This is a genomic window from Mesorhizobium sp. Root552 (genome assembly GCF_001427285.1).
Taxonomy (GTDB): Bacteria; Pseudomonadota; Alphaproteobacteria; order Rhizobiales; family Rhizobiaceae; genus Mesorhizobium.
In genome coordinates this window covers 1-56,091 of record NZ_LMFV01000004.1, presented here as the reverse complement: position 1 = coordinate 56,091, position 56,091 = coordinate 1, and the positions used below count along the sequence as shown (strand labels likewise).

Here is a 56,091-nt window from a genome sequence, read left to right as displayed (position 1 = left end):
GTTGTTGAGCCACAAACGTCTCAGTTGCGGAACCGAGTCATGGCGCCACGCCCCGCCTGGAAAGGCTACCTGAAACTTTCGCTCGTCACATGCGCGGTCGAACTGACCAACGTCGTGACCCATTCGGAGAAGATTTCGTTCCGGGTCCTGAACCGCAAGACCGGCAACACGGTCAAGCGGATCTATGTCGATGCCGAAACCGGCAAGCCGATTGCGGATGGCGACGAGATCAAGGGCTATGAGGTGGACGACGGCGAGTTCGTTCATATCGAGGAGGACGAGATCGAAGCGGTCAAGATCGAATCCTCCAACATGATGAGCCTGGACGGGTTCGTCGACAAATCCTCCATCCAGCAGATCTATCTCGACACGCCCTATTACCTCGCGCCTGCCGACAAGGTCTCCGAGGATGCCTTTGCGGTTATCCGCGACGCAATGAATGCGAAAAAGAAGGCCGGCCTTGCACGCATCGTCCTGTATCGGCGCGAACGGCCGGTGGTGATCGAGCCGCTCGGCAAGGGCATGGTCTTGACCACCCTTCGCTACGACAGCAGCGTGCGTCAGCCGGATACGGTCTTTGACGGGATCAAGCAGGTGAAGACCGACAAGGAGATGATCGATCTCGCCGAGCACATCATCGACAAGAAAGCCGCGAAGTTCGACCCGTCCGGGTTCGACGACAAGTATGAGGAAGCGCTGCTCGAACTGATCCGCGCCAGGAAGGCCGGTCGCAAGGCGCCAAAGGCCAAGGCGGCGTCCAAGCCGTCGAACGTGGTCAATCTTTTCGATGCGCTGAAGAAAAGCCTCGCCGACGATGGCGCGCAGGACGAGGCTCCGGCGAAGACCGTGCCTTCATCGAAGGCCAAACCAGCTTCCTCGAAGCGTGGCGCAACACCCAAGCGCAAGTCCGCCTGATCCATGCCAGCACTCGAGCAATATCGCGCCAAGCGCGATTTCAGGAAAACGGCCGAACCATCCGGCAAGACACCGCGCAGGAAAACCTCGGCCGCAGGCACCGGCGGTATCTTCGTCATCCACAAGCACGCGGCCACGCGGCTTCACTACGATCTGCGTCTCGAACATGGCGGCGTGCTGTGGAGTTGGGCGGTCACGCGCGGCCCTAGTCTCGACCCGCACGAAAAGCGGCTGGCCGTGCATGTCGAGGACCATCCGATCGATTACGCGCCCTTCGAAGGCACTATCCCCAAGGGCGAATATGGCGGCGGCTCCGTCATCGTCTGGGACGAGGGCACGTGGCAGCCCGAGCACGATCCCGCCAAAGGCATGAAGAAGGGTCATCTCGACTTCGAGCTTCACGGCCACAAGCTAAAGGGCAAATGGCACCTTGTACGGCTCAAGCCCAAGACTGGCGAAAAGCGCGACAACTGGCTCCTGATCAAGTCCGATGACGCTGCCGCGCGACCGGGCGAGGACATTTTGCAGGACGCGCCGCAATCGGTGAAGTCGGGACTGACCGTCGAGGAGGTAGGAGCCGGCAAGACGGCCAAGGGCAAGAAGCCCTGGGTCTGGCACTCAAACAAGCCGGCGGCCGGAAAAGCGCGCGTGGCGGCAAGGAAGCTCGACTTCATCGAGCCGCAGTTGGCGACGCTGCAAAGGCAGGCGCCGTCCGGCAAGGAATGGCTGCACGAGGTAAAGTTCGACGGCTATCGCATGCAGGCCCATATCGCCGGCACCGATGTCCGGCTTTTGACCCGCACCGGCCTCGACTGGACGGAGCGATTTGGCGGCCTCATTGTGGAGGCGCTTGGCGCGTTGAAATGCAGCGATGCCATCATCGACGGCGAGATCGTGGTGCTGGGCGACAACGGCATCTCGTCCTTCTCCCTGTTGCAGGCCGATCTGTCGGCGGACCGGGCCGACCACTTCACCTATTACGTCTTCGATATCTTGCGCCTCGACGGCAACGATCTCCGCGACGAGCCGCTGGTTGAACGCAAGGCGGCATTGCACGAATTGCTGGCGGGCCAGCCGGACGATTCCGCTTTGCGGTTCAGCGATCATTTCACCGAACCGGGCGGCATCATGCTCAAGCACGCTTGCCGCATGGGTCTCGAAGGTGTCGTGTCGAAGCGCGCGGACGCTCCCTATCGAAGCGGGCGCGGCGCATCCTGGATCAAGTCGAAATGCACCGAGCGGCAGGAGTTCGTCATCGGCGGCTACCTGCCGTCGGAAAAGACCGGGCGCGGCCTGCGCTCCCTGCTGGTCGGCTATAACGAAGGCGGTTCGCTGAAATATGCGGGACGGGTCGGCACAGGCTTTTCGTCGAGGATCGCCGATGATTTGAAAAAGAAGCTGGATCGCCTCAAGGTTGCGAAATCGCCTTTTGACGCGACCGTTCCACACGGGATGGGACTGGTATGGGTCAAGCCCGAGCTGGTCGCGGAAGTCGAGTTTCGAAGTTGGACCGGGGACCGTATAGTCAGGCACGCATCTTTCCAGGGGTTGCGTGAGGACAAGCCGGCGGAGGACGTCGTGCAGGAAAAACCGAAAGCGTCGAAGGCCCCGCGGCAGGATGATGGGGCGGCGGATGCCACTACGTCCGTCAAGCTATCGCATCCCGAAAAGCTGCTTTGGCCGAATGAGAAGGTCACGAAAAAGGACCTGCTCGACCACTATGCGCTGGTGTGGCCGCGCATGAAGCAATTCGTGGTCGACCGGCCGCTGGCCCTGGTGCGTGCGCCCGATGGCGTCGATGGCCAGCGCTTTTTCCAGAAACACGCTTCGCCCGGCATGAGCGATCATATCTTCAGGTCCAAGGACCCGGAGGATAACGAGGAGATTCTCTTCGTCCGCGATTTCGACGGCATCGCCGCGCTGGTGCAGATCGGCGTGGTCGAGATCCATGTCTGGGGCTGCAAGGTCGAGGAAATCGATACGCCCGACCAGATCGTCTTCGACCTCGATCCCGACGAGGGCGTGGCCGTCGATGAAGTCCGCCAAGCGGCGCTGGACATTCGCGGCAGGCTCGAAGATTTGTCGCTGCCGACCTTCGTCAAGACATCGGGCGGCAAGGGCTATCATGTCATGGTGCCGCTGAAGCCGGCGGCCAAGTGGGATCAGGTCAAGGGTTTCGCCCACGACTTCGCCCGCGCCATGGAACAGGCCGAACCGGACCGCTTCACTGCCACGCTGTCGAAGAAGGCGCGCACCGGCAAGATATTCATCGACTATCTGCGCAACGGTCGCGGCTCGACGACGGTCGCGCCCTATTCCTCGCGCGCCAGGAAAGGCGCCACCATTTCCATGCCGGTGACCTGGGCCGAGATCGAAGCCGGCCTTGCGCCCAATGCCTTTCTGCTTGGCGACAAGGCGACCCTGAAACGCCTTGCTGGCGAGGATCCGTGGCTGGATTTCTTCGCCAGGGGCAAGCCCCTCAAGCGCGCATAGCTTTGCCGCTGGCGGGCATTGGTGACCCTAACTCAAAAACGTCTTTTCGAATTCCATCTTGCCCTTCGGCGAGAACGTCACCACGCGACTGTTCTTCTCGCGGCGTGCCCACTTCTCGGCCAGAATCTTGTCGAGGATCGCGGCACCCAGCCGGCCTGCAAGATGCGAGCGCCGCACGCTCCAGTCGAGGCAATCCCGACAGGCAGGGCGGCGTGACTTTCCGGTATCGTGTGCGTCGATGCCAATCGCGGCGAAATACGCTGCGCCGTGCTTGCCAAGGCTCAGTTCCTTGCCCTCGCGCACCAGGAACTCGCGGGCGATGAAGCCGTCCAGCATCTTCACCGCATGCTCGCCGGCGAGGTGATCGTAGCAGACGCGGGCTTCCCGCATCGTTTTCTCGTGAGGGCCCGGCCTTACCCGCCTCGGACCAAGGCTCGCCGCCACGCCCATGATCGCTTCGATCATGCCGGCCACCTGCGGCCCGGCCAACCCGTAGTAGCGATGGCGGCCTTCGCTGGCCACGGTAAGCAACCCGCCATCCATCAGCTTGGCAAGATGCGAACTTGCCGTCGGCAAGGAAACGCCGGCCTCGGCCGCCAGTTCGCTGGCGGTCAGCGCCGAACCGGTCATCAGCGCCGTCAGCATGTTGGCCCGGGCCGGGTCGCCAACCAGATTGGCCACGCGGGCGATGTCAGGTCCATCCTTCATCGTGTTATCCATAATTCGATCTCCATCGAAGCATTGTCGACACAGAACCACTATTCTGCCGGCAGATCAAGGAGACGAAGATGGCTGGCTTTCACTATTCATACTCCCTGCGCCAAGCGGTGCGGCCACAGCTTTCCGGGTTGATGGCTGCTGCCCGGCGCCTGTTGATGTGCTGGCATGCCCGCCATGTGCAACGACTCGAACTCGCCGAGATCGACGAGCACTTGTTACGCGATCTTCGCCTGACGCCGGAAGACGTGCGCCGCGAGTGTTCGAAATCGTTCTGGCAACCATGAGCAGGCTACAGTAGCGGGCTTTTGGCCTCGATGCTTCGGTGCCCGTCGAAGCATCGTCGGCCTCGCCTACGCGTTGCCGATCAACACGCCCGCCGCAAACACCAGCGCTCCGCCCAGCACCACCTGGAATGCGGCGCGAAGGAACGGCGTTTCCATGTACCGGTTCTGGATGAAGGCGATGGCCCACAATTCGAAGAACACCACGATGGCCGCCACCGTGGTCGCGGTCCAGAAATTCGGGATCAGGTAGGGCAGGGCGTGGCCAAGGCCGCCCAGCGCCGTCATGATGCCGGATGAAAGCCCGCGCTTCAGCGGCGAGCCGCGCCCTGAAAGCTTGCCGTCATCGTGCGCCGCCTCGGTAAAGCCCATGGAAATGCCGGCGCCCACCGAAGCCGACAGCCCGACGAGGAAGGTCTGCCAGGTGTCCTGCGTCGCGAACGCGGCGGCGAAGATCGGCGCGAGCGTCGAGACCGATCCGTCCATCAGCCCGGCCAGACCTGGCTGCACATAAGTCAGGATGAACTGCCGCCGTTCGGTCGCGGCTTCCTCGCTGCGAACCGCGCCCGGCACATGTTCCTGCTCAAGTTTCTGCGCCAGCGTCTCGTGGCCTTGCTCGGCGGCGGCAAGGTCGCCCAGCAGCTTGCGCGTCGAAGCATCGGAGGTGCGCTTGGCCGCCTCGACGTAAAACAGATGCGCCTGCCGCTCCATGTCCTCGGCCTGCCCCCGCACCTTGTCGATGCCCAGCGGCCTCACCAACCAGTCCGGTTTTCGTTCATAATAGCCCTTCACATGCTCGCGGCGGATCAGCGGAATGCGTTCGCCGAAGCGCTTGCGATGCAGTTCGATCAGCGCTGCGCGATGCCCGTCCTCTTCCCCGGCCATGCCCTCGAACACCTTGGCCGAATGCGGAAAGTCCTTTTCCAGTCCGTCGGCATAGGCCCGGTAGATGCGCGCATCGTCCTCTTCGGAGGAAATGGCCAGCGCCAGTATTTCCTGTTCCGACAGGGAATCGAACGGGCGTCGCCCAAACCCGAAGACGCGAGAAAGCATGAGAAATCCAATCTAGTTTAGAATAATTCTAAATTAGATATTGCGCCGCGAAAGGTCAACCGCGCGGCGGTAAATCCATCATCAGATTTATTGAATCGGAGTTTGCCCGCAGGCTCTTTTTATCAGCGAACGTTCACCTATATGGTGTTTCTTTCCGGCCCCCACCCAGAAGGCACCACGCCCATGCACAAAGAACACTCAAACGCTTTCGATCCAAAGCCGTTGCTGGACCTGATCGCTTCCATCGAAGCGGATTTGCAGCGCCTCAAAAGCATGGTGGAGCAGGAGGTAGAGAAGTTTGACCCGGCCAATCCGCACAACAAGACCCCCGATGGCAAATTGACCACCGAGGGCGTCGAGTGCTGCTACCGCATGTTCGATGAGGGCAAGTCGCGCTACAACGTAGCGCAGCAGATGAAGATATCTTTCGCCGCTGCGACCCACCGCTTCAACGCCTGGCGCAAGGCGGGCGGCTCAAGGCGTCAGCGCGAACTATTGGGATAGGGTTTTCAGCGGGACGGTTTCCTCATCCCGCTGAAGTCATCCACGCAGGTCAGCGATAGACCGGGCAGCTTCTGTCCCAGCGTCCAAAGCTCACGACTACGCGATCGCCATAGCGCGAGCGGCCGCCAATATCGATGGTGCGGCGACCGACGTCGAGAATGCGAGCGCGCCGGATTCCCATCCGGTCGGCCTTGGCCAAAGCCCGTTCCGGCGGGCATTCGCGCCGGGCCCAGCCACGGTCGTCGCTGCGCGGACCGCCATCGCGCCATTCATTGTCACGATAGCTCCACCGGCCGGTGCGGCAGTTCTCGCGATATGGGTTGCAATCTTCCCGCATCCGCACCGTCGGGCCGGTCTGGCCAAAATGCAATTCCAGCGTATCGGCTTGCGCAACGGTCGTGGCGGCGCCCGTCAAGGCCAGAGCGGCCGCTATCAGGGTGGTTTTGAGAATGTTTCGCATAACAAGGCCTCCTGTCGGACCATAACGGCGCCGAAGCGATCCGGTTCACATCAGCTTTTGCAATCGGCAGGAAACATTCGGTGAATGGCCCGAATCTTACCTCGATTGCCATGCTTGAAGGCCGATGGATTGCGGTACTTTGATGGCTTGATCGAGAAAATTCATTGGTGCGGCACTTTGCTTTGCGGGCATGATTAACAAAACATGTCGCTCAAAGGATTTTCCATGTCTCTCGCTTCCGCCCCCGGCATCGCCGATATCAGAAACGCTGCGCAGCGCCTTGCCGGGCTTGCCGTACGCACCCCGCTCGTTGAATCGCAGGCGCTCAACGAGCGCTTCGGCGGCACGGTGCTGTTCAAGCCGGAAGTTCTCCAGCGTACCGGTTCCTTCAAGTTTCGAGGTGCCTACAACAAGATATCCGGCCTGAGCGACGGCGAACGCGCGCGCGGCATCGTCGCCTTTTCTTCCGGCAACCATGCTCAGGGCGTCGCGGCTTCTGCCGCGCTGTTCGGGGCGAAAGCCATCATCGCCATGCCCGCCGACGCACCGCAGGCCAAGGTCGGTAATGTGTTGCGCATGGGTGCCGAGGTCGTGCCTTTCGACCGTGCCCGCGACCGCCGCGAGGACGTCGTGCAGCCTTACCTAGATCGCGGCATGGTGTTGGTTCGGCCCTTCGACGATCCGGCTATCATTGCCGGGCAGGGCACCGTCGGTCTCGAACTCATGCAACAGGCGCAGGAACTGGGTGTCCGCCTCGATACGGTGGTCGTGCCGTGCGGCGGCGGCGGGCTGGTCGGCGGTGTTTCCCTGGCCGTCAAGGATGCTTCCCCCGGAACCGCGGTCTGGGGCGCGGAGCCTGAACATTTCGACGATACGCGCCGTTCGCTGGAAGCCGGCAAGCGGGTGGCCAATGAGCCGGGTTACAGCTCTTCCTGCGATGCCTTGATGACCTCTGAGCCCGGCCTCATCACCTTCGAGATCAACCGCCGCAATCTCGCCGGTGTCGTCGCCGTTTCGGAACAGGCCGTCGCCGCTGCCATGCGCGACGCCATGGCCCACCTCAAGCTGGTGGTCGAACCGGGTGGATCGGTCGCGCTGGCAGCACTTTCCTCCGGCCGCATCGACCTGCAAGGCAAGTCCGTCGCGGTCGTGCTGTCAGGCGGCAATGTCGATTTCGACGTCTATTCTCGCATGGTCGCTGGCGTCTGAGCGACCAGCTTGTTGAGGATTTGGATCAGGGTGAGCCGAAAAGAAGCGCAGAACGCTGCCATTTGCAGGCCACCATCATCCAAATCCCAGCCACCTAATCGAGCGTGCGCCGGAAGCGCAGCAGCGCAAAGCCGGCAAACAACAGCACGAAGCCGAACAGCCATGCCACTTCTGTTATGATGGAAGACAGTCCCGCACCCTTCAGCATCACCGCGCGCACGATGCGCAGGAAGTGGGTGAGGGGGAAGATTTCACCCAGCCACTGCGCCCAGATTGGCATACCGCTGAACGGAAACATGAAGCCGGACAAAAGAATCGAAGGCAGGAAGAAGAAGAAGGTGAGCTGCATCGCCTGCATCTGCGTCCGGGCCACCGTCGATATCGTGTAGCCGAGCAGCACCAGGCCCAGCACGAACACGAGAATCGATGACAAAAGCAGCGGCAAGCCGCCAACGAACGGGATGAAGAACAACAGCTTTGCGGCAATCAGCACCACCACGACCTGAACCGCGCCAACGCAGGCGTAGGGCAGCACCTTGCCCAGCATGATCTCCAGCGGGCTCGAAGGCATGGCGAGCAGGTTTTCCATCGTGCCGCGCTCGGTCTCCCGCGTCAGCGCAATCGACGTCATCATCACCATGGTCATTTGCAGGATGACGCCGAGCAGGCCGGGCACGATGTTGTATTGCGAAATGCCCTCGGGATTGTAGCGCCGGTGCACCACGACATCGAGGCGGCTTTGCGCGTTATCGGCTGCCGTCGCCTGCTGGCCTTGCGCCCTGAGCAAGGCCTGTCCGGCAATGGTGCTGAGCGTCGAGATCGCCCCGCTTGCCACCGACGGATCGGTTGCGTCCGCCTCAATCAGGATCTGCGGGTTGTCGCCGCGTTCAACCCGTCGCCCGAAGTCCGCCGGAATGGTGACCAGGAACGCCACCTTTCCGCTTGCCATCAACTTGTCCGCTTCCGCCGCGGTGCGGGCGATATGCTCGAAACGGTAGTAGTTGGTGTTTTCCAGTGCTGCCACCATGGCACGGGTGTACTGGTCGTTGCTCATCGAAAGCAGCGCCGCCGGCAGGCCCTTCGGGTCGTTGTTGATGGCAAAGCCGAACAGCACCAGGAGCATCAGCGGCACGCCGAGCATCATGGCGAACGTCACGCGGTCGCGCCGCATCTGGATGAATTCCTTGCGTAGCAAGGCGTTGAGCCGCGCGACTGAAAAGACGCTGGTGACCGTCATCCCATATTGTCCTTCGCGCCGGCCATGAACTGGATGAACACGTCTTCGAGGCTGGTTTCTCCCGGAGTTATGCGAACGCCGGGGTAAATTCTTTCCAGTACGGACAAGGTGTTCTGGAGCAATGCCCTGTTGGAGCCGACGACATGCAGCGTTGCCCCGAACGGCGCCACCTGTTCGACCCCCGGTTTACCTGCGAGTGCCGTGGCAACCTTATCCAGCCGCTTGCCTTGCACGACGAAGGTGGAGAGCCCAGCATTTTTCACCACCTCGTCCACCGTGCCGGTCGCCAGCATCTTGCCATAGGAAATATAGCTGATGCGGTGGCAGCGCTCGGCCTCGTCCATATAGTGGGTGGAGACGAGCACGGTCAGCCCGCTGCTCGCCAGCACATGGATTTCATCCCAGAACTCGCGCCGTGCCTTGGGGTCGACGCCAGCCGTCGGCTCGTCGAGCAACAACAGCTTCGGCTTGTGCATGATGCAGGCGGCCAGCGCCAGCCGCTGCTTCCAGCCTCCCGAAAGCGTGCCGGCAAGCTGGTTGCGCCGCGAGGTCAGGCCGAGGTCGGCCAGCGTGTCCGCGACATATTTCTCGACGGGTTGCAACTCATAGAGCCGGGCTACGAATTCAAGGTTCTCGCCGATGGTCAAGTCCTCGTAGAACGAGAATTTCTGCGTCATGTAGCCGACTTCGCGCTTGATTCTCAGCCCGTCGGTCAGAAGGTCGTGGCCAAGCACGGTGCCCGTGCCCTCGTCAGGCGTCAGCAAGCCGCACATCATGCGGATCGTCGTCGTCTTGCCGGAGCCGTTAGGGCCGAGGAAGCCGACGATCTCGCCTTCCGCCACAGACATGGTGACGTGATCGACCACCGTCTTGTCGCCGAAGCGCTTGACCAGTCCGCGAACGTCGATGGCGTTCATTGGTCGGGGTCCACCAGGCCGACATCGACGATCTGGCCGGGCTGCAGCCTCGTCGCATCGCCTTCCGGGCGGGCTTCGACGAGGTAGACCAGCTTCTGCCGGTTATCGAGCGAATAGATGACCGGCGGCGTGAATTCGGGATCGGGCGACACATAGCTCACCCGCGCCTTGAGGTCGTCAGCGCAGCCGTCGCAGGTGACGGAAAGCTGCGAGCCGACCTTGATCGAGGAAAACGCATCTTGCGGCACATAGACCGTAAGCTTCACCGCCCCGTCCGGCAGGATGGAAACCACCGGCGCCGCAGGGCCGGCAGTATCGCCGGGGTTGCGGATGACATCATCGACCCGGCCGGGCGAGGGCGCCGTCAGCAAACGCTTCGACAGCCGCCATTTTGCCTGTTCAAGTTCCGCTTGCGCCTGCTTGACCTGGCCGCTCGCCGCCTTGATCTCCTCGGCCCGCGCCGGCAGGCCTGCCACCGCGAGATTGGCCTCGCTCTGCCCGATCTGCGCCTGCGCCACTTCGACCGCGGTATTGGCCTCGTCGAGTTGCGCCTGCGTAGCGATGCCGCGCTTGGCGAGGTCCTTGGTCCGGTCGAGCACGCGGCTTGCCTCATCGGCTTGGGCATTGGCCGAGCGCACCGCAGCCTCCAGCACCGCGATCTCTTCCGGCCGCTTGCCGACCTGGAGATTGGCAAGCTCCGCTTCGGCCTGCGCCAGCGCTGCCTCGGCCTGCGCGACGGCAATCTGCGCGTCCGCGCTTTCCAGCGTTACAAGCGGCATGCCGGGCTTTACCCGGTCGCCGCGCTTGACGTTGATGTCCTTGACCTGCGCCACCTCGATCGGGGCAAGCAGCACATAGTCGCCCTCGACATAACCGACAGCCAGCGATGGCGGCGCTGAACAGGCGGAGAACAACTGCATGGCCAGCGGGACGTAGCAGAAAAGGCTCATTTGTTCGCATCCTTTCGCGCCGCCAGGAGGGCGCTGAGATTGACGCTGATTGTGCCAAGCACCTGACCGGCCTCCTTGTCGCCGATGCCGTCCCAGCCCATGCGTTTCAACACGACTTCCCGGCCAATGCGGAAATAGACCACCTGGCCGATCAGCGTGAAAACCGTAAGCCGCGTGCGCTCGCTTTCGGCCGGTTCGCCCGTCGCCTGCTCCCAGATCAGGCAAAGCCGCTTGTGCAACGGCTCGAACACGCCGCGATAGATGCGGTCCAGCGCATTGGTCGGCTGCGAGGTCTCGCGCAGCATGAACCGGGCGATGTCGCCGGCCTCCGGGCTCACCACGAAAAAGCCGACCATGCGCTCCAGCGTCGCGAACATCAGCGCTTGCGCGGCCTCCGGGTCGGGCCGGCCGTTCGCCGCCGTGTGCACATTGCCGAGGGTCTGTGAAGCGACTTGCTGGATCGTCCCGACGATATGGTCGGCAGTCGCTGCATGCAGGCCTTCCTTGCCACCGAAATGATAGGCGATGGAGCCGATATTGGCCTTGGCGAGCGCCGCGATCTCGCGCGTCGAAGTGCCCTCGAAGCCTTGCCGCCCGAACAGCTTCAATGCCGCCTGGATGAGCGCCGCGCGCGTTTCGTCGGCTGCGGTCGAAACCGCACCGTGTTCAGCTGTCTTCTCCATCCGTGCTCGCAACATATCGGCGATTTAATCAATCGATTGATTAAAGTCAATTTCACCAGCCTAACCAACTGCGAGCAGGTTGATTTGCATTGGTTCACAGGCTTTAGTCCCGGCCATGGCCAAGGAAGTCGAACGCAAGTTTCTGGTGAAGGATGCCGCGTGGCGCGATGCCGTCGAGGACAGCATCGCCATCGTCCAGTTTTACCTGGCCATCTCCTCCGAGCGCTCCATCCGGGTGCGCATCTCCAACGGCGGGAGCGCCAAGCTGACGCTGAAGTTCGGCAGCGACCTCCAGCAGCGCGATGAGTTCGAATATCCCGTCCCGCTGGCCGATGCCCGCGAGATGCTGGCCTTTGCCATAGGCACGGTGATCCGCAAGACGCGCCATCATGTCCGGCACGAGAACTATCTTTACGAGGTCGATGTCTTCAACGGCGAGCTCGATGGCCTCGTCGTTGCCGAACTCGAAACCGCCGACAAGGTGGCCGATGCCCTTTTGCCGCGATGGCTGGGCGAGGAGGTCACCGGTGAACTGCGCTATTCCAATGCTTCGCTGGCGTTGAACGGTTTTCCGGAACGTGTGCTGCGATGAGGCATCTCATAGGCAGCCGGATGCCACGGCCGGAGGTTCGCTGACGCCATGACCGCACCTGCCGAAACCTTTCTCGACAAGCTTGGCCGCTGGCTCGCGGGCCGCTTGCAAGCGGAATCCTCGGGCTACGAGCCTTACACGCCGTCCGATCCGAACACCTTGCGCCGCACGCTGGAGCCCGGCGACATCCTGCTCGTAGAAGGCAACCAGAAGATTTCGGCGGCAATCAAGTATCTCACCCAGTCCACCTGGTCCCATGCCGCGCTCTATGTCGGCGATGCTTTGCCGGAACCGGCGGACGGCTCGGAACGGCCGCGCCTCATCGAGGTCACCATAGGCGAGGGCTGCGTGGCGGTGCCTTTGTCGAACTATCGCACCTACAACACCCGCATCTGCCGTGCGAGCGGCCTGTCGCCGGAAGATCGCGACCATGTCGTCTCTTTCATGATCGGCAAGCTCGGCCTGCGCTATGACCTCAAGAACATCTTCGACATGCTGCGCTATTTCTTCCCGACGCCGCCGGTGCCGGTCCGTTGGCGCCGCCGCTTGCTCGCCTTCGGCTCCGGCGACCCCACCCGCGCCATCTGCTCGACCCTGATCGCACAGGCCTATGGCGAGATCCGCTATCCGATCCTGCCGGAAATCACGCTTGCGCCCGGCCGTGCCTCGGCGCAATCGAAGTATTCGCGCCGGGAAATCCTGCACATACGCCACTACTCGCTCTACACGCCGCGCGATTTCGACCTCTCGCCCTATTTCCGCATCGTCAAGCCGACGCTGGAATATGGTTTCGACTACAAGGCTGTAGTCTGGGGGGAAACGCCCAACTCTATTCTGCCGGCGCGGGCGCAACGTCCTTGACCGACGCCGCAAAGCGCACCAGCGGCCGCTTCACCCCATGCGTGATCAGCATGCGCCGTACCTGCGGCGAGGCTCCGGTAATGTAGAAGCGCACGCCGGCCTTCCTCGCCTTGCGCGCAGCACCCTCGATGACGTTCGCCGCGGTGGAATCGAGGAACGGCACCGCCGAGCAATCGAGGATGAAGGTGCGCCGCTGGTCGGCGATGCGGTCGAGCACCGAACCCACCGTTGCCGCCGCGCCGAAGAAGAAAGCGCCTGAGATCCGGTAGACGACGGTATCGGGGTCGGTTGCGCTTGCCGCATCGTAGGCCTTGCGCTCGCCGTTCGTGTCGTCGGCGACATCGTCGACCAGAAGCGGCGTATGCGCCTCCACCTCCACTTGCCGCGCCATGCGCCCGATGAACAAAAGCGCTCCCAGCGCAAAGCCGACGACGATGCCGGTTGTCAGGTCGCGGAAGATCACCAGGCCGAAGGTGGCAAGCAGCACCGCCGCATCGCCGCGCGAGGAAGCCAGCAGCGCCCGGAACGCCGGCCGCTCGATCATGTTCCAGGCGACGACTGCCAGCACGCCGGCAAGGGCTGCCAGCGGAATGTAGCTGGCCAGCGGCGCCGCCAGAAGCATGAACAAAAGCAGGAAGGCCGAATGCAGCATGCCGGAGACCGGGCCGTGTGCGCCGGCCCGCACATTGGTCGCCGTACGCGCGATGGTGCCTGTCACGCAGATGCCGCCAAACAGCGCTGAGCCGATATTGGCCGCCCCTTGCGCCACCAGTTCGCAATTCGAGCGATGGCGGCGTCCGGTCATGCCATCCGCCACCACTGCCGACAAAAGCGATTCAATCGCTCCAAGCAATGTGAAGGAAATTGCGTCCGGCAGCACGGCCACGATCTTGGCCGTATCGAAGGCGGGCAGCGACGGTTCCGGCAGCATCGAAGGGATGCCGCCGAAGCGCGTGCCGATGGTTTCGACGTCGAGCCCGCCAAGCGCCGCCACCAGCGAGCCGGCCGCCACTGCGATCAGCATGCCCGGCCATGTCGGCCGCCATTTCTTCAATCCGACGATGATCGCGCCCGTCAGCACCGCGATCCCCAGGGCTGAGGGGTTAAGGCTGGGCAGTGCCTTCGCTAGCACCATCAGCTTCGGGATCAGGTCGCCCGGCTCCTTCTCTACCAGCGTCAGGCCGAACAGGTCGTGCAACTGGCTGGCGAAGATGATGACCGCAATGCCGGCGGTAAAGCCCACCGTCACGGGATAGGGGATGAACTTGATGTAGGTGCCGAGCCTCAGATACCCGGCCGCTACCATCATCAGGCCGGACAGCATGGTGGCGAGGATCAGCCCATCGACGCCGTGGCGGTCCACTGTCGCGGCCACCAGCACGATGAAAGCGCCGGCCGGTCCCCCGATCTGGAAGCGGCTGCCGCCAAGCAGAGAAACGAGAAACCCGCCGACGATGGCCGTGAACAGGCCCTTTTCCGGCCCGACGCCGGACGCAATGGCAATAGCCATCGATAGCGGCAGCGCCACGATGGCGACCGTCAGGCCGGCAATCGCATCCGCCTTGAACTGGGCAAGGTGGTAGCCTTCGCGCAGCACCGTCACCAGCTTGGGCGTGTAGAGTTCGGAAAAGCTCGCGGCCCTGTGCCGGCTCGTCTGGTCCATCGGTCTGCCTTCAAACCTCGAAGACAGCGGCATCGTCGGCATTTTTCGAGAAACGTCGGCGGCCGTTGTCGCGGCTTTGCGCAGACCCAATCCGGAAGGCCGGGGCCGAAAGGCTTAGCGGTTCTTGAGGCGCACGCCCCGGCCGCCGCGCTCGCTGGCCTGGTTCTCGCCGATCAGCTCCACCCCTGCCTCGTCGAGCGCCTGGATGACCTTCATCAGCGTGTCCACCACGCCGCGCACCACGCCTTCGCTGGCTTCCATCCTCTGGATGGTGGGCAGCGAAACCCCGGCCCGTTCGGCGAGCGTCTTCTGGTCGATTCCGGCCAGTGCCCGCGCCGCGCGCATCTGCGCTGCTGTGATCACCGGTCAGACCTCCCGTCTAAGTCTGCAATATGCATATATGATACAGTCATAGTGATGTGTCAAACATAAGTATGGATATATGATACGTTATAGCTACTCGTCGATCTCAGGCTCGCCCCGCCGCTGCAACAGGCGCGCCGCCAGCCACCACAGCATGGCCCAGGCGAAGCCCGCACACCAGCCTGCCAGCACGTCGGAAGGCCAGTGCACGCCGAGATAGATGCGCGAGACGCCGACCAGAAGCGTGATGAAGACCGCCAGCGACAGCACGTAGATCTTCGTCGTCCGCCCGTGCACCACGCGGCTCACAAGCGCTCCGAGCGTCAGGAAGACGAGGGCCGAGATCATGGCGTGGCCGCTTGGAAAAGACAGCGAGGTTTCCTGTGCCAGGTGCGAGACAAGTTCCGGGCGTGGCCGGTCGACGCCTGCCTTGAGCAGGCTTGAGAGCATCTGCCCGCTGGCAATCGAGGCGATCACGAACAGGGCAGTCGCGGGTCGCTTGATCAGGAACAGGTAGATTGCGGCAGCCGCCGTGATCAATGTCAGCACGCTGGCGCTCCCGAGCGCCGTGATGTCGCGCATCGCGCCCTGCAGCCATGCGGGGCCTATCGGCATTTCGGGGTGGCCGGGCACGCGGAAGAAGAGCAGGATTTCACTATCCAGCGAATGGGGCGACGTGTCGCGCGCCACCTCCATCAGTTCGAGAAATCCCCACATGCCGCCGGCAATGATGATGCCGGCGAGCAGCATCGGAAATTCCACTCGTTTGAGAACCGCCGCTATCCCGTTCATGCTGCCGTTTCCATGCCCATCATCGGCCCTGGAAATAGGGCCCGAGCGTGATCAGCGCCACCGCCACGATTGCCAGTGCGATGCCTGCCGCCTGCAACGAGGTCACGCGCTCGCTGAAAAAGGCCAGCGCAACGACATTGACCGCGACAAGCTGGATCGCTGCCGACAGCGAAAATGAAATCGACATGCCGAACTCCTTGATCAGCTTCAGCATGATCAGGTTGCCGAGCGAATACAGGATGAGCGTCAGCACGAGCTTGCCGAGGCTTGGCCCCAATGCCCAGTATTTCGCAACCGTAGCCGCCAGCAGGAATATCGCGGTCGACAGACCGAGCAGGAACATTCCCAACGCACTCATGGCTCGTTTCCCCCAGAATGGCACTTCAAGGCGTTGTTTCTGAACCGCATGGCGCGGTCAAGTCACCGCCCATTTGGCTTGTGGGGACAGCCGATTTTTGGTTCGCTGGTCATGAAACTGTGATCCGCCGCCGTTACCGGTTCGCCACTGTAGTGTTCCAGCCAATTTGAAAGCCAGAGGACAAGCCATGACCGGACAGACGGCGCACGAGGCGCAATTCCGCACCAGCCTGCTTGAGGAAAACGACGGGCCGGGCACCAATCCCACCGACAACCGCACCATGGGCGAGATCATTGCCGCCCGCTTTTCGCGCCGCGGTTTCCTGAAAGGCTCGCTTGCGGTTTCCGCGATTGCCGCGACCGTCAGCCCGCTGGCGCTCCTGACCGCTGAAAAGGCGCGTGCCGCCGGCGCGTCCGCCTTCACCTTCGATGAAGTCGAGGTCGGCATCGATGACAGGCACCATGTCGCCGCCGGCTACGATGCCGACGTTTTGCTGCGCTGGGGCGATCCGCTGTTTGCCGATGCGCCCGAGTTCGATCCCGCAAAGCAGAACGCCGAAGCCCAGGCCAGGCAGTTCGGCTACAACAACGACTATGTCGGCTTCATCCCGCTGGAAGGCTCGTCCGAGCACGGCCTCCTCGTCGTCAACCACGAATACACCAACCCGCATCTGATGTTCCCCGGCATCGTCACGGTTGGCGAGAAGGAAGGCAAGAAGGTGCTGGAGCAGGCGGCTCTCAGCAAGGAGCAGGTCGATATCGAGATCGCCGCGCACGGCGGCACCATCGTCGAGATCAGGAAGGACGGCGGCAAGTGGCAGGTCGTTCGCGACGGCAAGTTGAACCGCCGCATCACCGCCAACACCGAAATGCAGCTTTCCGGCCCCGTCGCCGGTAGCGACCGCGTCAAGACCAGCGCCGATCCGTCCGGCCTGAAGGTGTTCGGCACCATCAACAACTGCGCCGGCGGCGTGACCCCTTGGGGCACCTACGTCATGGCCGAGGAAAACATCCACGGCTATTTCTCGGGCGAATTGCCCGCCGATCACAAGGAAGCAAGCAACTACAAGCGCCTAGGCATTCCGGAAGGCTCCTACGAATGGGCCGCCCACTACGACCGTTTCGACCTTGCCAAGGAGCCCAACGAGGCCAACCGCTTCGGCTGGATCGTCGAGGTTGACGTCAACGACCCGACCTCCGCGCCGAAGAAGCGCACCGCGCTTGGCCGCTTCAAGCACGAAGGTGCTGAATCGATCGTCGCCAAGGACGGCCGCGTCGTCTTCTACCTCGGCGACGATGAGCGCTTCGACTACGTCTACAAGTTCGTCACCGCCGGCAAGTTCAACCCGGACGACCGCGCCGCCAACATGGACCTGCTCGACGAGGGCACGCTCTATACGGCCAAGTTCGCCGAGGACGGTTCGGTCGAATGGCTTCCGCTCACCTTCAACGAGGGTCCGCTGACGGCGGAAAACGGCTTTTCTTCGCAGGCAGATGTTCTGATCGAGACCCGCCGCGCCGCCGACCTGCTCGGCGCCACCAAGATGGATCGCCCCGAGGACATCCAGCCGAACGGCGTCACCGGCAAGGTCTACGTCATGCTGACCAACAACACCAAGCGCAAGGACGATCAGGTCGACGCAGCCAATCCGCGCGCCAAGAACGCCTTCGGCCACATCATCGAGATCATCGAGGACGGCGGCGACTTCACCGCCACCAAGGGCAAGTGGGAAGTGCTCCTGAAATGCGGCGACCCGTCGGTTGCCGAAGTCGGCGCGTCCTTCTCCACCGCCACCACCGCCAATGGCTGGTTCGGCATGCCGGACAACTGCGCCGTCGATTCAGCCGGCCGCCTGTGGGTCTCGACCGACGGCAACAACGCCAAGGACACCGGCCGCACCGACGGCCTTTGGGCGGTGGATACCGAAGGCGAGGCGCGCGCCACCTCGAAGCTGTTCTTCCGCGTGCCTGTCGGGGCGGAAATGTGCGGCCCGCTGTTCACGCCGGACGACGAGACCGCCTTTGTCGCCGTCCAGCATCCGGGCGATGGCGGCGAGGAGTGGGAAGGCTTTGGCCGCCCGTCCTACTACGAGGACCTTTCGACCCGCTGGCCGGACTTCAAGCCGGACATGCCGGTGCGTCCGGGCGTCGTTGTCATCACCAGGCAGGGCGGCGGCAAGATCGCCGTCTGACCGGTACTTGAGGGCAGGGCGGGCTTCGGCCCGCCCCAAACCCGCGGTCGGGAACTACGTCCTTAGCCGATAGCCCGTCTTGAATATCCAGCCCACCACCGCGATGCAGGCGAACAGGAAGGCGAGCGTCATGCCGAGGCTGACGCCGAGCGACACGTCCGCCGTGCCGAAGAAGCTCCAGCGGAAGCCGCTGATCAGGTAGACCACCGGATTGAACAGCGTGATCGTGCGCCAGATGCCCGGCAGCATGTCGATGGAATAGAACGATCCGCCAAGGAACGTCAGCGGCGTCACGATCAGAAGCGGCACCAGTTGCAGCTGCTCGAAGCTCTGCGCCCATATGCCGATGATGAAGCCGAACAGCGAAAACGTCACCGCTGTCAGCACGAGGAAGCAGAGCATCCAGAAAGGATGCTCGATGTGCAGCGGCACGAACAGCGAAGCGGTTGCAAGGATAATGAGCCCGATTGCCACCGACTTGGTTGCAGCCGCGCCGACATAGGCGGTGACGATCTCCAGATAGGACACCGGCGCCGACAAAAGCTCGAAAATCGTCCCGACGAATTTCGGGAAATAGATGCCGAACGAGGCGTTCGAAATCGACTGGGTCAGCAGCGACAGCATGATCAGTCCCGGCACGATGAACGCGCCGTAGCTTACCCCGCCGATCTCCGAGATGCGCGAGCCGATCGCCGCCCCGAACACCACGAAATAAAGCGAAGTCGAAATCACCGGCGAGACGACGCTCTGCAAAAGCGTGCGCATGGTGCGGGCCATCTCGACCCGGTAGATGGCCCAGATCGCGTGGCGGTTCATGAGTGCCTCACCAGGTTGACGAAGATTTCTTCGAGCGAACTGTTTTCGGTGTCGAGGTCGCGGAACTGGATGCCTGCGGCCTCGAGGTCGCGCAGCAGCGAGGCCACGCCCGGCCGCTCGCTCTGGTTGTCGTAGGTATAGGTCAGGGCCCCGCCATCGCCGGTCAGTTCAAGCGCGTATTTCGAAAGGGCTGCCGGTATCGCATCCAGCTTCTGGCGCAGTTCCAGCTTCATCACCTTGCGGCCGAGCTTGCGCATCAATTCGGTCTTGTCTTCGACCAGTATGATCTCGCCGTGATTGATGACGCCGACCCGGTCGGCCATCTCTTCGGCTTCCTCGATATAGTGCGTGGTCAAGATGATGGTCACGCCGCTTTCGCGCAGCCGGCGCACCATCGCCCACATGTCCTGCCGAAGCTCCACGTCGACGCCTGCCGTCGGCTCGTCGAGGAACAGGATTTGCGGTTCGTGCGCCAGCGCCTTGCCGATCATCACCCGGCGCTTCATGCCGCCCGACAGCGTCGTCACCTTGGCGTCGCGCTTGTCCCACAGCGACAGGTCCTTCAGTATCTGGTCGACCAGTTCGGGATTTGGCGGCTTGCCGAACAGGCCGCGGCTGAAGTTGAGCGTCGCCCGCACGGTTTCGAAGGCTTCCACCGTCAGTTCCTGCGGCACCAGCCCGATCAGGGAACGCGCTGCTCGATAGTCCGTGCCGATGTCATGGCCGTCCACCGTTACCGTGCCGCCGGAGCGGTTGACGATGCCGCACACGATCGAGATCAGTGTCGTCTTGCCCGCGCCGTTGGGGCCGAGCAGGGCGAAAATCTCGCCGCGCCTGATGTCGAGGTTGACTTCCTTCAGCGCCGTGAAGCCGGAAGCATAGGTTTTCGAGACGCCTGAAATCGAAATGATTGGCTGCATGGCAATGGCTTTGGATTGGAATGGATTTCTTTATCTGGTGCCTGAATGTCGGTGCGCGACGCATAAAGTCAACGCCACTCCTGACATCTCACGCCATTTCTTTCCTGGAACCGTTTGGCGCACGGCGAGTTATCACTTGTTTGGTCGTCTCAACCGAAGTCAGGGGCTCTCATGCTGAAGACCGTTTCCGCCGCCGTGGCGCTCTTGTTTCTTGCCGGCGCAGCCTATGCACAGGATCCTGATCGCGCACCACCTGCCGATGCCAGGAAGCTCTCCGAGATTGTTGCCAAGGTCGAACAGCGCGACGGCTTCCGTTACATCGACGATATCGAATGGGACGACGGAGCCTACGAGGTCACCTACTACACTACCGACAAGGCCAAGGTGGAAATCAGATTCGACCCGGTTACCGGCGATCCGAAATAGCAGCGGGTCCGGCTGCGACCTTCCGCCTCGCGTGACGCCGCGCCGCTTTGACGTCGCCATGGTGAACGCCTAACTTCTGCGTGGGAGAGCAGCCGGAGCCTTTGCCAATGGACCCGCTCATTCTGTCGCGTATCCAGTTCGGAGCGAATATTTCGTTCCACATCCTGTTTCCCACCATCACCATCGCCCTTGGCTGGGTGCTTCTCTTCTTCAAGCTGCGCTACAACGCCACCGGCGACACCGCATGGATGCGGGCCTACTTCACCTGGGTAAAGGTGTTTGCGCTCTCCTTTGCGCTCGGCGTCGTCACTGGCGTCACCATGAGCTTCCAGTTCGGCACCAACTGGCCAGGCTACATGGAAACGGTCGGCAACATCGCCGGCCCCTTGCTCGCCTACGAGATCCTCACCGCCTTTTTCCTTGAAGCCGCCTTCCTCGGCATCATGCTGTTCGGCTTCCGCCGCGTGCCGAACCGCATCCATACCCTTGCCACGGTCCTCGTCGCCGGCGGCACCACCGTCTCGGCCTTCTGGATCATTGCGCTCAATTCCTGGATGCAGACGCCGACCGGCTTCGAGATGCGCGATGGCGTGGCGCATGCCGTCGACTGGTGGGCAATCGTCTTCAACCCCTCGATGCCCTATCGGCTGACCCATATGCTGATCGCTTCGGGCCTCACCGTCTCTTTCCTCATTTCCGGCTTCACGGCGCTGCGCTATCTCGCTGGCGACCGTTCCGATTCCATGTGGAAGGCGCTGCGTACCGGGACCTATCTCGCTGCTGTCCTGATCCCGGTGCAGATTTTCGTCGGCGACCAGCATGGCCTCAATACACTGGAGCATCAGCCGGCCAAGATCGCCGCCATGGAAGCCAACTGGCACACCGGGCCGAACGTGCCGCTTGTCCTGTTCGCCATCCCGGATGAGAAGGCGAAGGAAAATCGCTTCGAGATAACTGTGCCCAATGGCGCCAGCCTCATCCTCAATCACAGCGCGGACGGCGTGGTCCCCGGCCTCGATCAGTTCGAAGGCAACCACCCGCCGGTCTTCCCGGTATTCTGGGGTTTCCGCATCATGGTCGGCACCGGCCTTTTGATGCTCGCCGTTTCGTGGTCCGCCGCCTTTTTCCTGCGCCGCCGCCGCAGCCTGCCGAAACCCTTGGCGCTCCTCATGGTGCCGATGGCCTTGTCGGGCTGGGTCGCCACCCTGGCCGGTTGGTACACAACCGAAATCGGCCGCCAGCCGTGGCTGGTAACCGGCATCCTCAAGACCGCCGATGCCGTCGGTCCTGTCGCTGGAAGCCACGTAGCGCTCACCTTGGCCGTCTATCTCGTCCTCTATGCGCTGCTGCTCGTCACCTATCTCGGCGTGCTGGTGCATCTTGCCTTGAAGGCGGCAAAGGATGGCGACACCTCGCCCTTGCCGGGCGTCCTTAACGCCCCGCTCTCACAACCGGCGGCAGGAGAGTAAAATCATGACCCTCGACTGGCCCACTCTTCTCCCATTGATTTTCGCCGGCCTCATGGGCCTTGCGATCCTTATCTATGTCGTGCTCGACGGCTTCGATCTTGGCATCGGCATCCTGTTCAACTTCGCCGACGATGCCGAAAAGGACACCATGATCGCTGCCATCGGCCCCTTCTGGGATGCCAACGAAACCTGGCTTGTGTTGGCGGTCGGCCTGCTGCTCGTGGCCTTCCCGCTGGCGCATAGCGTGATCCTGACCGCGCTCTATTTGCCCACCTTCCTGCTGCTTGTCGGCCTGATCCTGCGCGGGGTCGCCTTCGATTTCCGCGCCAAGGTGCCTGCCGGGCGCAAGCATCGCTGGAACCGCATCTTCTTCGCCGGTTCGCTTATCGCTTCTCTGGCGCAGGGCTATATGCTCGGCGTCTATGTGCTCGGTCTCGACAGCGGCCTTGCGGCGATGGCCTTCGGCGCGTTGGTGGCGCTTTGCCTCGCTGCCTCCTATGCCGCGATGGGCGCGGCCTGGCTGATCTACAAGACCGAAGGCGCCTTGCAGCAGAAGGCGGTGCGCTGGCTGCGCTCGACACTTGTCCTGACCGTGCTCGGCATGGCTGCTGTCTCGTTGGCCACGCCCTTTGCCAGCACCCGCATCTTCGACAAGTGGTTCGTCTGGCCGCAGATGCTTTATCTGTCGCCGCTGCCCATCCTGTCTGCATTGCTGTTTGTCTGGCTGTGGCGGCAGACCTTCCATCTGCCCAAGGAAAACGACCGCCATTCCATCGTGCCGTTCCTGACGCTTGCCGCCATCTTCGCGCTCGGCTTTGCCGGCCTCGCCTGGTCGTTCTATCCCTTCGTGGTGCCGGACAGGCTGACCATCTGGCAGGCGGCCTCGGCCCCGGAAAGCCTGGCCGTCATACTCGTCGGCACGGTATTCGTGCTCCCGATCATCATCGCCTATTCGTTTTATTCCTATCGCGTCTTCGGCGGCAAAGCCGGCGACCTGACCTACGACTAGAACCCTTCGTCGCCGGCAGAATGTTTCCGTCTGTCGATGAAAGGCTCTAGCGGGGCGATCGGATGTTAACGAATGGTTTCCGGCGCATCGTCCCGACCGCTTCAAATGTGACATTTGTGCTACGCTCGGAGCGGAAGTGTCTTCTAAACCCTTCCGTTTCCAGTCAAGTTTCACAATCCTGATTGTCAACTGGCGCAGCTTGGCAGAAGGATGGGCGAAGTGAAGGCACGAATCGGAGAGGGGTCTCCGTCTGCGGCAATCGCAGTCCTGGTCTCTGCCTTCTGACTGGAGAATTCGGATGAACATCAAGAGCGTCCTTTTCGGTTCCGCTGCGGCTCTGATCGCAGTTTCCTCGGCCCATGCAGCCGACGCCGTCGTCGTGGCTGAGCCGGAACCTGCGGAATACGTCAAGATTTGCGACGTCTATGGCGCTGGCTACTTCTACATCCCCGGCACCGAGACCTGCCTGCGCGTCGGCGGCTACGTTCGCTACGACATCGGCGTGGGTGACCGCGAAGGCGTGCAAAATGTGACAGATGTCAGGAGTGGCGGGCTGAACGACACCTATTGGAAGCAGGGCCGTTTCGCTCTGATGACGTGGACGGGTTCCGAAACCGAACTCGGTACGTTGAAGACCTATACGGAGACCCGCTTCAACTTCGGCAACACGCCCGGCGACTATGATCCGGCTGTTGTCGATCCTGCGGATGCTGACAATTGGCAGGCGCGCAACTCGGAATGGTCGCTTAACTTCGCATGGATCCAGCTCGGCGGCCTCCGCATCGGTAAGGATGAATCGGCATTCGACACCTTTGTCGGCTATGCCGGCGGCGTCATCGACGACACGCTCGTTCCCTACGGCGATTTCGATACCAACCTGATTAGCTACTACTTCGACGGCGGCAATGGCTTCACCGGCGTGGTTTCGCTGGAAGAAGGTTCGGGTGACGAGTCGATCGACAGCTACGTCCCGCACGTCGTTCTCGGCGCCAAGTACGAACAGGGCTGGGGCGCTGTCTCCGCTGTTGGCGCTTACAACAGCAACTGGGAAGAATGGGCCGGCAAGGTTCGCCTCGACGTGAACGCTGGCGATAGCCTGACCCTGTTCATCATGGGCGGCTACGGCACCGACGACAACACCGCTGTCAATTTCTACAAGGCGTGGGACGGCAACTGGGCTGTCTGGGGCGGTGGCACCTACACCGTCAACGACAAGACCACTTTGAACGCCCAGCTCTCCTATGACGAAGGCGAGACCTTCGGCCTCGCGGCCAACGTGGCTTACGAGGTCGTGTCCGGCCTGACCGTCACGGCGGAAGTCGACTACTACAACAAGTCGACCACCGACGTACGCCCGGTTTCGGAAGACGGCATCGGCGGCATCCTCCGCTTCGAGCGCGCTTTCTGATCTGACATTCGGGGCTGATCCCCTAGGAACACCTCAAAAACGCCCCGCTGCCACATGGCTGCGGGGCGTTTCTCTTTTGGCGCCTTGTCAGGCTGCGGCACGGTTTACCATACCGTCAGCTTGGCTGACCGCTGACCGCAGCTTTGGGTAAAAAGGCTGCGGTCTTTCCTCGATATGGGCTGAGAGCCTTGGCTGATGGATAGAACATGGTTCACCGGTATGCTGCCCCTCGTGGCGATCCTGCTCGCGATATGCATTCCGGTCGTGATCGAAAGATACTGGTTCAAAAAGCGCGGCGGTCTGTTCCAGCTCCTGTTCTGGACATTTGTCGCGCAGTGTTCCGCAATTGCGCTGGGCCTGTTGATTGTGAATTTGTTCGGAGCGGACTCGATGCCCGGCCGGATCGGTCAGGCTTTGGGAGGCATCGGCTTCATTGCCATTGGCATCGTCCCGTTTGTCCTGCTGCCCGCGGCCATAGTCGCGGCGCTGGCGGTACTGGGGTGGGGATGGCTCAGGCACAAGCGCGCCTGAACCCGATAGGGCGTGTCTGGCAGGCGTTCTAGACGTCAGCTCTTTTTAGCGGCCATGACCAGCACCGGCTTGTCGCTGTAGAGCGTCGGGAACAGTGCCTTGAGGTTTTCCACCTTCGGCAGGTCGTTGTAGACGATGTAGGGGTAGGTCGGGTTCAACTGGAGGAAATCCTGGTGATAGTCCTCGGCGGGATAGAACGCCTTGCCGCTTTCAAGCGTTGTCACGATCGGCTTGTCAAACAGCTTGGCCTTGTCGAGTTGGGCGATGTAGCTCTGCGCGATCTTTTCCTGTTCGGCGTTTTCCGTGAAAACCGTTGAACGATACTGCGTTCCACGGTCCGGTCCTTGGTAGTTGAGCTGCGTCGGATTGTGCGCCACCGAGAAATAGACCTGGAGCAACTGGCCGTAAGTGACCTTGGACGCGTCGTAGGTGATCTCGACCGATTCCGCATGTCCGGTGCGCCCACTGCCAACCGTCTCGTAGACCGCGTCGTCGGCACTGCCGCCGGCATAGCCCGACACGGCGCTCGTCACCCCCTTCACGTGCTGGAACACCCCTTGCACGCCCCAGAAGCAGCCACCAGCGAACACGGCCTTTTCCAGTCCTGGTTTTGCCTGTTCGTCGAGCGCAGGCGGTGGGATTACCACGGCATCCTCCGCCGCACTTGCTGGCGCCTGCCATAGCGCAATCGCACTCAGCGCAAGCAATCCCGCCATCAGGCTCCGGTTGCACCGGGAGGAACGTTTCGTCGGATTGGTCATGCGGTATCTCCTTCAGCTAGGAGTTTCGGACGGAGCGCTCGCGTTTGCCGCAAAGCATAGAACGGAACGCTCCGCCATGCGTCTCACAACTGCGTGCGTGTTGACTGCTCAGTTCGAACTTGCCGGCTTCATGGCATCCGTGCTCATCGCGTCGCCCTTCATCGCCATGCCGTCGCAGGCCTTCATCGCCTCGTCCTTCTTCATGGCGTCGGTTTCCATGCCGGCCTTTTCCATGCAGTCGGCCTTCATCGCATCCGCCGCCATCGGGTCGGCAGGCTTCATGCTGTCGGTGGCCATGCTGTCCGTGGCTGGCTTCATCGCGTCTTCGGCGAAAGCCGGCCCGCCTGCGAACAGGAAGACCGAGGCAACTGCAAAGCCGATCGTCGATAATGAGGTTATGCGTGTCATGTCTTTCTCCCGTGGCCGGTGCGGCTGCCTGCCGCCCATGGATGGTGTTGCGACGCCGCCGCGCGGCCACCGCAGGCCAGGCCATCGCCAACTTGCTGGCAAGGCCGGGTCCTGCTCGTATTTCGCCGGACGGCGGCAAATGTTACGCTCGCGCCACGACACGCTTTCGTGATCGGCCGGCGGTTTACTTCGACAAATTCGCCCAGCACGTAACAACGATGGCCCTGCCGGCGAATAGCATTGTAGGAAGCGCTTATTGACCAGACCCGACGACGCCGAGCTTGCCGGATTGCTCAGGGCCGCGATGGCCGGCGACGAGCGGGCCTACCAGCGTTTCCTGTCGATGGTAGCGCTGCGTGTGCGCGCGCTGGCAAGGCGGCTGACCGCACCGGGCGGCGGGGTAGAGGCGGAAGACATCGTGCAGGATACGTTGCTGGCCATCCATCTGAAACGGCACACCTGGCGTCAGGACGAGCCCGTCCTGCCGTGGATATTCGCCATCGCCCGCTTCAAGGCCATCGACGCCTTCCGCCGGCGCGGCCGCAGGGTCGAGCTCGATATCGCCGACTTCTCCGACACGCTTGCCGCACCGGAAAGCGAGGCAATCAGCCAGCGCGACCTTGGCCGCGCGCTCGATACGCTGTCGCCCTCGCAAAAGGCCGTCGTCGCTTCCGTATCGGTCGAGGGCCAGTCCATAGCCGAGACGGCGGATGCGCTCGGCATGACCAACACCGCCGTGCGCGTGGCGCTTCACCGCGGCCTTGCCGCAATTGCCCGGCGCTTCGGGGAGCGATGACATGAAGACCGACGACCTCATCGCCACCCTGTCGAAGGATGCCCGCTCAACCGGCCCGTCCGTCACCACCATGCTTGCCGGCGGTGTCGCCGTCGCCATCGTTCTGGCGGCGGTCGCGTTCTTCGGCATGCTCGGTCCGCGCCCCGACATCCACGCCGCTGCCGCTACGCCGCGCTTCCTGCTGAAGTTCGTCATGACGGCCACGCTTGCGCTCACCGCTCTCGCCTCGGCCGCGGCCCTTTCGCGCCCGCAGGCAGGTGCGCGCGTTCTTGGCCTGCTTCTCGCCGCGCCCCTCCTGCTCGCCGTCGCCGTGCTTGCCGAAATGATGCTGGTGCCGATGCCGGACTGGCCGGCCCTCTGGATCGGCAACAACAACATGCTCTGCCTCGTCTTCATCCCGCTGATCGGCTTTGCACCGCTTGCCGTCCTGCTTGCCGCCATGCGCCGCGGCGCGCCCGCCCGCCCGCGCTTGGCCGGCGCCGTCGCGGGCCTCCTGGCAGGCGGCATCGCGGCAACGTTTTACGCCGCGCACTGCACCGACGATTCGCCGCTCTTCGTCGCCACCTGGTACAGCATCGCCATCCTGGCCCTGGCCGCGCTCGGCGCGCTGGCCGCAAGCCGCGCCCTGCGCTGGTAGGCCACCGCCGGCTGCGCTTGCCGATGCACGGTCGGCCTGATAAAGCCCGCGGCCATGACCACACCGCTCGACCACATCCGCAACTTCTCCATCGTCGCCCATATCGACCATGGCAAGTCCACGCTCGCCGACCGCCTGATCCAGCTCACCGGCGCCATGGATGCGCGCGAGATGGCCGGCAAGGAGCAGGTGCTCGACAACATGGACATCGAGCGCGAGCGCGGCATCACCATCAAGGCCCAGACCGTGCGCCTCGCCTACAAGGCCAAGAACGGCGAGGACTACGTCCTCAACCTCATCGACACCCCCGGCCACGTCGACTTCGCCTATGAGGTATCGCGCTCACTCGCCGCCTGCGAAGGTTCGCTTTTGGTCGTCGACGCCTCGCAGGGCGTGGAAGCCCAGACGCTCGCCAACGTCTACCAGGCCATCGACAACAACCACGAGATCGTCGTCGTCCTCAACAAGATCGACCTGCCCGCCGCCGAGCCCGAGCGCATCAAGGAGCAGGTCGAGGAAGTCATCGGCCTCGACGCCTCGCAGGCCGTCATGATCTCGGCCAAGACCGGTATCGGCATCGAGGACGTGCTGGAGGCCATCGTCCACCAGCTTCCGCCGCCGCGCGAAGGCGATGCGTCAAAGCCGCTCAAGGCCATGCTGGTCGACAGCTGGTACGACGCCTATCTCGGCGTCATCGTGCTCGTGCGCGTCATCGACGGCGTTCTGCGCAAGGGCCAGACCATCCGCATGATGGGCACCGGCGCGAAATACCCGGTCGAGCGCGCCGGCTTCTTCACGCCCAAGATGGTGCAGGCCGACGAGATCGGCCCCGGCGAGTTCGGCTTCATCACCGCCTCGATCAAGGAAGTGGCCGACACCCGCGTCGGCGACACCATCACCGAGGACCGCCGCCCCACCGCTTCGGCGCTGCCCGGCTTCAAACCCGCCCAGCCGGTGGTGTTCTGCGGCCTGTTCCCGGTCGATGCCGCCGACTTCGAGGATTTGCGCGCCGCCGTCGGCAAGCTGCGCCTCAACGACGCCTCGTTCTCTTATGAAATGGAAACGTCGGCCGCGCTCGGCTTCGGCTTCCGCTGCGGCTTCCTTGGCCTGCTGCACCTCGAAATCATTCAGGAGCGGCTGGAGCGCGAGTTCGACCTCGACCTCATCGCCACCGCGCCCTCGGTCGTCTACCGCATGCATCTCACCAACGGCGAGATGAAGGAACTGCACAATCCCGCCGACATGCCTGACGTGGTCAAGATCGACCACATCGAGGAGCCGTGGATACGCGCCACCATCCTCACGCCCGACGACTATCTCGGCTCCATCCTCAAGCTCTGCCAGGACCGCCGCGGCATCCAGGTCGACCTCTCTTATGTCGGCAAGCGCGCCATGCTGGTCTACGACCTGCCGCTCAACGAAGTGGTGTTCGATTTCTATGACCGCCTGAAGTCGATCTCGAAGGGCTACGCCTCCTTCGACTACCATTTGACCGACTACAAGGAAGGCGACCTCGTCAAGATGTCGATCCTCGTCAACGAGGAACCGGTCGATGCGCTCTCCATGCTGGTCCACCGCACGGCGGCGGAAAAGCGTGGCCGCACCATGGTCGAGAAGCTGAAGGAATTGATCCCGCAGCACATGTTCAAGATCCCGATCCAGGCTGCCATCGGCGGCAAGGTCATTGCCCGCGAAACGCTTTCGGCGCTGCGCAAGGACGTCACGGCCAAGTGCTACGGCGGCGACGTCAGCCGCAAGCGCAAGCTGCTCGACAAGCAGAAGGAAGGCAAGAAGCGCATGCGCCAGTTCGGCAAGGTTGACATCCCGCAGGAAGCGTTCATTCAGGCGCTTAAGATGGGGGACAACTAGCGGTCGGGCCTTTTGGCCCGACGCATCGATCCGGTGGATCGATGCGAGCTATTGTCCGGGTGGGAGGTGCCGGAGGCACCGGGTCCCACCCCGGGGCGCCGTCTGATGACGGACACGACACATTTTCTGCACTTCGCTAGCAGGCCCGTGTCCGATCAAGCCTTTAGGAACGTAAGATAGAATTTTAAGCCTCAATCGCAAAGCACTTGAGAGCACGGCTTCCTTTATTGATTGCCAACTAACGTGTCATTTCACCCGTGTCCAATTTTACGGGTTCTCGCAGCACTGGCAGCGGAGGCAGCCGCGTATTGGCCGCCCAGTCATGGTTTGCAAACAATGCCCTAAAGTAGGGATAGCACGCAAAAGGAGCCACTCGTTTGACGAAGGCATCTACAGCTTCCGGCGAAGCTCCTACCAGACCACCATAGAAAACTATATAGTCAGCTCGGAATAAAAGCTCACGCTTCTTTCCAATTCTCGATTCCACCGAAGCATTTAAAAATGCCATAACTGCGCCTTTTTCCTCGGAGAAATCAAGTTCCGAAACATCGATATCAAAACCAATGTTTTGTCTGGCTTTTTCAGAAGAAAAAAAGTTAGGTTTTACTTCAAACTGACTTTTAATAAGAGATATAGAAACCAATTCGGCAGAGTCCACCACGTGATGGTATTGCCTAAGCATCTCCTTCTTCGAGAGCCCTAGCTTCACAGTTGTGTTTTCCTTGGCCATTCAATTAGGCCGCTTGCGAAAAAGTTTCAGTAAAATTTTCATTTGCGGCATATTGAGATTTCGACAGGCGAACGTAAGAGGTAGCTTGAATGTTGTCGACAAAACGCGAAAGCGCAGCGTCGAAGTCGTCAAGGATCAAACGTGCCGACAGCTTTCCCTTTTGCCTCTCAGCACGATCATATTCAGCCTTGAGCCCGAGTACGGTCAACGCGCGTGCCGCCAGCTTCAACGTCGGATTAGCTTCGGATGACAGCATTTGACTCACGCGCGCTCTCGTAACGCCAAGCTCTTCGGCGAGGCGCGCTTGCGTCCATGCACGTGCTTCCAATTCATCAAGGATAGCAAATTGGAAATCCATAAGAGCGTTTTCCTCCGCAGTAATGAAGTCAACGGCACTATTCTTTTCCTGGTTCATTTGAATATCCTCACGTAATTATCCAGTGCTTTCTGGACAATGGATGGGTTGGCTTTATTATTCTTCTTGCTTGGGTCTGCGGCGGTTCCGATAAATGTCCTCTTCTTACCTACCTCAACCACAACGCCGTATATCCTATACTGGTAGCCCTTGAACTCCCAGATTTGGAGCGTGTGTTTCCCGCTGCTTTTCTGTCCCTGAGGTTTGAATTGCTCATCTGAAAGGCGCAGTCCCTGCGAGTATCGCAGGAAATAGCGCGGGAGTTGCGCGGCCGCACGCCGGCTATTTGCATCGGTGCGTGCAAGGAGTTTTTCATATTCACTCTTGGCCTCATCGATGAGCCATACATCCGCGTGGTCACCATTCGCGCAGATGCATCCGTCCTTTCTCAGGATGGCGACGCCGTCGTTCGAATCTTTTTCGTGCGAACCTGACGCCATGCTCTCTCGAAGAAGTTAAGTTAAGCCTAAACACGTTTCAATACGTGGAACAAGGCTATTCGGATGGTTTAAAGTAATATACCTTATCCCTTTGCCGTAGCGTATTGGCGCCCAGGGTCGTCGCCCAACAGCCCTAAACGCCGCCAGCTAGCAGGTGCCGGCTGTCGTATGGCTGGCACTCCTCATGCTATGGGCACAACTTGGAGAGTGTTCCTGCTCTAACATGTAAGCGTGACGGTGTAAAGGAATTTGTTCCTAATTATATACTTGACAAAGCACGAGCCATTTCATAGATTTGCGGCATAGGGAAACCGCAATGAAGCTCGACAGCCCGATTTTCCAAGACGCCGACGCCGCCCGTGTCCATCTTGAGGCGCAGCGCTGGCCGAATGGCCCGATCTGCCCGCATTGCGGTAATGCCAACGAAACCCGCATCACCAAGATGGAAGGCAAAGCGCACCGTCCCGGCCTCTATAACTGCATGGAATGCCGCGAACAGTTCACCGTGACTGTCGGCACCGTCTTCGAGCGTTCCAAGATCGCCTTGAACAAGTGGCTTCTAGCGACATTCCTCATGACCTCTTCCAAGAAGGGCATGTCCGCGCATCAACTGCACCGTATGCTCGGCGTCACCTACAAGACCGCATGGTTCATGGCCCATCGCATTCGCGAAGCCATGAAGGAGGACGTGAAGTCAGCCGGCCCGCTTGGCGGCGAAGGCAAAACCATCGAAGCCGACGAAACCTATATCGGCAAACGCGACGTTCCCTATATCTCACCGTCGCGCAAGGGCCGTCCATTTCTCAAAAAGGGCAAGGGCGGCGGCGCACAGAAGCGCACCGTTGTTTCGCTGGTCGAGCGCGGCGGCTCGGTTCGTTCCTTCCATGTTGAGCATGCCACCAAGGCCGTTGTGCGCGATATTCTGGTTCGCAACGCCGACCGCTCATCGACGCTCTACACCGACGAAAGCCGCCTCTACACCACGACTGGCGAAGAATATGCCAAGCACGAAACGGTCAATCATTCCCGCAATGAATATGCTCGCGGTTCCGTCCATACCAACACGATTGAGAACGTGTTTTCAGTGTTCAAGCGTGGCATGATCGGCGTTTACCAGCACTGCGGCGAAGCCCACCTGCACCGCTACCTTGCCGAGTTCGATTTCCGCTACAATCGCCGCGCCGCGCTCAAGGTTTCAGATACCGAACGCCATGACCAGTTGCTTGCAATGATCGAAGGCAAGCGCCTTACCTATCGGCGGATTGGTGAAGCCAGTAACGCCTAAGCAGAAAGCCCGCCGACTCCTTGTTCTGCGAAAAAGGAAGTAGCCTGTCACCCGCGATTCGATAGGAGACTTGAATGTTTGCGGAAGCAATGGCTGGACTCGGCACCTTTAAGACCATGCTCGATATGGCGAAGGGATTGAAGGACATCAACGATGCCGCCGTTAGAAATACGGCGGTCATAGAACTCACGGAAAAAATCATCGCTGCACAAGCGGCGCAAGCGGCGTTGATTGCCCGCGTAGGCGAGCTTGAAAAAGAACTGGTGCGCTTCGAAAACTGGGAAACTGAGAAGCAACGCTACCAGCTTGAAGAACTTCCCCCAGGTATCCTCGTTCGCTCCCTTAAGCCCGGCATGGAGAACGGCGAGATTCCGCATAAAATATGTGCAAACTGCTACGAGAAGGGCATCAGATCGTATTTGCATAATCGCGGTCAATCTCACGGCCTCACTCATTGGAAATGCCACACCTGCGGTTTTGACGAGAAAACCGGGAAATTCATCAAACCTGTAGTGAATAGGGGCAATCGCGGCGGTAGCGGGTGGATGGCCTAAATCTAATTGCGCTTCTTAACAGCCTGCTTTGAATCGTTTGGCTGTTTATCAACCCGAGCGCGACGCTCATCATTCGGCTTCGGCGGCGTCTTTAGCATCCGCTTCAGCGCATCGTTGAAGCGCGTTTCCTCTGAGGAATATCCCGGGTTTTCCCCGTTTTCCCCAATTAGGGGGCGCTTTCTTGCGGTGTTAACTGGAGCTTTCAAAACGAACCCTTGTCAGAAGCAAACGAGTCGCTTTTTGTGATGGCTGCCAGCGCGATGGAGGGGTGTGATTCACTTCCTAGGGCTCACACACCCGCCCCAACGGGCTTTGCTGGCTGGCGCACCCGAATGGTGCCTTCTTCCCCGATCCATCCGGGGAAGTTGTGGGGGCGGCTTGGTGCTAGTCCGGGCTTCCGACCTTTGGTCTAGTGGGTTCAACTCCCGCCGCCTCCACCGCTGTTCACATTACGCGCACGCTTAAAAATTCCAACCCTCTTGACGGCTTTTCTTTATCCACAGCCGGCCTGTCACGCACCCGAATCATATAGGACTTTATTCTGCTTTGTCACGTATACAATTAGGAATTTGTTCCTATATTCTTATCTGTGACAGCAGCGAAGCCGGTCGTTCGCGGGGCTTCTCCACTTCTCTTTGGCAAAACGCGGCATACTTTTGAACTCAGTGACGCGGAGTGTCACTCTGCCAATGGACTTTTCTATTCTTAAAGCCAAGGTGGCCGGGTGCAGCGAGGTCCGATGAGGGGCAGCGCCAAGCTGGCCAGATGTGGACCAAACGCGGGCTGACCTCCACCCAACCCCTTGATCCCACTCACTTCCCACAAAATCTTTCTGCGGGAGACCTGGTGCGCACCGGGTATCAGGGAAGGGCGTCGGTGCCGGATTGGTCGCATGACGGTGTGCGGCTGGGTGATGAGCCCCCAAGTCCGGCCCTCGAACCGGGCGCAGTGTTGCCCGCAGTTGTCGGCCTTCAAGGCTGGAACTGCGGCATGGCCGGTGTACTGGTTGAGGGAAGCCACCGGACGGGCGGCCGCAAGGCCGCACTAACTTACTAAACGAGCGACCGAACGGCCGCCCGTCCTCCCGACCTCAATCGAGGTCCGCTATTTGACAATGGCCAGGGCCGAAAAGGCAGCGTGGCGATGAATAAGCGTATCCATCTCTTCGTCATCCCAGGGCGGAGCAGGCCGAAGGCCGTTGCGTAGACCCTGGGATCCATGCCGTGTGCCGTGACCAAACGGCAGCGCGCAAATGGCGCAAAAGAAGGCTCCTCATTCTGAGCCGCCCCTTACAACGTGACCCTCACGGCATGGATCCTCGGGTCGCGCCTATCGCTGCGCTCAGGCTTGCCCGAGGATGACGAACGGAAGCGCCGAAGGAAAGCGGCGAAGGCGCACCGCACACCGCGCCTCACTCCAACGGATCATTGACCCTTTGGCCCTGTCATGCCAAAGCCCCCGCATCGAAGCCACCCACTCTTTCGGGTGGTGCCTGCGGAGAATTTTAAATGACGGACCGGATCGAGATCGCCGGGTTGCGCATCGCGCGCCCCTTGCACGACTTTGTTGTCGGCGAGGCGCTGAAAGGCAGCGGGATCGAGGCCGGGAAATTCTGGACCGGCTTTGCCGAAATCGTCAACGGCCTCGCGCCGAAGAACCGGGCGCTGCTCGCCAAGCGCGACGACCTGCAGGCACAGATAGACCAGTGGTATCGCAAGAACGGCGCGCCGAACGACATGGAAGCCTACAAGGTCTTCCTGCGCGAAATCGGCTACCTCGTGCCGGAAGGCCCGGCCTTCTCGGTCACCACCGAAAACGTCGATCCCGAGATCGCGGTGGTCGCCGGCCCGCAGCTCGTCGTGCCGGTCATGAACGCGCGCTATGCGTTGAACGCCGCCAACGCGCGCTGGGGTTCGCTCTACGATGCGCTCTACGGCACCGACGCCATCTCCGACGACGGCGGCGCGGCCAAGGGCAAGGGCTATAATCCCAAGCGCGGCGCCAAGGTCATCGCCTGGGCGCGCGCCTTCCTCGACGAGGTTGCCCCGCTGGTGTCCGGCTCGTGGAAGGACGTGGCCGAGCTCGCCGTCTCAGGCGGCCGCCTGAAAGTCGCGCTCGAGGCCGGGCCGACGGCGCTGAAGGATGCCTCGCGCTTCGCCGGCTGGCGCGGCGAGGCGGGCAATCCCGCCGCCGTGCTGCTGACGAAAAACGGCCTGCATGTCGAGATCGTCATCGACCGCAACAGCGTCATCGGCAGGGCCGACAGGGCCGGCATTTCCGACGTGGTGGTCGAGTCCGCGCTCACCACCATCCAGGACTGCGAGGATTCCGTCGCCGCCGTCGATGCCGAGGACAAGGTGGTCGTCTATTCGAACTGGCTTGGCCTGATGCGCGGCGACCTTTCGGAAGAGATCGTGAAGGGCGGCAAGTCCTTCACCCGCCGCCTCGCCGCCGACCGCACCTACACCGCGCCCGACGGCAGCGAGTTGGTGCTTCCCGGCCGCGCCTTGATGCTGGTGCGCAATGTCGGCCACCTGATGACCAACCCGGCCATCCTGCTGGCCGATGGTTCGGAAGTGCCGGAAGGCATCATGGATGCGGCGATCACCGCGCTCATCGCCTTGAACGACATCGGCCCGAATGGCCGCCGCGCCAATTCGCGAAAAGGCTCGATGTATGTCGTCAAGCCAAAGATGCACGGGCCCGAGGAAGTCGCCTTCGCCGTCGAGATTTTCGACCGCGTCGAGGCGCTCGTCGGTCTTGCGAAGAACACCATCAAGATGGGCATCATGGACGAGGAGCGGCGCACCACCGTCAACCTCAAGGAATGCATCCGCGCCGCCTCGGCCCGCGTCGCCTTCATCAATACCGGCTTCCTCGACCGCACCGGCGACGAGATCCACACCTCGATGGAAGCCGGCCCGATGATCCGCAAGGGCGACATGAAGCAGGCCGCGTGGATCGGCGCCTACGAGAACTGGAACGTCGATACCGGGCTGGAATGCGGCCTTGTCGGCCATGCCCAGATCGGCAAGGGCATGTGGGCGATGCCCGACCTGATGGCGGCGATGCTGGAACAGAAGATCGGCCACCCGAAGGCAGGCGCCAACACCGCCTGGGTGCCGTCGCCGACCGCTGCCACGCTGCATGCCACGCATTATTTCCGCGTCGATGTCCACGCCGTACAGGAAACCTTGAAAAGCCGTCCCAAGGCCAAGCTTGACGATATCCTGTCGGTGCCCGTCGCCACCCGTCCCAACTGGACGCCCGACGACATTCAGCGCGAGCTGGACAACAATGCGCAGGGCATCCTCGGCTATGTCGTGCGCTGGATCGACCAGGGCGTTGGCTGCTCCAAGGTGCCGGACATCAACGACGTCGCCCTGATGGAAGACCGCGCCACCTTGCGCATTTCCTCCCAGCACATCGCCAACTGGCTGCGCCACGATGTCTGCACCAGGATCCAGGTCATGGATTCGCTCCAGCGCATGGCCGTCATCGTCGATCACCAGAATGTCGGCGATCCGCTCTATAAGGCCATGGCTGCCGATTTCGACACGTCGATCGCCTTCCAGGCCGCTTGCGATCTGGTCTTCAAGGGAACCGTCCAGCCGAGCGGCTACACCGAGCCGATCCTCCACGCCCGTCGTCTGGAGCTGAAGGCCGGTCAGAACGGGGCGAATACCTAACCGTATGATCGTCCTTGCCATCGATTGCTCCGCCAGTCTCTGCGCCGCCTGTGTCCATGACGCGGCGTCTGGCCAGGAGCTTGGCCGTCAGGTCCTCGATCTCGGCAAGGGACACGCCGAGCATCTGATGTCGGTGATCGCCAATGCGCTGGAAAAATCCGGCAAGGGTTATGCCGGTCTCGACCGGATTGCCGTGTCCGTCGGCCCGGGCTCGTTTACCGGCGTCCGCGTCGGTGTCTCCGCGGCGCGCGGTTTGGCCTTGGCGCTCAAAATACCCGCAGTCGGCGTAACCACGCTTGAGGCGCTGGCCGCCGAAACCTCCACCAAATTCCCACATCGCACGGTGCTTGCGGCCCTTGATGCCGGGCGTGGCGAAATCTATGCCGCGCTGTATGATGACAAAATGCAGCTGCGCTTTGGTCCCGCTGTGACGACGCTGGAAGAGATTACGGAAACGGCAGTCAGTTCGCAGGCGGTCCTGGCCGGCACGGCAGCCGGTCTCATCGCGGGTGCGGCCGGTAAATCTTTCGACCTTGGTCCTGTTGCCGCGACAGCCGACATCGCAACCTATGCCCGTCTTGGATCAGACAAACCGGTTGGTGAAAAGCCTATGCCGGTCTATCTGCGCGACGCCGACGCCAAGCCGCAGGCGGGCTTTGTCTTGCCGAGGGCGAGCCCTTGATGACTGTCGGGGACAAGTTCTGATGCGGATTCCGTTCCTGACGCCTCGTCGCCGCGACTATGTCCTTGAGCCGCTTTCGACGACCGACAGCGGCGCGCTCTCGCTTTTGCATCAGGAAGATTTCGTGCGGCCATGGTCCGACGCGGAGTTCGCCATTCTGCTGGAGCAGGACACGGTCTTTGGCTATGCCGCACGCGAGGTCGGGCAGGGCGGTCGCTCGCCGGTTGGTTTCGTGCTGGCAAGGCTTGCCGCAGGGGAGGGGGAAATCCTTACCGTCGTAGTCGCCCGTTCACACCGAAGGCAAGGCATCGGTTGGCAGTTGATGGATGCCGTATTGCGCGAACTGCATTCCGAGCGTGCCGAGGCTCTGTTTCTCGAAGTGGATGAAACCAATTCCGCAGCTATTGCACTCTACCGGCGATTGGGATTCGGCGAAGTCGGCAAGCGGCCGAACTACTACCGTTCGCCCGAGCATGGCCCAACTGGCGCGCTGGTCATGCGCCGCGATCTTCGCTGACGAAAGGCCATAATCTCGATGATGGCCAAGATCAGGACCTTTCTGGCGCTGGCGTTTATCGCGATAACCACGCTAGTGCTGGTGCCGCTGCAACTCATATCGATGAAAACAGGGCTCTGGCGCGAGGCCGTTGTCCTGAAAATCTGGCACAGGGCGGTCCTGAAAACGCTCGGCATCCGCGTCCATGTCACGGGTGCGCTGTCGTCCGAGCGGCCATTGCTGGTAGCGGCCAATCATGTTTCGTGGACTGATATTGCCGTGCTTGGCTCGATGTCCGATGTCCGTTTCATCGCCAAGGCCGACATGGCGGGCTGGCCGTTGATCGGCTTCCTGTCGAAATTGCAGCGCACTGTGTTCATCGAACGTGAACGCAAGCGCAAGTCTGGCGACCAGGCCAGTGAAATCGCCGGGCGGCTGGCCAATGGCGATGCCATGGTGTTGTTTGCCGAAGGCACGACTGGCGACGGCAACATGGTCCTGCCTTTCAAGAGCACCCTCTTCGGCGCTGCCGCGATGGCTATCTCAGGTGGCGGGGCGGAAGAGGTTCTCGTCCAGCCGGTTGCGATTGCCTATACCCGTTTGCATGGCGTGCCGCTCGGTCGCCGGTACCGGCCCCATGCGGCCTGGATTGGGGATCAGGATCTGGTGCCGCACGTCAAGGACCTGCTCGCCGAAGGCGCCCTGGATGTCGAGGTCCATTTCGGTGAACCGGTTGCGTTTTCATCTGCTTCGAACCGCAAGCAAACCGCGCGCATTATGGAGGAGCAGGTCAATATAATGCTCCAGCGGGCTCTGCGCGCACCTCGCGCCGGCCGGCCCAGCGTCGCAGCCCGGTCGAAGGCGTAGAATCGGCTGTTTTTTACCGCTGAAAAACGTTAGAAGCCGCCCCATGGAACTTGAAACCACAATAGCCGACAAAGACCATGCCGAACTGGAAGGCGCTTCTGTGACGCCGAAAAAGGTCTTCGTAAAGACCTATGGCTGCCAGATGAACGTCTACGACTCCCAGCGCATGACCGATGCGCTTGCAGCCGATGGCTACGTGGCGACTGAAGCTATCGACGACGCCGATCTGGTGCTTCTGAACACATGCCATATCCGTGAAAAAGCGGCCGAAAAAGTCTATTCGGTGCTTGGCCGTCTGCGTGACCTGAAGTCGGAAAGGGCAGAGGCTGGACGTGATCTTACCATTGGCGTTGCAGGCTGCGTCGCGCAGGCCGAGGGTGGTGAAATCCTGCGCCGCTCGCCCTCTGTCGATCTGGTTATCGGCCCGCAGACTTACCACCGTTTGCCCGACGTGCTCGCCAAGGTTCGCAACGGCGAGAAGGTTGTCGAAACTGACTATGCGACCGAGGACAAATTCGAACATTTGCCTCAGCCAAGGCGCGCCGAGGTCATCAAGCGTGGCGTCACCGCCTTCCTGACCGTCCAGGAAGGTTGCGACAAATTCTGCACATTCTGCGTTGTGCCCTATACGCGTGGCTCGGAAATATCGCGTCCGGTCCAGCAGATCATAGCCGAGGCCGAGCGCCTCGCCGATGCTGGCGTGCGTGAGGTGACGCTGCTTGGTCAAAACGTCAATGCCTGGCATGGCGAAGGTCCCGATGGCGGTGAGTGGGGTCTGGGCAGGTTGCTCTTCCGTTTGGCGGAGATCCCCGGCCTTGCCCGCCTGCGCTACACCACCAGCCATCCGCGCGACATGGACGAAGAGCTTGTCGCAGCGCATCGCGATCTGGCTGCGCTCATGCCCTATCTACATCTGCCCGTGCAGTCCGGTTCGGACAGGGTATTGAAGGCGATGAACCGTCGTCACAAGGCCGCCGACTATCTGCGGCTGATCGAGCGTATTCGCGGCGCGCGCTCTGACATTGCCATGTCCGGTGATTTTATCGTCGGCTTCCCGGGTGAGACGGATGCGGATTTCGACGCGACGATGCAGATCGTGCGCGAAGTTGGTTACGCATCGGCTTTTTCGTTCAAATACTCGCCGCGTCCTGGAACGCCCGGCGCGGAAATGGGTGGACATCTCCCCGAAGAAGTCAAGGACGAGCGGTTGCAGCGGCTGCAGGCTTTGCTGGCCGACCAACAGCAGGACTTCACGCGGAGCATGGTTGGGCGCACAATGTCGACACTGATCGAGAAGACTGGCCGACAGGCGGGCCAGAAGGTCGGGCGGTCGCCGTGGTTGCAGCCGGTTATTGTTGATGAAAACGCCGCCGAAATCGGTGACATTATTGACGTGCGAATCACGAAGACTGGCTACAATAGCCTGTTCGCCGAACCGGCCTGAGCAAGGCCCCGGCAGATGAGGAGAGACGGTTGAGCGCTGCCGATCTGAAGAACGTGACCTCCAAGCTGGAATCGGGGGCATCGGACATGGCGCACATCGTTCTGACCTTCGACAACAACAAGCTTGCGAGCGCCCTTTACGGTCAGTTCGACGAGAACTTGGCAAGGCTGGAGCAAAAGCTGGGTGTCGATATCCGCTCGCGTGGCAACCAGCTTACCATCAAGGGTTCGTCTACGTCTGCTGAACAAGCGCGCAGGGCGCTCGATAGCCTGTATGACATCCTGCAGAAGGGCGCTGATATAGGCCAATCCGACGTCGACGGCGCCGTGCGCATGGCGGTTGCTGCTGACGACCAACTCACGCTGCCGACTTTGGAGCGCAAGGGCAAAGTGTCAGCTGCACAGATTTCGACTCGCAAGAAAACCATCTACGCCCGTTCGCTCAATCAGGACGCCTATATGCGGGCACTTGAGCGCTCCGAACTGGTGTTCGGTATCGGCCCGGCAGGCACCGGCAAAACCTATCTGGCTGTAGCGCACGCAGCCATGCTGCTTGAGCGCGGAATGGTCGAACGCATCATCTTGTCCCGGCCAGCCGTGGAAGCCGGCGAACGACTTGGTTTCCTTCCTGGCGATATGAAGGAAAAGGTCGATCCGTATCTGCGGCCGCTTTACGACGCGCTCTACGATATGATGCCGGGTGACAAGGTTGAACGGGCCATTGCTGCCGGTATCATCGAGATCGCGCCGCTTGCCTTCATGCGCGGCCGCACGCTGGCGCACGCAGCCGTCATTCTGGACGAGGCGCAAAACACCACGCAGATGCAGATGAAGATGTTTCTGACGCGTCTGGGTGAGAATTCACGCATGATCGTCACCGGCGACCCGACCCAGATCGACCTGCCGCAGAACACGCGTTCCGGCCTCGTCGAAGCGTTGCGGGTATTGGACGGGGTTCCAGGTATCGTCACCGTGCGCTTCAACGACACGGACGTCGTGCGCCACCCACTGGTTGCCGAGATCGTCAGGGCTTACGATCGCGACGGTAAGGTCGCGCGCGGGCTTGGCGTGGAAGGCTGATTTCGGCTCTCAAATGCCTACTGGCACATCATCGACCACTACGGTGCTTTCGCATCCTCTCGACATCGATCTTCTGGTCGAAGCCGGCACTTGGCCGGAAGAAGAGGTGCTACAACACCTCGTTGAACGCGCCGCGGGCGCCACATTTGCCGAAATCGGCGCCGCATGGTCTGGAACCAGCGAACTCAGCGTCGTCTTTTCGAACGATGACAGCATCCGCGAACTGAACGCAGGCTGGCGCGGTAAGGACAAGCCGACCAACGTGTTGTCTTTCCCTGCTTTTCCGATTTCTGGCGGCGGATCATTGCCACCGATGCTCGGCGACATCGTGCTTGCTGCTGAAACCGTTTCGCGAGAGGCGGAACTGGAACAAAAGTCGATCGAGAACCATATTAGCCATCTCGTCATCCATGGCCTCCTGCATCTTTTAGGCTATGATCACGAGACCGACGCCGAGGCCGAAGAAATGGAAGCAGCCGAGCGTGCAGCACTGGCAAGGCTTGCCATTCCCGATCCCTATGCGTAACTACAGGTACAAATTGACCGGACGACGATGAACGACACACCTCAGACCGCCGCCCACCAAGACGACGGCAGTGCGGGCAAGCCCCACGAAAATGCGGACGAGGACCCTAGTCCTAGTACCAAGTCCGGCAGTGTGTCGCTTGACGTCACGCCTGCTGGGCCATCCGTATTCGAACGGCTTATAGGGCTGTTCCGACATCGCAATGGCACAACACTCCGCGAGGAGATCGCCGATGCTCTTGCCGAGACTGCAAGCGGGGCGGGCTCCTTCTCTCCCGGCGAACGGGCGATGCTCAACAACATCCTGCGTCTGCGCGAAGTGCGTGTCGAGGACGTCATGGTGCCGCGCGCCGACATCGAGGCGGTAGAGGTCACGACAACGCTTGGCGATTTGCTCTCCGTGTTCGAGCAGTCGGGTCACTCGCGTATGCCCGTCTATGCCGAAACGCTCGACGATCCGCGCGGCATGGTTCATATCCGCGATGTGTTGGCTCACATTACGCGCAGCGCACGCGGCAAGAAACGCCGTACGACCCGCAAACAGCCGACTGGCGCAGAGCTTGATCTCGCTCAAGTCGATCTGACACGCACCATCGGCGATCTCGGGCTTATGCGGCCAGTTTTGTTCGTGCCGCCGTCGATGCTCGCCTCGGACCTGATGGGGCGTATGCAAACGGCGCGCACTCAGATGGCGCTGGTTATCGACGAGTATGGCGGCACCGACGGTCTCGCTTCGCTCGAAGATATTGTCGAGATGGTCGTCGGCGATATCGAGGACGAGCACGACGACGAGGAGCCGATGATCACCAAGGCCGGCGATGGTGTCTATATCGTCGACGGCAAGGCCGAGATCGACGAAGTTGCGGCAATGATTGGCGAGGGGTTTGCAGCCGGGGAGCATGGCGAGTCCGTCGATACCATTGGCGGCATGATCTTCAACACGCTTGGCCGTGTGCCCGCGAGGGGAGAGGTTGTGCAAGCAATCCCCGCTTTCGAATTCCATGTGCTCGATGCCGATCCACGCCGGGTGAAACGGGTGCGTATCGTGCAGATCCTGAAGGGGGACCGGCGTAAGCGCGCCGCCCGTGCCGAGCAGGCCTGATCTTTTTTGCTGGCCAACCAGCGTTGGAGTGAAGGCCGCAGCCTGATAAATCTTCTCCCCGTGATTCGCGCGAATCGGAAGATTTCATGGAGCGCCTGGCGGGCCGGATAATTCTGCTTTGGGGATGGCGCCGTGCCCTTGTGGCGTTCCTCGCCGGCGCGTTTGCCGTTCTGGGGCAGGCGCCCTACGACTTCTTTGCCGCCTGCTTCGTTTCTTTTCCAATCCTTGTTCTGCTGCTCGACGGCGCCACTGGCGACGCATCGGCTGGGCAAATCCGGCGCCTGCGACCGGCTTTCGTTGTCGGCTGGTGGTTCGGATTCGGCTATTTTCTAGCTGGACTCTGGTGGATCGGAGCCGCTCTTCTCGTCGAAGCTGAAAGCTTTGCCTGGGCGCTTCCCTTTGCCTTTGTCGGCGTCCCGCTCGTGCTTGCCTGCTTCTACGGTTTCGCAACGGCTGTCGCGCGACTGCTCTGGAGCAGCAATATCGGGCGCATAGCGGCCCTCGCATTCGGTTTCGCGTTTGCCGAATGGCTGCGCGGTTTTCTCTTCACCGGCTTTCCCTGGAATGCCGTCGGCTATGCGGCGATGCCCGTGCCGTTGCTGATGCAAAGCGTGTCCGTGCTCGGCATGGACGGCATGAATGCGCTGGCGGTATTCGTCTTTGCGCTGCCGGCCTTGCTCGCCAACCGTCAGAATCTACGCCTTGGAATCGTCCTGTTCGCTGGCATCATCATCGCCCATGTAGGGTTCGGTTATTATCGACTTACCAAATCGGCGCCGGACGCAGTCCAAAGCCTCGACGTTCGTATCGTCCAGCCTGCTGTCGATTTGAGCGAGAAGTGGGACAAGGCCGTACGCGATCGCATCTTCTCCTCGCTGCTGGAGCAGTCGGCCAAGTCGCCGCAGCCGGGACACAGCAGGCCCAAGCTGATCATCTGGCCGGAGACTGCGGTTCCCTTCCTGTTCAACGAGCGTCCAGATGCGTTTTCAGCACTCGCAGAAATGCTCGGTGACGGCCAGATGCTGCTGGCAGGTATCGTGCGTGAAGAGGCGGCCGTGGCCGGCGCCTCCGAAGACCGCTATTATAATTCGGTTGCGGCGATCAATGACCGCGGCGAGATCGTTGACGCGGTGGACAAGGTCCATCTGGTTCCGTTCGGGGAGTATATTCCGTTCGCCGATCTGTTCAGTCGCATCGGTTTGGAGCAAATTGTTGCAGGACCGATGAATTTTGCGACGGGAAATGAGCGCCACGCAATTTCCGTACCCGGCGGTCTGAAGGCGCTCCCCTTCATTTGCTATGAAGTCATTTTCTCCGACCTTGTAGCGGTTGACGCTACGTCATCTGAGCTTATTGTGAACGTAACCAATGACGCTTGGTTTGGAAATACACCGGGCCCTTACCAGCATTTCAGGCAGGCTCAGGTGCGGGCGGTCGAGAACGGACTTCCTTTGTTAAGAGCGGCTAACACTGGAATTTCCGCGGTCGTGGATCAAAGGGGGAGAATTGTCGACGCTTTGGCGATCGGCGCGAAGGGGGAGATCGACGTTCAGCTACCGGTCTACCGCTTGGAGGCGGTCTCGGCCGGTCAGCGGCGCGTTAACGGATTGCTGACGGTGCTGCTGTTTGCTGCCGCTTCTCTTGTTGTGAACGTAAGACAAAGGCTACGTGCGAATTGACAGCCTGTATATTAGAAATCCATATAGTAGCGGCCTGACAATTTTTGGTACGCATTGGCAAGTTTCATTGGGGTCGCTTTGGCCGGACGCCTTCAGGCATAAAAACAGAACAATGCCGGAAAAATTCGGCGAGGAAAAAATGGTAGAAGAAAACAAAAAGAAACCAAACCCAATCGACATTCATGTAGGCGGCCGCATTCGGCTGCGTCGAAATATGCTTGGAATGAGCCAGGAAAAACTGGGCGAAAACCTGGGAATTACGTTTCAGCAGATTCAGAAATATGAAAAAGGCACGAACCGTGTAGGTGCCAGCCGATTGCAGGCGATCGCATCGATCCTGGAGGTTCCGCCTGCCTTCTTTTTCGAAGATGCGCCTGGTCACGAGCCTTCCGCGGGCCGAGGCTTTGCCGAGGATTCGTCGATGAATTCGGTGATGGAGTTCTGTTCCAGCACGGAAGGGTTGCAGCTCAACCGCGCATTTGTGAAAATCACGGATACCAAGGTGCGTCGCCGAATCCTTGATCTGGTGAAATCGCTTTCCCAGGACGACTTCGATTAGGGAATCTCCTTGCAGGACTTTGTGCCATCAATGGTGTTATCCGTTGATGGGCATATTGCTTGACGAGTCGTAGCGCACACCGCTAACAGGTGTCGCGCTTTTCGGCGCGCATGATATTTTCGAGAGGGGACACCCCGTGAGCCGCCAGAACTACTTCTTCACCTCTGAATCGGTGTCAGAGGGCCATCCCGACAAAGTCTGTGACCGCATTTCCGATGAAATCGTCGACCTCGTCTACCGCGAAGCGAAAAAGACGGGCATGGACCCATGGAAAGTCCGGGTCGCCTGCGAGACGCTTGCGACGACCAACCGCGTCGTGATCGCCGGCGAAGTACGTGTGCCTGAGACACTGCTGAAGAAGGACAAGTCGGGCAACATCGTCAAGGATGCCTCCGGCCACGCCGTTATCAATCCCGCCAAGTTCAAATCGGTCGCGCGCAAGGCGATCCGCGAGATCGGCTACGAGCAGAGCGGCTTCCATTGGAAGACTGCAAAGATCGATGTTCTCCTGCATGGCCAGTCCCCGGATATCGGCCAGGGTGTCGACAATGCCGCCGACCGCCAGGGCGAAGAAGGGGCGGGCGACCAGGGCATCATGTTCGGCTATGCTTGCCGCGAGACGCCCGACCTTATGCCCGCGCCCATTTATTACAGCCACAAGATTCTTGAATTGCTGGCTTCAGCGCGTCACGAGGGCAAGGGCGAGGTCGGCAAGCTTGGCCCAGACGCCAAGAGCCAGGTTACCGTTCGATATGCGGACGGCAAGGCGGCCGAAGCCACCCAGATTGTCCTTTCCACCCAGCATCTCGACGGGAGTTGGGATTCGCACAAGGTTCGTAAGGTCGTCGAACCTTACATTCGAGAGGCGCTGGGCGACTTGAAGATCGCTGACAACTGCAATTGGTATATCAACCCGACCGGCAAATTCGTCATCGGCGGGCCAGACGGCGATGCCGGGCTGACCGGACGCAAGATCATCGTTGACACCTATGGTGGGGCTGCCCCGCACGGCGGTGGCGCATTCTCGGGCAAGGATACAACCAAGGTTGACCGATCCGCTGCCTATGCGGCGCGCTATCTGGCCAAGAACGTGGTTGCGGCCAAACTCGCGGATCGCTGCACAATCCAGCTTTCCTACGCTATCGGCGTTGCGCAGCCATTGTCGATTTACGTTGATCTCCATGGGACTGGAAAGGTTGACGAGGCGGTTTTGGAAAACGCGCTGCGCCAGGTCATGGACTTGTCGCCGTCGGGCATTCGCCGGCATCTCGACCTAAATAAGCCAATCTACGCGAAGACCACCGCCTACGGCCATTTCGGCCGCAAGCCTGGTCGCGACGGCTCTTTCTCCTGGGAAAAGACCGATCTCGCCAAGGCACTCAAGGAAGCCATCGCCGCTTGAAGGCGGTGGCGCGCGCTGTGACTGCAGAAGAAAGACCCAAACGCGCCAGCGAGGCCTTCTTCGGCCGTCGCCGCGGCAAGACCATCCGTCCGGCTCAATCGGTGGCCTTGGCAAGCGGTCTGGCGCGTTATGGACTGGACCTGTCGACCGTTGCGCCGGCAGATCTGCGCAGCCTCTTCAAGATGCCAGTCGACGCTGTGCGTCTGGAGATCGGCTTCGGTGGCGGCGAACATCTTCTGCATCAGGCGATTTCCGCGCCGGCGACGGGCTTCATCGGGGCCGAACCGTTCGTGAACGGCATGGCCAAGATGATGATGGCGCTGGAAAAAGGGCCTCTCGAAAACATCAGGTTGTTCGACGAGGATGCGACCCGGCTGTTGGATTGGTTGCCGGCTGGGTCGCTCGACGGCATCGACCTGCTCTACCCTGACCCTTGGCCGAAGAAGAAACACTGGAAACGGCGCTTCGTCAGCAAGGTCAATCTGGACCGCTTTGCGCGGGTCCTGAGGCCGGGTACTCAATTCCGGTTCGCGTCCGACATAGACACCTATGTCAACTGGACGCTCCTGCATTGCCGCGGCCACGCTGCTTTCGAGTGGCAGGCTGCGCATGCGGCCGATTGGCATCGGCCCTATGATGGCTGGCCCGGCACCCGCTATGAGGCCAAGGCAATCCGCGAGGGAAGGCCGCCAGCCTATCTCACCTTCGTTCGAAAGTGAGCTAACGCCGCTGCCGGAACCCTATTCGATCAGTAGTAGCGGCTGATCTTGTCGAAAGCGCGGGGATCAATACCGAGGTCGTTGAGGTGCCTGGCGCGTGGCTTGCGGCCGGCTTCTACAGCTCTCGACACGACGACTGCGCTGCCGAACGTGATGAACAGGTCGCCGATTGCTGAAAATGCGTTGCGCTTGGTCATGATCGTGTCTCTTTCCGGCGCTCTCCACGCCGTCCATGTTGCATTGCAATATAAATAGGATTCAATGGAAAAACCGGAATACCCGTTTATTCATATGCGCCCTGCGCTGGGCGCATCGCTGGCAAATTTGCCACCCAACCTGGCGCTTTGCGGTCTTCGGCCTTGAAACGCGGCGGCGGATCGTTTATATCGCGATCAAATTCTTGGTCGGTATGACGAAGAGTGGGTCCACCCGGTCCCGCTCTTTTTTATTACCTGCCGGAACAAATCGATGGGATTTGATGACAGTGACGGCAGGAGAGGCGAGTGGCGACGACCGCATCATCCGCGAAAGCGGAATTGATGCGCGCATTGCCATGATCATCCAGCCAGTCCTGCGTGGCATTGGCTTTCGGCTCGTCCGGGTCAGGCTGTCGGGCCAGAGCGGTCTGACGCTTCAGATCATGGCCGAGCGCGACGACGGCACCATGACGGTCGAAGACTGCGAGGAAGTCAGCCGCGCGATTTCGCCGGCGCTCGACGTGGAAGACCCGATCGAAAAGGCGTATCATCTCGAAGTGTCGTCGCCTGGCATCGACCGCCCGCTGGTGCGCAAGTCGGATTTCACCACTTGGCTTGGTCATCTGGTGAAGATGGAGACCTCAACCCTTGTCACCGACCGCAAGCGCTTCAAGGGCAAGATCGCCGAGGCTGACGAGGAAGGCATCCTGATCCAGCGTGACCAGGCAGCCTATGGCGAGGCGCCGAATGTGCGTGTTCCGTACGATGCCATCGCCGAGGCGCGCCTGATCCTGACGGACGACCTGATCCGCGATGCGCTGTCGAAGGACAATCGCGCGCGCAAGGAAGCCAGGAAGCGCCACGCCGAGCAAGAGGATGCGCCCGAAGGCGCCGACGACGACAACGAACGCGAAGATTGATTGAGCTGCCGCGATGGATTGCGGCAAGGTTCAGGGAGAAAGACATGGTTGTAAGCGCCAACAGGCTTGAACTGCTGCAGATCGCGGACGCGGTTGCGCGTGAAAAGTCGATCGACAAGCAGATCGTCATTGATGCGATGGCCGACGCCATCCAGAAGGCTGCTCGCTCGCGCTATGGCCAGGAGACCAATATCCGCGCCGACATCAATCCGCAAACCGGCGAGATGAAGCTGCAGCGCTTGATGGAGGTTGTGGAAAAGGTCGAGGACTACGCAACCCAGATCGCGCTGGTTTCGGCGCGCGAGCGTAACCCCGATGCGCAGCTAGGCGATTTCATTGCCGAGCAGCTTCCACCGATGGATTTTGGCCGTATCGCCGCGCAGTCGGCCAAGCAGGTCATCGTCCAGAAGGTGCGCGAAGCCGAGCGCGACCGCCAGTATGACGAATACAAGGACCGTATCGGCGAGATCGTCAACGGCACTGTCAAGCGCGTCGAATATGGCAACGTCATCGTCGATCTTGGCAGGGGTGAAGCAATCATCCGCCGCGACGAACTGATCCCGCGCGAGAACTACAAGTACGGCGACCGCGTGCGTGCTTATGTCTATGACGTGCGCCGCGAGCAGCGCGGCCCGCAGATTTTCCTGTCCCGCACCCATCCGCAGTTCATGGCCAAGCTGTTCACGATGGAAGTGCCGGAAATCTACGACGGCATCATCGAGATCAAGTCGGTTGCGCGCGATCCAGGTTCCCGCGCCAAGATCGCTGTCATTTCGCGCGACAGCTCGATCGACCCGGTTGGCGCCTGCGTCGGTATGCGTGGCTCGCGCGTTCAGGCGGTTGTCGGCGAATTGCAGGGTGAAAAGATCGACATCATCCCGTGGTCGCCATCGGCAGCCTCTTTCATCGTCAACGCGCTTCAGCCGGCGGAAGTCGCCAAGGTCGTGCTCGATGAGGATGCGGAGCGCATTGAAGTCGTTGTGCCGGACGACCAGCTTTCGCTGGCGATTGGCCGCCGTGGCCAGAATGTGCGCCTTGCCTCACAACTGACCGGGTGGGATATCGATATTCTGACCGAGCAGGAAGAGAGCGAGCGTCGCCAGAAGGAGTTTGTCGAACGCTCCAGCCTGTTCATGGAAGCCCTCGACGTCGACGAGATGGTCGGCCAGGTGCTTGCTTCGGAAGGCTTCACAAGCGTCGAGGAAGTCGCCTATGTCGACGCCGACGAGATTTCCTCCATCGACGGCTTCGACGAGGATACTGCCAGCGAAATTCAGACCCGCGCCCGCGAATACCTGGAAAAAATCGAGGCCGAGCAGGATGCCAAGCGCAAGCAGCTCGGCGTACTGGACGAGTTGCGTGAGATTTCCGGCATCACCACCGCCATGATGGTGACGCTTGGCGAGGACGGCGTGAAGTCGATTGAGGATTTCGCTGGCTATGCCGCCGATGACCTGACGGGCTGGAAAGAGCGCAAGGACGGTGAGACCAAGGTCTATCCGGGGGTACTGGCCAATCATGGGGTTACCCGTGCGGACGCAGAGCAGATGGTTTTGGCAGCGCGCCTGAAGGCCGGTTGGATTTCCGAGGAGGAAGCCCAGGCCGAGGCACTCGATGCCGAAGCTGCCGGTGCGTGACGTGAGCCGGACCGGAGCAACCCTTGGCCGAGATGAACGATCGCACCTGCATCGTCACCAGAAAGACCGCCGACGCGGATGATTTGATCCGTTTCGTCGTCGGTCCGGACTCGGCCGTCGTTCCGGATATCAAGAGAAACCTGCCCGGCCGTGGTTGCTGGGTTACCGCCGACCGCCTACATGTAGACAAGGCTGCGGCGAAGGGGTTGTTTTCGCGGGCCTTTAAAACCAACGTTGCCGTGCCGCCTGAACTTGGCGGTATGGTCGAGAGCCTGCTCGAAAAATCTGCCTTGGGCATGCTCGGCCTTACCCGCAAAGCAGGCTCGATTGTTCTCGGTGCCACCAAGGTCGAGACTGCCGTGCGAAACGGCACCGCCCTGTTCGTCCTACATGCCGTTGAGGCATCGCCCGATGGCGTGCGCAAGATCAGCCAGGCTCGTCGTGCAACAGTCCATCTCGGTGGCCCCGCGATCCGTGCTTACAAACTTTTCTCCGAGGCCGAATTGGGTTTGGCATTGGGGGGCACAAATGTGATACATGCTGCCGTTCTCGCGGGAGACGCGGGTAAGGCGGCTCAGAAGCGCATGGTTGCGCTCGACCGTTACCGGGGCGGTACCCCGGACGATCTGGCGATGCTTGCGGCCGTCGCTGGCGAAGATGACGCCGCAGAGGATATGGAATGAGCGATACGAAATCGGGTGACGACAAGACGTTGAGCGTGACACCGAAGAAGACCTTGACGCTGAAGCGGCCGGGCCTGGAGCAAGGCACGGTGCGCCAGAGTTTCTCGCATGGCCGCAGCAAGTCGGTCGTCGTCGAGACAAAGAAGCGCAAATTCAACATACCTGGCGAGAAGCCGGAGCAGCCGCCCGTTTCCGTTTTCACGCCGAAGCCGACGCCACCTGCACCTGCACCGGCGCCTGCACCGGCTCCTGCCCCTGCACCCGTTGTCGCCGAAGCGCCGAAAGCGCCCACGCCAGCGCCACCTGCGGAGCGTCTGGTTCTGAATGAACTCTCGCGTGGCGAGATGGAAGCGCGCCGTCGTGCGTTGGAGGGTTCCAAGGCCCGCGAGGCGGAAGATCGCCAGCGCGCATCCGAGGACGCCAGGCGCCGCGCTGAAGAAGAAGAACGCCGCCGCCGCGAGCGGGAAGATTCTGCGCGCCGTCAGGCCGAGGAAGAGGCCCGTCTGCAGACCGAAGCCGAAGCTCGCCGCAGGGCCGAAGAGGAAGCACGTCGCCGTGCGCCGCAGACCCCTCAGACTGTCGCCACCGATGATGATGACGAAGATGCCAAGCCGAAGCGCAGCAGCGCTGGAGCCCCTGTTCGTCGCCTTGTCACACCGGAAGTGGCACGGCCTGCGAAGGCCAAAGGCGACGACGACCGCCGCCGCGGGAAGCTGACGCTGAACAGCGCGCTTTCGTCCGAGGATGGTGATGCCCGTTCGCGCTCGCTGTCGGCCATGCGCCGGCGACAGGAAAAATTCAAACGCGCGATGTATCAGGAACCGCGCGAAAAGGTGATGCGTGAAGTGATCCTGCCTGAAACCATTACTATCCAGGAACTGGCTCAACGCATGTCCGAACGGGCAGTCGATGTAGTGAAGTTCTTCATGAAACAGGGCCAGATCATGAAGCCGGGCGACGTTATTGACGCCGATACGGCTGAACTGGTCGCGACCGAATTCGGCCACACCGTGCGTCGTGTTGCGGAATCCGACATTGAGGAAGGCCTGTTCAACATTGCCGACAATGCCGAGGACTTGGTCTCGCGCCCGCCTGTGGTGACGATCATGGGACACGTCGACCACGGCAAGACCTCGCTGCTCGATGCGATCCGTAACGCCAATGTCCAGTCTGGCGAAGCCGGTGGCATCACCCAGCACATCGGCGCTTATCAGGTCGAGAAGGATGGTCAGAAGATCACCTTCATCGATACGCCGGGCCACGCGGCCTTCACGGCGATGCGCGCCCGTGGCGCGCAAGCCACCGACATTGCCATCCTCGTTGTGGCGGCCGACGACAGCGTCATGCCGCAGACGATTGAATCGATCAGCCATGCAAAGGCGGCCGGCGTGCCGATCATTGTGGCGATCAACAAGATCGACAAGCACGAGGCCGATGCTCAGAAGGTTCGCTCGGAGCTGCTGCGCCACGAAGTGTTCGTTGAATCGATGGGCGGTGAAGTCCTCGACGTCGAAGTATCGGCCAAGACCGGCAAGGGCATCGACAAATTGCTCGAGGCTATCCTGCTGCAGGCTGAAATTCTTGACCTCAAGGCAAATCCGGATCGTACCTCCGAAGGCGTCGTCATCGAGGCGCAACTCGACAAGGGCCGTGGCCCGGTGGCAACCGTTCTGGTGCAGACCGGCACCCTGATGCCGGGCGACATCATCGTGGCCGGTAACGAATGGGGCCGTGTTCGCGCATTGGTCAACGACCGCGGCGATCATGTCATGGAAGCTCCGCCTGCCATGCCCGTCGAAGTGCTCGGCCTTCAGGGCACGCCGCATGCCGGCGACCGTTTCGCCGTCGTCAACAACGAGGCCCGTGCTCGCGAGATCACGGAATATCGCCAGCGCAAGGCTCGCGACAAGGCCGTTGCCAAGCATGCCGGTCAGCGTGGCTCGCTCGAGCAGATGATGTCGCAGTTGCAGACGAGCGGGCTGAAGGAATTCCCGCTGGTCATCAAGGGCGACGTGCAGGGCTCGATCGAGGCTATCGACGCAGCTCTGGACAAGCTCGGCACCGACGAAGTACGCGCCCGCATCGTCCATTCGGGCGCAGGCGCCATCACCGAGAGCGACGTCACCTTGGCCCAGACTTCCGGTGCCGTGATCCTCGGCTTCAACGTACGCGCCAACGCACAAGCGAGGGTGGCGGCCGAAGCTGCCGGCATCGAGATCCGCTACTACAACATCATCTATAGCCTGGTCGACGACATCAAGGATGCGATGTCGGGCCTGCTGTCGCCGGAGCGCCGCGAAACCTTCATCGGCAACGCGGAAATCCTCGAGGTGTTCAACATCACCAAGGTCGGCAAGATCGCCGGCTGCCGTGTCACGGAAGGCAAGGTCGAGCGTGGTGCGGGCGTGCGCCTGATCCGCGACGACGTCGTCATCCACGAAGGCACGCTGAAGACGTTGAAGCGCTTCAAGGACGAAGTCTCGGAAGTTCCGGTTGGTCAGGAATGCGGCATGGCGTTCCAGAACTACGAGAACATTCAAGCCGGCGATGTCATCGAGTGCTTCCGCGTCGAGATGGTGGCGCGTAGACTCTAGTCTGCCGACAAGATGCAGTTTGAACGAATGGCGGCCCCTGGCCGCCGTTCGTCTACATAAGGCGAGGTGCGGTCCAATCCCGGCTTCGCGTTTTCAGGATCGAGAAAATGTCCCACTCCAGCAAATCCGGCCCCTCGCAGCGCATGCTGCGTGTCGGCGAACAGGTCCGCCATGCGCTGGCCGAAATGCTCCAGCGCGGTGAAATCCGCGACGACCTGATCGAGGCGACGGTCATTTCGGTTTCCGAAGTGCGCATGTCGCCGGATCTCAAGATCGCGACCGCCTTTGTCGCGCCGCTTGGCGCCAAGGACGACGACGCGGTCGTCGCAGCCCTGAACCGCAATGCCCGTTTCATTCGAGGCCGCATGTCGCCAGCGCTGAGGCAGATGAAATACATGCCGGAATTCCGCTTCCGGCTCGACACCAGCTACGACAATTTCCAGAAGATCAATGAGCTTCTCCATTCCCCGGAAGTGGCGCGCGATCTCGGTCACGACGACGAGGGTGAGAAATAGTGGGGCGGCGGGGTAAGAAGAAAGGCCGGCCTGTTTCCGGCTGGGTCGTGCTGGACAAGCCGGTCGGCATGGGCTCGACCGACGCGGTCTCCAAGGTGAAGTGGCTGTTCCAGGCCGAGAAGGCCGGTCATGCCGGCACGCTCGATCCGCTGGCCTCCGGCATGTTGCCGATCGCGCTTGGCGAGGCGACAAAGACCGTGCCCTATGTACAGGATGGGGCGAAAATCTATCGCTTCACCGTCGCCTGGGGAGACGAGCGCTCGACCGACGACCTCGAAGGCCCGGTGACGAAAAGCTCGGACAAGCGCCCGGCGGAAGCCGAAGTTCGCGCGCTGCTGCCCAAATACACCGGCGTCATCATGCAGACGCCGCCGCAGTTCTCGGCCATCAAGATCGCCGGTGAACGGGCTTACGATCTTGCCCGCGAAGGCGAGACGGTGGACATCCCCGCGCGCGAGATCGAAATCGGCCGTCTCGACATCGTCGAGCACAAGGATGGCGGCACGCTGTTCGAGATCGAATGCGGCAAGGGCACCTATGTGCGCTCGCTGGCCCGCGACATGGGACGCGATCTCGGCTGCTTCGGCCATATCGCCGATCTGCGCCGCATGGAGGTCGATCCGTTCACCGCAGACGACTTCGTCACCATTGCAGAACTTGAGGCCGCCCGCTTCGGCGATCGGTCTGAAGCAAGCGAAGAAGCGAATGATGTTTCCGTGGATTATTCGGCCATCGATGCGCTTTTGGTCGACACGGCGGCTGCGCTCGACTGCCTGCCGCAAGTGGCGATCAGCGACGATGCAGCGACAAAGATCAGGCTCGGCAATCCGGTCGTCATCCGCGGCCGGGATGCACCGGTAGAGGCAGAGGAAGCGTGCGCGACCGTGCGCGGCAAGCTGGTCGCCATCGGCGCCATCGAGCAAGGGATGTTCAAGCCGAAGCGGGTTTTTGCCGGGTAAGCCGCGTCGCACGCGCCAAGGGTCGGTCTCGCCATGACAAAGACGGAAACCACTGTGAAGAAAGCCCGCTACCGGCGCAGACGCTCGCCGGTCGGTGCTTCGCCTGGAACGTTGATCGCCGATCCGGCGGCGCAAAGGTCGGAATTGACGCTGACCCTGATCTCGCCGGAAAAATGCAAGACGATCCCCAACGCCAGCATCGACGATCTGTTGAAGCACTGCGACAGCTGGCCGAATGTCTGGCTGGATTGCAGCGGCTTGGCCAATATCGAACTCATCGAGGAAATCGGACGTATTTTCGGCCTGCATCCATTGGCGCTCGAGGACGTCGTCAATACCGGCCAGCGGCCGAAGGTCGACTTCTTCGAAGACCATGCCTTCGTCGCCGTCAGCATGATCGACGATGCAGCCTCGCACCGCTACGAGCAGATTTCCGTCTTTTTCGGCGAGAAGTTCGTCATCACCTTCCAGGAGCGTGCTGGCGACCCGTTCGATCCGGTGCGCAAGCGCATTGCCGCTTCGCTGCCGAACCGGCTGCGCCAGCGCAGCGCCGACTATCTTGCCTATGCGCTGATCGATGCCGTTGTCGACAGCTATTTCGTCCCGGTCGAGGCGGCCAGCGATGTCGTCGAACACATCGAGGACGCCATGCTGAAATCGCCGCAGAAGCAGCAAATGCAATCGCTTCATGCGTTGCGGCGTCACACAAATGGGCTGAAGAGTGTGCTGTGGCCGCTGCGCGATGCGCTGGCCACGCTGATCCGCAACGACGTGCCCTATGTGAAGGCCGAGACCAAGGTGTTCCTGAACGACACGCTCGATCATTGCATCCGCCTGATCGAACTGGTCGAGACGCAACGCGACGCCATGACCGGCCTGATCGAAATGCATCTGTCGCTGAGCCAGGCGCGCACCAACGACGTCATCAGCCTGCTGACCATCGTCTCGGCGATTTTCATTCCATTGACCTTTCTGGTCGGCGTCTGGGGCATGAATTTCGACCCGGAAACCTCGCCCTGGAATATGCCCGAGCTGCGCGCCTATTACGGCTATCCGGCCGCGCTTTTGTTCATGGTGACGGTCGCTGTAAGCCTGTTCGTCTACTTCAAATGGAAAAAGTGGCTGTAGGCCGGGTGTTTTATCCCCGCCGTTAGCCCCCCTTACCGCCTCGCTTTCCTCTCCCCTCGGAACGGGGGAGAGGTGGTTCGCGCAGCGAACCGGTGAGGGGAGTATGATTTGTGGTTGCGACGCCCGCTTCCTTCGTCATCCTCGGGCAAGCTGAGCGGAGCGACAGGCGCGACCCGAGGATCCATGCCGTGAGGGTCACGTTGTAAGGAGCGGCTCAGAATGAAGAGCCTTCTTTTGCGCCTTTTGCGCACTGCCGTTTGGTCACGGCATGGATCCCAGGGTCTCCGCAACGGCCTTCGGCCTGCTCCGCCCTAGGATGACGAAGAGATGGTTGTGCTTGTTCATCGCCACGCTGCCTTTCGCGTCTGGGACTCTTTGCCCCGCTGGATCCCAGGGTCTCCGCAACGGCCTTCGGCCTGCTCCGCCCTAGGATGACGAAGAGATGGTTGTGCTTGTTCATCGCCACGCTGCCTTTCGCGTCTGGGACTCTTTGCCCCGC

The 56,091-nt window shown here is 61.2% G+C and carries 56 protein-coding genes; 37 read left to right on the top strand and 19 right to left on the bottom strand.

What is annotated here, in order from left to right; all coding sequences use genetic code 11:
• Positions 1–39: 39 nt before the first annotated feature.
• Together ASD50_RS02440 and ligD are read left to right on the top strand one after the other, a co-directional pair.
• Complete coding sequence (locus ASD50_RS02440; protein WP_056235511.1) at positions 40–915, top strand: Ku protein; 876 nt, start codon at positions 40–42, stop codon at positions 913–915.
• Between the two features lie 3 nt (positions 916–918).
• Complete coding sequence (gene ligD / locus ASD50_RS02435) at positions 919–3,408, top strand: DNA ligase D (protein WP_056235508.1); 2,490 nt, start codon at positions 919–921, stop codon at positions 3,406–3,408.
• A gap of 27 nt (positions 3,409–3,435) precedes the next feature.
• On the opposite strand, the gene ASD50_RS02430 is transcribed toward ligD, so the two are convergent.
• Positions 3,436–4,116 carry an ArsR/SmtB family transcription factor gene (locus ASD50_RS02430; protein WP_056235649.1) on the bottom strand — a complete coding sequence of 227 codons (681 nt, stop codon included), beginning with the start codon at positions 4,114–4,116 and terminating at the stop codon, positions 3,436–3,438.
• Between the two features lie 80 nt (positions 4,117–4,196).
• On the opposite strand from ASD50_RS02430, the gene ASD50_RS23350 reads away from it, so the two are divergent.
• Entirely contained in the window at positions 4,197–4,412 is a 216-nt protein-coding gene (locus tag ASD50_RS23350; RefSeq protein WP_162251974.1) for a DUF1127 domain-containing protein, read from the top strand.
• Positions 4,413–4,478: 66 nt separating this feature from the next.
• On the opposite strand, the gene mbfA is transcribed toward ASD50_RS23350, so the two are convergent.
• Positions 4,479–5,462, bottom strand: coding sequence for an iron exporter MbfA (gene mbfA / locus ASD50_RS02420; RefSeq protein ID WP_056235505.1), 984 nt, complete (start codon positions 5,460–5,462; stop codon positions 4,479–4,481).
• A 183-nt stretch (positions 5,463–5,645) separates the two neighbouring features.
• Between mbfA and ASD50_RS02415 the strand changes: the two genes are divergently transcribed.
• Positions 5,646–5,966, top strand: a complete 321-nt coding sequence (locus ASD50_RS02415; RefSeq protein WP_056235501.1) for a hypothetical protein — start codon at positions 5,646–5,648, stop codon at positions 5,964–5,966.
• A gap of 49 nt (positions 5,967–6,015) precedes the next feature.
• On the opposite strand, the gene ASD50_RS02410 is transcribed toward ASD50_RS02415, so the two are convergent.
• Complete coding sequence (locus ASD50_RS02410; protein WP_056235498.1) at positions 6,016–6,426, bottom strand: hypothetical protein; 411 nt, start codon at positions 6,424–6,426, stop codon at positions 6,016–6,018.
• 225 nt (positions 6,427–6,651) lie between these two features.
• Between ASD50_RS02410 and ASD50_RS02405 the strand changes: the two genes are divergently transcribed.
• Positions 6,652–7,635: a threonine/serine dehydratase gene (locus ASD50_RS02405; protein WP_056235643.1), complete on the top strand. Its 984-nt coding sequence runs from the start codon at positions 6,652–6,654 to the stop codon at positions 7,633–7,635.
• A gap of 94 nt (positions 7,636–7,729) precedes the next feature.
• Here ASD50_RS02405 and ASD50_RS02400 read toward each other — a convergent pair whose 3' ends face one another.
• The 4 genes from ASD50_RS02400 to ASD50_RS02385 are packed head-to-tail and all read right to left on the bottom strand — an operon-like array spanning position 7,730 to position 11,422.
• Positions 7,730–8,872 (bottom strand): ABC transporter permease, encoded by a 1,143-nt coding sequence (locus ASD50_RS02400; protein ID WP_056235495.1) that lies wholly within the window; start codon positions 8,870–8,872, stop codon positions 7,730–7,732.
• On the bottom strand, positions 8,869–9,789 hold the full coding sequence (locus ASD50_RS02395) for an ATP-binding cassette domain-containing protein (protein ID WP_056235491.1): 921 nt from the start codon (positions 9,787–9,789) through the stop codon (positions 8,869–8,871). Before ASD50_RS02395 ends, ASD50_RS02400 begins: the two co-directional genes overlap by 4 nt.
• Positions 9,786–10,739: an HlyD family secretion protein gene (locus ASD50_RS02390; protein ID WP_056235488.1), complete on the bottom strand. Its 954-nt coding sequence runs from the start codon at positions 10,737–10,739 to the stop codon at positions 9,786–9,788. Before ASD50_RS02390 ends, ASD50_RS02395 begins: the two co-directional genes overlap by 4 nt.
• Positions 10,736–11,422, bottom strand: coding sequence for a CerR family C-terminal domain-containing protein (locus ASD50_RS02385; protein WP_156464903.1), 687 nt, complete (start codon positions 11,420–11,422; stop codon positions 10,736–10,738). Before ASD50_RS02385 ends, ASD50_RS02390 begins: the two co-directional genes overlap by 4 nt.
• 115 nt (positions 11,423–11,537) lie before the next feature.
• On the opposite strand from ASD50_RS02385, the gene ASD50_RS02380 reads away from it, so the two are divergent.
• Together ASD50_RS02380 and ASD50_RS02375 are read left to right on the top strand one after the other, a co-directional pair.
• Positions 11,538–12,014 carry a CYTH domain-containing protein gene (locus ASD50_RS02380; protein ID WP_056235482.1) on the top strand — a complete coding sequence of 159 codons (477 nt, stop codon included), beginning with the start codon at positions 11,538–11,540 and terminating at the stop codon, positions 12,012–12,014.
• 48 nt (positions 12,015–12,062) lie between these two features.
• The gene (locus ASD50_RS02375) at positions 12,063–12,875 is read left to right on the top strand and encodes a YiiX/YebB-like N1pC/P60 family cysteine hydrolase (protein WP_056235479.1); all 813 of its coding nucleotides are present in this window, start codon (positions 12,063–12,065) and stop codon (positions 12,873–12,875) included.
• Here ASD50_RS02375 and ASD50_RS02370 read toward each other — a convergent pair.
• The 4 genes from ASD50_RS02370 to ASD50_RS02355 form a co-directional block, all read right to left on the bottom strand.
• Positions 12,844–14,538, bottom strand: a complete 1,695-nt coding sequence (locus ASD50_RS02370) for a SulP family inorganic anion transporter (protein WP_056235640.1) — start codon at positions 14,536–14,538, stop codon at positions 12,844–12,846. The genes ASD50_RS02375 and ASD50_RS02370 overlap by 32 nt on opposite strands.
• Before the next feature lie 114 nt (positions 14,539–14,652).
• Entirely contained in the window at positions 14,653–14,901 is a 249-nt protein-coding gene (locus tag ASD50_RS02365; protein ID WP_056235475.1) for a helix-turn-helix domain-containing protein, read from the bottom strand.
• Between the two features lie 93 nt (positions 14,902–14,994).
• Positions 14,995–15,693 carry a phosphatase PAP2 family protein gene (locus tag ASD50_RS02360; RefSeq protein ID WP_056235470.1) on the bottom strand — a complete coding sequence of 233 codons (699 nt, stop codon included), beginning with the start codon at positions 15,691–15,693 and terminating at the stop codon, positions 14,995–14,997.
• A 19-nt stretch (positions 15,694–15,712) separates the two neighbouring features.
• Positions 15,713–16,051 carry a hypothetical protein gene (locus ASD50_RS02355; protein ID WP_056235467.1) on the bottom strand — a complete coding sequence of 113 codons (339 nt, stop codon included), beginning with the start codon at positions 16,049–16,051 and terminating at the stop codon, positions 15,713–15,715.
• Positions 16,052–16,238: 187 nt separating this feature from the next.
• On the opposite strand from ASD50_RS02355, the gene ASD50_RS02350 reads away from it, so the two are divergent.
• Positions 16,239–18,242, top strand: coding sequence for a PhoX family protein (locus ASD50_RS02350; protein WP_056235464.1), 2,004 nt, complete (start codon positions 16,239–16,241; stop codon positions 18,240–18,242).
• Positions 18,243–18,296: 54 nt separating this feature from the next.
• Here the strand turns inward: ASD50_RS02350 and ASD50_RS02345 are convergent, their stop codons facing one another.
• Positions 18,297–19,058, bottom strand: a complete 762-nt coding sequence (locus ASD50_RS02345) for an ABC transporter permease (RefSeq protein ID WP_056235461.1) — start codon at positions 19,056–19,058, stop codon at positions 18,297–18,299.
• Positions 19,055–19,978: an ABC transporter ATP-binding protein gene (locus tag ASD50_RS02340; RefSeq protein ID WP_056235458.1), complete on the bottom strand. Its 924-nt coding sequence runs from the start codon at positions 19,976–19,978 to the stop codon at positions 19,055–19,057. Before ASD50_RS02340 ends, ASD50_RS02345 begins: the two co-directional genes overlap by 4 nt.
• Before the next feature lie 171 nt (positions 19,979–20,149).
• On the opposite strand from ASD50_RS02340, the gene ASD50_RS02335 reads away from it, so the two are divergent.
• From ASD50_RS02335 to ASD50_RS02315, 5 genes are all read left to right on the top strand, one after another.
• Positions 20,150–20,404 (top strand): PepSY domain-containing protein, encoded by a 255-nt coding sequence (locus tag ASD50_RS02335; RefSeq protein ID WP_056235455.1) that lies wholly within the window; start codon positions 20,150–20,152, stop codon positions 20,402–20,404.
• A gap of 107 nt (positions 20,405–20,511) precedes the next feature.
• Positions 20,512–21,873 carry a cytochrome ubiquinol oxidase subunit I gene (locus tag ASD50_RS02330; protein WP_056235453.1) on the top strand — a complete coding sequence of 454 codons (1,362 nt, stop codon included), beginning with the start codon at positions 20,512–20,514 and terminating at the stop codon, positions 21,871–21,873.
• Positions 21,874–21,877: 4 nt separating this feature from the next.
• Entirely contained in the window at positions 21,878–22,882 is a 1,005-nt protein-coding gene (locus tag ASD50_RS02325; protein WP_056235451.1) for a cytochrome d ubiquinol oxidase subunit II, read from the top strand.
• A 298-nt stretch (positions 22,883–23,180) separates the two neighbouring features.
• Positions 23,181–24,290 (top strand): porin, encoded by a 1,110-nt coding sequence (locus tag ASD50_RS02320; RefSeq protein WP_056235448.1) that lies wholly within the window; start codon positions 23,181–23,183, stop codon positions 24,288–24,290.
• A 219-nt stretch (positions 24,291–24,509) separates the two neighbouring features.
• Complete coding sequence (locus ASD50_RS02315; protein WP_056235445.1) at positions 24,510–24,821, top strand: hypothetical protein; 312 nt, start codon at positions 24,510–24,512, stop codon at positions 24,819–24,821.
• 35 nt (positions 24,822–24,856) lie between these two features.
• On the opposite strand, the gene msrA is transcribed toward ASD50_RS02315, so the two are convergent.
• Positions 24,857–25,582: a peptide-methionine (S)-S-oxide reductase MsrA gene (gene msrA, locus ASD50_RS02310; RefSeq protein WP_056235440.1), complete on the bottom strand. Its 726-nt coding sequence runs from the start codon at positions 25,580–25,582 to the stop codon at positions 24,857–24,859.
• A 108-nt stretch (positions 25,583–25,690) separates the two neighbouring features.
• Positions 25,691–25,990, bottom strand: a complete 300-nt coding sequence (locus ASD50_RS02305; RefSeq protein WP_056235638.1) for a hypothetical protein — start codon at positions 25,988–25,990, stop codon at positions 25,691–25,693.
• A 256-nt stretch (positions 25,991–26,246) separates the two neighbouring features.
• Here ASD50_RS02305 and ASD50_RS02295 point away from each other — a divergent pair, with 256 nt between their 5' ends.
• Genes ASD50_RS02295 through lepA form a run of 3 tightly spaced genes read left to right on the top strand, consistent with a single transcriptional unit; the run spans position 26,247 to position 29,292 of the window.
• Complete coding sequence (locus ASD50_RS02295) at positions 26,247–26,786, top strand: sigma-70 family RNA polymerase sigma factor (RefSeq protein WP_056235433.1); 540 nt, start codon at positions 26,247–26,249, stop codon at positions 26,784–26,786.
• Position 26,787: 1 nt separating this feature from the next.
• Positions 26,788–27,423: an NrsF family protein gene (locus tag ASD50_RS02290; protein ID WP_056235430.1), complete on the top strand. Its 636-nt coding sequence runs from the start codon at positions 26,788–26,790 to the stop codon at positions 27,421–27,423.
• 54 nt (positions 27,424–27,477) lie between these two features.
• Positions 27,478–29,292: a translation elongation factor 4 gene (lepA, locus tag ASD50_RS02285; RefSeq protein ID WP_056235424.1), complete on the top strand. Its 1,815-nt coding sequence runs from the start codon at positions 27,478–27,480 to the stop codon at positions 29,290–29,292.
• Between the two features lie 238 nt (positions 29,293–29,530).
• On the opposite strand, the gene ASD50_RS02280 is transcribed toward lepA, so the two are convergent.
• From ASD50_RS02280 to ASD50_RS02270, 3 genes are read right to left on the bottom strand one after another with little or no spacing between them, the layout of a single operon-like run.
• Positions 29,531–30,022: a hypothetical protein gene (locus tag ASD50_RS02280; protein ID WP_056235421.1), complete on the bottom strand. Its 492-nt coding sequence runs from the start codon at positions 30,020–30,022 to the stop codon at positions 29,531–29,533.
• A 4-nt stretch (positions 30,023–30,026) separates the two neighbouring features.
• Entirely contained in the window at positions 30,027–30,437 is a 411-nt protein-coding gene (locus ASD50_RS02275) for a helix-turn-helix transcriptional regulator (protein WP_056235419.1), read from the bottom strand.
• On the bottom strand, positions 30,434–30,877 hold the full coding sequence (locus tag ASD50_RS02270) for a hypothetical protein (protein WP_056235414.1): 444 nt from the start codon (positions 30,875–30,877) through the stop codon (positions 30,434–30,436). Before ASD50_RS02270 ends, ASD50_RS02275 begins: the two co-directional genes overlap by 4 nt.
• A gap of 316 nt (positions 30,878–31,193) precedes the next feature.
• Here ASD50_RS02270 and ASD50_RS02265 point away from each other — a divergent pair, with 316 nt between their 5' ends.
• The 14 genes from ASD50_RS02265 (at position 31,194) to trmB (ending at position 46,959) form a co-directional block, all read left to right on the top strand.
• Entirely contained in the window at positions 31,194–32,162 is a 969-nt protein-coding gene (locus ASD50_RS02265) for an IS1595 family transposase (protein ID WP_056235411.1), read from the top strand.
• Positions 32,163–32,236: 74 nt separating this feature from the next.
• Positions 32,237–32,716 carry a hypothetical protein gene (locus tag ASD50_RS22875; protein ID WP_056235409.1) on the top strand — a complete coding sequence of 160 codons (480 nt, stop codon included), beginning with the start codon at positions 32,237–32,239 and terminating at the stop codon, positions 32,714–32,716.
• Between the two features lie 1,508 nt (positions 32,717–34,224).
• On the top strand, positions 34,225–36,405 hold the full coding sequence (locus ASD50_RS02255; protein WP_056235406.1) for a malate synthase G: 2,181 nt from the start codon (positions 34,225–34,227) through the stop codon (positions 36,403–36,405).
• Between the two features lie 4 nt (positions 36,406–36,409).
• Entirely contained in the window at positions 36,410–37,087 is a 678-nt protein-coding gene (gene tsaB, locus ASD50_RS02250) for a tRNA (adenosine(37)-N6)-threonylcarbamoyltransferase complex dimerization subunit type 1 TsaB (RefSeq protein WP_056235402.1), read from the top strand.
• A gap of 22 nt (positions 37,088–37,109) precedes the next feature.
• Positions 37,110–37,604, top strand: a complete 495-nt coding sequence (locus ASD50_RS02245; RefSeq protein WP_056235399.1) for a GNAT family N-acetyltransferase — start codon at positions 37,110–37,112, stop codon at positions 37,602–37,604.
• Positions 37,605–37,622: 18 nt separating this feature from the next.
• The gene (locus ASD50_RS02240; protein WP_056235395.1) at positions 37,623–38,450 is read left to right on the top strand and encodes a lysophospholipid acyltransferase family protein; all 828 of its coding nucleotides are present in this window, start codon (positions 37,623–37,625) and stop codon (positions 38,448–38,450) included.
• Positions 38,451–38,493: 43 nt separating this feature from the next.
• Complete coding sequence (gene miaB / locus ASD50_RS02235; RefSeq protein ID WP_056235392.1) at positions 38,494–39,894, top strand: tRNA (N6-isopentenyl adenosine(37)-C2)-methylthiotransferase MiaB; 1,401 nt, start codon at positions 38,494–38,496, stop codon at positions 39,892–39,894.
• Between the two features lie 86 nt (positions 39,895–39,980).
• The gene (locus tag ASD50_RS02230; protein ID WP_244484403.1) at positions 39,981–40,973 is read left to right on the top strand and encodes a PhoH family protein; all 993 of its coding nucleotides are present in this window, start codon (positions 39,981–39,983) and stop codon (positions 40,971–40,973) included.
• Between the two features lie 13 nt (positions 40,974–40,986).
• Positions 40,987–41,499, top strand: a complete 513-nt coding sequence (gene ybeY, locus ASD50_RS02225; protein ID WP_056235384.1) for an rRNA maturation RNase YbeY — start codon at positions 40,987–40,989, stop codon at positions 41,497–41,499.
• Positions 41,500–41,526: 27 nt separating this feature from the next.
• Positions 41,527–42,600, top strand: coding sequence for a hemolysin family protein (locus ASD50_RS02220; RefSeq protein WP_056235381.1), 1,074 nt, complete (start codon positions 41,527–41,529; stop codon positions 42,598–42,600).
• Positions 42,601–42,686: 86 nt separating this feature from the next.
• On the top strand, positions 42,687–44,279 hold the full coding sequence (gene lnt, locus ASD50_RS02215; RefSeq protein WP_056235378.1) for an apolipoprotein N-acyltransferase: 1,593 nt from the start codon (positions 42,687–42,689) through the stop codon (positions 44,277–44,279).
• Positions 44,280–44,418: 139 nt separating this feature from the next.
• On the top strand, positions 44,419–44,838 hold the full coding sequence (locus ASD50_RS02210; RefSeq protein WP_056235634.1) for a helix-turn-helix domain-containing protein: 420 nt from the start codon (positions 44,419–44,421) through the stop codon (positions 44,836–44,838).
• Positions 44,839–44,974: 136 nt separating this feature from the next.
• A complete protein-coding gene (metK, locus tag ASD50_RS02205; protein WP_056235375.1) occupies positions 44,975–46,240 on the top strand; it encodes a methionine adenosyltransferase in 1,266 nt (421 codons plus the stop codon).
• Between the two features lie 5 nt (positions 46,241–46,245).
• Positions 46,246–46,959 carry a tRNA (guanine(46)-N(7))-methyltransferase TrmB gene (gene trmB, locus ASD50_RS02200; RefSeq protein WP_413813867.1) on the top strand — a complete coding sequence of 238 codons (714 nt, stop codon included), beginning with the start codon at positions 46,246–46,248 and terminating at the stop codon, positions 46,957–46,959.
• Positions 46,960–46,988: 29 nt separating this feature from the next.
• Here trmB and ASD50_RS23470 read toward each other — a convergent pair whose 3' ends face one another.
• Complete coding sequence (locus ASD50_RS23470; protein ID WP_164480434.1) at positions 46,989–47,156, bottom strand: hypothetical protein; 168 nt, start codon at positions 47,154–47,156, stop codon at positions 46,989–46,991.
• 281 nt (positions 47,157–47,437) lie between these two features.
• Here ASD50_RS23470 and rimP point away from each other — a divergent pair, with 281 nt between their 5' ends.
• The 7 genes from rimP (at position 47,438) to corA (ending at position 55,592) form a co-directional block, all read left to right on the top strand.
• Positions 47,438–48,076 (top strand): ribosome maturation factor RimP, encoded by a 639-nt coding sequence (rimP, locus tag ASD50_RS02195; protein WP_056235372.1) that lies wholly within the window; start codon positions 47,438–47,440, stop codon positions 48,074–48,076.
• Between the two features lie 44 nt (positions 48,077–48,120).
• Entirely contained in the window at positions 48,121–49,713 is a 1,593-nt protein-coding gene (gene nusA / locus ASD50_RS02190) for a transcription termination factor NusA (protein ID WP_056235368.1), read from the top strand.
• A 32-nt stretch (positions 49,714–49,745) separates the two neighbouring features.
• A complete protein-coding gene (locus ASD50_RS02185; RefSeq protein WP_056235365.1) occupies positions 49,746–50,396 on the top strand; it encodes an RNA-binding protein in 651 nt (216 codons plus the stop codon).
• Positions 50,393–52,990, top strand: a complete 2,598-nt coding sequence (infB, locus tag ASD50_RS02180) for a translation initiation factor IF-2 (RefSeq protein ID WP_056235363.1) — start codon at positions 50,393–50,395, stop codon at positions 52,988–52,990. The genes ASD50_RS02185 and infB overlap by 4 nt, the downstream gene beginning before the upstream one ends.
• A 107-nt stretch (positions 52,991–53,097) precedes the next feature.
• Complete coding sequence (rbfA, locus tag ASD50_RS02175) at positions 53,098–53,505, top strand: 30S ribosome-binding factor RbfA (RefSeq protein WP_056235359.1); 408 nt, start codon at positions 53,098–53,100, stop codon at positions 53,503–53,505.
• On the top strand, positions 53,505–54,464 hold the full coding sequence (gene truB, locus ASD50_RS02170) for a tRNA pseudouridine(55) synthase TruB (protein WP_056235356.1): 960 nt from the start codon (positions 53,505–53,507) through the stop codon (positions 54,462–54,464). Before rbfA ends, truB begins: the two co-directional genes overlap by 1 nt.
• Before the next feature lie 33 nt (positions 54,465–54,497).
• Positions 54,498–55,592 (top strand): magnesium/cobalt transporter CorA, encoded by a 1,095-nt coding sequence (gene corA, locus ASD50_RS02165; protein ID WP_056235353.1) that lies wholly within the window; start codon positions 54,498–54,500, stop codon positions 55,590–55,592.
• Positions 55,593–56,091: the final 499 nt, after the last annotated feature.

Coding starts and splice junctions, on each gene's coding strand:
- ASD50_RS02440 (WP_056235511.1), top strand. CDS start 40: ATGGCGCCACGCCCCGCCTGGAAAGGCTACCTGAAACTTTCGCTCGTC.
- ligD (WP_056235508.1), top strand. CDS start 919: ATGCCAGCACTCGAGCAATATCGCGCCAAGCGCGATTTCAGGAAAACG.
- ASD50_RS02430 (WP_056235649.1), bottom strand. CDS start 4,116: ATGAAGGATGGACCTGACATCGCCCGCGTGGCCAATCTGGTTGGCGAC.
- ASD50_RS23350 (WP_162251974.1), top strand. CDS start 4,197: ATGGCTGGCTTTCACTATTCATACTCCCTGCGCCAAGCGGTGCGGCCA.
- mbfA (WP_056235505.1), bottom strand. CDS start 5,462: ATGCTTTCTCGCGTCTTCGGGTTTGGGCGACGCCCGTTCGATTCCCTG.
- ASD50_RS02415 (WP_056235501.1), top strand. CDS start 5,646: ATGCACAAAGAACACTCAAACGCTTTCGATCCAAAGCCGTTGCTGGAC.
- ASD50_RS02410 (WP_056235498.1), bottom strand. CDS start 6,426: ATGCGAAACATTCTCAAAACCACCCTGATAGCGGCCGCTCTGGCCTTG.
- ASD50_RS02405 (WP_056235643.1), top strand. CDS start 6,652: ATGTCTCTCGCTTCCGCCCCCGGCATCGCCGATATCAGAAACGCTGCG.
- ASD50_RS02400 (WP_056235495.1), bottom strand. CDS start 8,872: ATGACGGTCACCAGCGTCTTTTCAGTCGCGCGGCTCAACGCCTTGCTA.
- ASD50_RS02395 (WP_056235491.1), bottom strand. CDS start 9,789: ATGAACGCCATCGACGTTCGCGGACTGGTCAAGCGCTTCGGCGACAAG.
- ASD50_RS02390 (WP_056235488.1), bottom strand. CDS start 10,739: ATGAGCCTTTTCTGCTACGTCCCGCTGGCCATGCAGTTGTTCTCCGCC.
- ASD50_RS02385 (WP_156464903.1), bottom strand. CDS start 11,422: ATGGAGAAGACAGCTGAACACGGTGCGGTTTCGACCGCAGCCGACGAA.
- ASD50_RS02380 (WP_056235482.1), top strand. CDS start 11,538: ATGGCCAAGGAAGTCGAACGCAAGTTTCTGGTGAAGGATGCCGCGTGG.
- ASD50_RS02375 (WP_056235479.1), top strand. CDS start 12,063: ATGACCGCACCTGCCGAAACCTTTCTCGACAAGCTTGGCCGCTGGCTC.
- ASD50_RS02370 (WP_056235640.1), bottom strand. CDS start 14,538: ATGGACCAGACGAGCCGGCACAGGGCCGCGAGCTTTTCCGAACTCTAC.
- ASD50_RS02360 (WP_056235470.1), bottom strand. CDS start 15,693: ATGAACGGGATAGCGGCGGTTCTCAAACGAGTGGAATTTCCGATGCTG.
- ASD50_RS02355 (WP_056235467.1), bottom strand. CDS start 16,051: ATGAGTGCGTTGGGAATGTTCCTGCTCGGTCTGTCGACCGCGATATTC.
- ASD50_RS02350 (WP_056235464.1), top strand. CDS start 16,239: ATGACCGGACAGACGGCGCACGAGGCGCAATTCCGCACCAGCCTGCTT.
- ASD50_RS02345 (WP_056235461.1), bottom strand. CDS start 19,058: ATGAACCGCCACGCGATCTGGGCCATCTACCGGGTCGAGATGGCCCGC.
- ASD50_RS02340 (WP_056235458.1), bottom strand. CDS start 19,978: ATGCAGCCAATCATTTCGATTTCAGGCGTCTCGAAAACCTATGCTTCC.
- ASD50_RS02335 (WP_056235455.1), top strand. CDS start 20,150: ATGCTGAAGACCGTTTCCGCCGCCGTGGCGCTCTTGTTTCTTGCCGGC.
- ASD50_RS02330 (WP_056235453.1), top strand. CDS start 20,512: ATGGACCCGCTCATTCTGTCGCGTATCCAGTTCGGAGCGAATATTTCG.
- ASD50_RS02325 (WP_056235451.1), top strand. CDS start 21,878: ATGACCCTCGACTGGCCCACTCTTCTCCCATTGATTTTCGCCGGCCTC.
- ASD50_RS02320 (WP_056235448.1), top strand. CDS start 23,181: ATGAACATCAAGAGCGTCCTTTTCGGTTCCGCTGCGGCTCTGATCGCA.
- ASD50_RS02315 (WP_056235445.1), top strand. CDS start 24,510: ATGCTGCCCCTCGTGGCGATCCTGCTCGCGATATGCATTCCGGTCGTG.
- msrA (WP_056235440.1), bottom strand. CDS start 25,582: ATGACCAATCCGACGAAACGTTCCTCCCGGTGCAACCGGAGCCTGATG.
- ASD50_RS02305 (WP_056235638.1), bottom strand. CDS start 25,990: ATGACACGCATAACCTCATTATCGACGATCGGCTTTGCAGTTGCCTCG.
- ASD50_RS02290 (WP_056235430.1), top strand. CDS start 26,788: ATGAAGACCGACGACCTCATCGCCACCCTGTCGAAGGATGCCCGCTCA.
- lepA (WP_056235424.1), top strand. CDS start 27,478: ATGACCACACCGCTCGACCACATCCGCAACTTCTCCATCGTCGCCCAT.
- ASD50_RS02280 (WP_056235421.1), bottom strand. CDS start 30,022: ATGGCCAAGGAAAACACAACTGTGAAGCTAGGGCTCTCGAAGAAGGAG.
- ASD50_RS02275 (WP_056235419.1), bottom strand. CDS start 30,437: ATGAACCAGGAAAAGAATAGTGCCGTTGACTTCATTACTGCGGAGGAA.
- ASD50_RS02270 (WP_056235414.1), bottom strand. CDS start 30,877: ATGGCGTCAGGTTCGCACGAAAAAGATTCGAACGACGGCGTCGCCATC.
- ASD50_RS02265 (WP_056235411.1), top strand. CDS start 31,194: ATGAAGCTCGACAGCCCGATTTTCCAAGACGCCGACGCCGCCCGTGTC.
- ASD50_RS22875 (WP_056235409.1), top strand. CDS start 32,237: ATGTTTGCGGAAGCAATGGCTGGACTCGGCACCTTTAAGACCATGCTC.
- ASD50_RS02255 (WP_056235406.1), top strand. CDS start 34,225: ATGACGGACCGGATCGAGATCGCCGGGTTGCGCATCGCGCGCCCCTTG.
- tsaB (WP_056235402.1), top strand. CDS start 36,410: ATGATCGTCCTTGCCATCGATTGCTCCGCCAGTCTCTGCGCCGCCTGT.
- ASD50_RS02245 (WP_056235399.1), top strand. CDS start 37,110: ATGCGGATTCCGTTCCTGACGCCTCGTCGCCGCGACTATGTCCTTGAG.
- ASD50_RS02240 (WP_056235395.1), top strand. CDS start 37,623: ATGATGGCCAAGATCAGGACCTTTCTGGCGCTGGCGTTTATCGCGATA.
- miaB (WP_056235392.1), top strand. CDS start 38,494: ATGGAACTTGAAACCACAATAGCCGACAAAGACCATGCCGAACTGGAA.
- ASD50_RS02230 (WP_244484403.1), top strand. CDS start 39,981: ATGGCGCACATCGTTCTGACCTTCGACAACAACAAGCTTGCGAGCGCC.
- ybeY (WP_056235384.1), top strand. CDS start 40,987: ATGCCTACTGGCACATCATCGACCACTACGGTGCTTTCGCATCCTCTC.
- ASD50_RS02220 (WP_056235381.1), top strand. CDS start 41,527: ATGAACGACACACCTCAGACCGCCGCCCACCAAGACGACGGCAGTGCG.
- lnt (WP_056235378.1), top strand. CDS start 42,687: ATGGAGCGCCTGGCGGGCCGGATAATTCTGCTTTGGGGATGGCGCCGT.
- ASD50_RS02210 (WP_056235634.1), top strand. CDS start 44,419: ATGGTAGAAGAAAACAAAAAGAAACCAAACCCAATCGACATTCATGTA.
- ASD50_RS23470 (WP_164480434.1), bottom strand. CDS start 47,156: ATGACCAAGCGCAACGCATTTTCAGCAATCGGCGACCTGTTCATCACG.
- rimP (WP_056235372.1), top strand. CDS start 47,438: ATGACAGTGACGGCAGGAGAGGCGAGTGGCGACGACCGCATCATCCGC.
- nusA (WP_056235368.1), top strand. CDS start 48,121: ATGGTTGTAAGCGCCAACAGGCTTGAACTGCTGCAGATCGCGGACGCG.
- ASD50_RS02185 (WP_056235365.1), top strand. CDS start 49,746: ATGAACGATCGCACCTGCATCGTCACCAGAAAGACCGCCGACGCGGAT.
- infB (WP_056235363.1), top strand. CDS start 50,393: ATGAGCGATACGAAATCGGGTGACGACAAGACGTTGAGCGTGACACCG.
- rbfA (WP_056235359.1), top strand. CDS start 53,098: ATGTCCCACTCCAGCAAATCCGGCCCCTCGCAGCGCATGCTGCGTGTC.
- corA (WP_056235353.1), top strand. CDS start 54,498: ATGACAAAGACGGAAACCACTGTGAAGAAAGCCCGCTACCGGCGCAGA.